Here is a 55,983-nt window from a genome sequence, read left to right as displayed (position 1 = left end):
ATGCCGTAGTCCTGCACCGCATCCACCAGCAGGCGAAAGCGATCCGTTGTAATCTGTTCCGGGCTAGGAGCTGGCTGGGCGGACATGCCCGCCATGATAGCCAATTTGACCATCCCGGCCTGTCCGCCTTGTTCGCGTGGGAGCGTCAGCCGCGCGCGGGTATGCCCAGCCCCTTGACGACCGCAGGGCGCGCCACAAACGCGTCGAGCACGCGCGTCACGTTGGGAAATTTCTGGATTTCCACCAGTTCACCGGCGCCATAAAACCCGATCAGGTTGCGCACCCAGCCGAAGGTGGCGATGTCGGCAATGGTGTAGTCGTCGCCCATGATCCAGCTGCGGCCTTCGAGCCGCTGGTTCAGCACACCAAGCAGTCGGCTGGATTCGGCAACGTAGCGGTCGCGCGGGCGCTTGTCTTCATAGTCCTTGCCGGCGAACTTGTGGAAAAAGCCGAGCTGGCCAAACATCGGGCCGATCCCGCCCATCTGGAACATCAGCCACTGGATGGTTTCGTAACGGGCTGCTGCGTCCGTTGGCAGGAATTTCCCGGTTTTCTCGGCAAGGTAGATCAGGATCGCGCCGGACTCGAAAAGTCCCAGCGGTTTGCCGCCAGGACCGTTCGGGTCGAGGATGGCCGGGATCTTGTTGTTCGGGTTCAGCGACAGAAATGCCGGCGACATCTGGTCGTTGCTGCCAAAGTCGACGAGGTGCGGCTCGTAGGGCAGGCCGCACTCTTCCAGCATGATAGATACCTTGACGCCATTGGGCGTGGGCAGCGAATACAGCTGGATGCGGTCAGGGTGCTGGGCGGGCCATTTCCGGGTGATGGGGAAATCGGTCAGGGAGGCGGCGGTGGTTTGGGTCATGGGTCGAAATTCTGTTGTCAAAAGCGAAAACGCCGACGGCACAGCCCGCTAGTCCCGCCGGCCAGCGGGGGTATTCAGGCCCACCAGCCGCGAAGACCGTAGCCGGGCCTTTACTTCACCGGAATCACCGTGCCCGCCGGCACCGGAACCGCTGTCACGCTGTTCTGCGGCGAACCTTCGATCACACGGTCGGAATAGGTGAGGTAGACGAGGGTGTTGCGTTTGGTGTCCACCATGCGCACCACACGCAGCTTTTTGAAGACCAGCGAAATGCGTTCGCTGAACATTTCTTCCTGCTTATCGATCGGTTTGCCTCCCGGGAAACTGATCACGCTGGTCTGCCGGCAGGCTATCGAGGCTTCGGCCTTGTCTTCGGCCACGCCGAATGCGCCCTTGATACCACCCGTCTTGGCGCGCGAGACATAACAGGTGACGCCGCTCACCTTGGGGTCGTCATAGGCTTCCACTACGATTTTATGGTCCGGCCCGATGAATTTGAAGACCGTGTCGACTGCGCCGATCTCTTCACCGCCGGCGCCTCCGCAGGCGGACAGAAGCAGCACCAGGCTGAGGGCGCAATAGGCGGGGCTGAATCGTTGCAGGGTGAGTGGGCGCATGAACATGTCCTTGGTGCTTGGTATGGGAATCGGAAGGGCGGCGGGGGGGCGTCAGGTAGCTACTGTACAAAGCTTGCTGTCAGGTGCCTGGGCAACGAGGTCCCGACATGAGGGTGCCGTATCTGGATGCTATATATTTTATAGCTGCTGGCGCTCGTCCTTATTGGGCTGCAGCCATTTCAGGTCTTCACCAGGTCAAAATGCCCGCTCGCAAGGCATTCCCCATTGACCATGATGTCCACCGCGTGCCGCCCGGCATGGTGCACACGGGTGGTGAAGTCGCGCACGACCTGGCTGCGCGACAGCTGCACGCTTTCGCCGGCGGCCAGCGTCAGCTCCTTGAGTTTGAATACCTTAGCCGAGCTGCTGCCCGATTTCTTGACGTAGTGCACCGCATAGTCCACCACCAGCCGCTGGCTTTGGCGCGAGGTGGATTGCAGCGTGAACGACAGTGCCATCCGCTCGCCCAGGGTGAGTTTCTTCGGGCTGACGGACAAACCTGTGATGCAGACGTCCGCCTTTCTACCGGCGCCGATCACACCCAGCGCCTGCCTGTCGCCCTGTTTGATCAGCGTGCGCAGCGCGTGCCGGGCAATCCACGCGGTGTGCGGGTTGTCCAGCGGCCAGATCTTCAGGCGCCCCAGCACCCAGTCGGGATGCAGCTTGGTGACGTCGTTGAGGTGGTTGGCCACCGACTTGCGTACGTAGAGGCTGCCGTCGGCCTTGAGTGCGTCCAGGATGGGCGCGGCAAGTTCGGGATCGGCCATCAGCGCATCCAGCCTGAAAGACCAGGGCAGGCGAGGGCGACTGCCTTCGCTGGCCAGGCGCCGCACATGCTCGCTCTCGTCTTTGGCCCAGGCCTTCATCACGGCCAGCGTGCGCGCAGGGTCCTGGCGGATGAATTCGCGGATGGCGAACTCCGAGGAGCCGAAGGCGGTGAAAAACTTCAGCGCCTCCATGGAGGTGTCGAAATCATCGCGCCCATACAGGCCCACATAATCCGGCAGCACCAGGGTGACGAAACCGCTGTTGATGCGTGGCGCCAGCTTGCGCAGGATGGCGATGGTTTTCCTGTAGTCGTCGGGCAGTGTTGCATGCAGGCACTCGCTGGTGCGGCGCAGGCGCTGCATCAGCGAAAGGTCGTCCAGGCCGGGCAGCGCGAGCGCTAGAAACTTTTTACCGTCAAAACGTGGGTAGACCACGGCGGTTTCAGCTGCGATGTGGTGGTAGCGCGCCTTGTCAAAGATGTTTTTCAGGGCGGGCGCTGCTTCGGTGGACATGGCGCGAATTCTCCCATGCTGCTTTGGCAGTGAGCGCCATGATCTGTCCTATATAAAAGATTGCCCGCGCCGGTGGGTCAGTTGTCCTGCAGACGGTGCAGCTGTCGGCGCAGGCTGTCCAGCTCGTCCATCAGTTCCAGTGCCAGTGCCGCACCGGCCGGATTCACTCCCAGGTCGCGCTGCAGGCGCACGGCCACGGTGGCGCGGTGCAAGTGCACGCCGGTGAAGCGCCAAACCTCAGGCGCCTCTCCCATCGGCGCCAGCACGCCTTCGTGTACCAGGTCCACGATGAGCTCCGACTGCGCGGCACAGGCCCGGCAGAGATCGTCAAGGGTGAGTTCATCCTGGTCTTCCAGGATGAAGCCGGCGAGGTAGCGGGTGGGGGTGTTCATGCCTTGGCTCCGGAGGTTTGCAGGGCGGCGCGCGGCTTGAAAGCCTTGAATGCCACCGCCATGTCTTCGTACGCTTTCTTTGCCGCATCCGTGTCCGCGGCTGGCAGGACCACCTGCAGCACAAAATAAAAATCTCCCAGGGTCTTGCCCGGCAGCCCGCGCCCCTTGAGCCTGAGCTTGCGCCCGCCGGCAGAGCCCGCCGGGATTTTCAGCTCCACCTCGCCGGTGGGCGTGGGCACTTCCACCTCTGCGCCCAGCGCGGCTTCCCATGGTGCGACGGGCAGATTCATGTACACGTCATGGCCCTCGGCACGGTACAGGGCATGCGGCAGAAATTCAACATCCAGGTAAAGGTCGCCCGGGCTGCCCTGACCCATGCCAGGAGAGCCCTGGCCCGCCAGGCGAATGTGCTGGCCTGCGCGTATGCCCTTGGGGATGACGAACTCGATGCTGCGGTCCTGCATCGTCACGCCGGCTTCGCTCTCCACCGGCATGCGCAACTGCAGCTTGCGTGTCGCGCCGCTGTAGGAGTCGCCGATGTCGATCTGGATTTTGGCGTGCTGGTCCTGGCCATGCATGTCAAAGCTGCGGCCGCCGCGCATATCGTCAAAACCACCCCGGCCTTGCGGCCCTCCGCCCATGCCGCGGAAGATCGCGTCGAAAAAGTCGCTGTGGTCAAAACCTTCGGCTCCGCCAAAATGGGGAGCGCCGGCGGCACCTCCCGAGGCCTGCCCCGGGTTCCAGCCCGGTGGCGGGCGGAAGTCCTGCCCGGCCTGGTAGTTGGCGCCCAGTTGGTCGTAAGCGGTGCGCTTTTCAGGATCGCGCAACACCTCGTAGGCTTCGGCGATTTCCTTGAAGCGTGCCTCGGCGTTTTTTTCCTTGCTGACGTCGGGATGGTATTTGCGTGCCAGCTTGCGGTGTGCCTTTTTGATCTCGTCGGGCGTGGCGCTGCGCTCTACGCCCATGACCTTGTAGTAATCCTTGAATTCCATGAAACACTTTCATCAGGGATGGTTTACCTGCCAACCACCATAGCGGATAAGTGCCGGCGCGATTGTCAGTCAAATGCCTGAGAACCCGTTTAGACCGTCGACAGGTTCTGCATCAGGTCTGTAAATGGGGTCAAGTGCCTCAGGGTCAACCCGCAGTGCTGCTGGAGTTGCGTCCCTACTGCTCTGCCCCTGTGGCCCCTATCATGGCCGCATGAGTTCCAGCCCACCTCCGTCCGTCCTTCGAACATTGTTTGAAGCCCAGCACCAGGCCAGCCGCGCGCAGGCCGAGGTGCCGCTGGCCCTGCGGCGGGAACGCCTGCTGCGCATTCGCGCCTTGCTGGACGAGCACGGCAGCGCGCTGGCACAGGCAGTCAACGCCGACTTCGGCGTGCGGTCGACCCAGCTCACCGAAATCGCCGACATCTTTGTGCTGCGTTCGCTGTTGTCCAGCACGCTCAGGCATTTGCCGAAGTGGATGAAACCCGTGAAGGTGCGCACGCCGCTGTACCTGCAGCCCGCGCGGGCCTACCTGCAGCGCCAGCCATTGGGCGTGGTGGGCGTAGTGTCGCCGTGGAACTACCCGGTGCAGCTGTCGCTCGGGCCCGTCATCACCGCGCTGGCAGCCGGCAACCGCGTCATGCTCAAGCCCAGTGAGCTGACGCCGAAAACTTCGGCCTTGCTGGCGGCCCTGATTGAACAATTCTTCGCACCTGATGAGCTCTGCGTGGTGCAGGGCGACGGCGCCCTGGCCGCCGAATTTGCCGGGCTGCCGTTTGACCACCTGTTCTTTACCGGCTCCACCGCCGTGGGCCGCAAGGTCGCCGAAGCGGCCGCCGCCAACCTCACGCCCACCACGCTGGAACTGGGCGGCAAGTCACCCTGCATCATCGACGCGTCCTGCGACATCGACAAGGCCGCCATCAAGATTGCCCACGGCAAACTGCTGAATGCCGGCCAGACCTGCATCGCGCCCGATTACGTGCTGCTGCCGAAAGGCAGCGAGACGGCCTTTGGCGAAGCCTTTGCGCGCGCCGTGTCCACGCTGTTCCCCACCATTGCTGGCAACCCCGATTACGCCGCCATCATCAGCCCGCGCCACCACGAACGCCTGCAAGCGCTGCTGGCCCAGGCCGAAGGTGAGGGCGCGCGCCTGCAAACCATCCAGGCCGGTGCGCCCGGCGTGGGCGCGGCGTCGCGCCAGATGGCGCCGGTGCTGGTGTTTGATGTACCCGCCGGCTCGAAACTGCTCAGCGAGGAAATCTTCGGCCCCATCCTGCCGGTGATTCCCTATGCGTCGATCGATGACGCGATTGGCTATGTCAACGCCCGCCCCAGGCCGCTGGCGCTGTACTGGTTCGGCACCGACACCGGTTCTCGCGACCATGTGCTGGCACGCACCGTGAGTGGCGGCGTCACCGTCAACGACACGCTGATGCACATCGCGCACGAGAACCTGCCTTTCGGCGGCGTGGGCGAAAGCGGCTGGGGCAGCTACCACGGCGAAACCGGTTTCCTGCGGCTGACGCAGCAAAAGCCGGTGATGGTGCAGTCAAAGTGGGCGAGGGGAGACCTGTTTTATCCCCCTTATGGCAAACGCTTTGACCAGGTGATGGGCTTGCTCAAGCGCCTGATCTGAGGTTTGACCTGAAGGGCTGGCGTTCTGGTGACGGCGCCGTTCAAATTTCTTTGAGGAAACCTGAATCCTTTTGCTGAATGCGGGCCTCTTTGCCGGTATCAACCACCGACAAGGAGCTCCTGATGTTTTTTTCGCAACGAAATCTTCCTGCCTGTGCGCGGGGCGGCGCCATGGGTGGCACCACATCCACCGGAGGCGCCCGTGTTCTGTAGCACTTCGGTCACCCAGCATGTGCTGCGCGGGATAGGCGCACTGGCCTTGCTCGCATGTGCCGCCCTGGTTTTCCAGGTGCATCCCCTGTGGGCGCTGCTTCCTCTGGCGGGTGCGCTGGTGTTGATGCGTGGCTGCCCGATGTGCTGGCTGGTGGGTCTGTTTGAAACCATCGCAAGGCGCCGCAGGCCAGCTGACAGCAAAGGCCAGCCATGAGTACCAGTTATCAGTCACCCCAAGACCTGCAACGGGCGCCAGCCTTCGTGCGGCTGGCACCTGTAGAGGCCCAGGCTTTCCTCGCGTTTGACCATGCGGCCAAGCGCGAAGGCGGCCATCTTGAGCCCCGTGTGCGCGAGCTGATTTCACTGGCGGTGGCGCTTACCACCCAATGTGGCTATTGCCTGGACGTGCACACCCGTGCGGCCAAACGGCTGGGCGTGACCCGCGAGGAGCTGGCGGAAGTGGTCCTGGTTGCGGCGGCTGTGCGGGCAGGCGCCAGCGTGGGGCACGGCCTGCTCGCCTTGCGCCTGTTTGATGGCGACGGGGACGAGACGGCGCTTCCTGCTGGTAACTGAAAGGCCTGGCCCATTCCTTGACGCCCCTTTAGAATCCCCCAAAAATAACTGGAGGGGTGGGCCATGCCTTTTGTCGGATTGGGACTTCATTTCATCGTGGCGGTGTTCTTTGCCGTCCATGCCTTGCGCAGCGGCCAGCAGATGTACTGGCTGATCATCCTGTTTTCGTTTCCCATGCTGGGCAGCCTCGTTTACTTCCTGGCGGTCTATCTGCCGGACTCGCGGCTGGAGCGCGGCGCGCGCAAGGTCGTGGCCGCAGCCGCAAAAACACTGGACCCGACGCGCGAGCTGCGGGAAGCGCACGCCGCGTTTGACTACACGCCCACCGCGCAGAACCAGATGCGGCTGGCCTCCGCGCTGCTCGAAGCCGGCCAGGCGCTGGAAGCTGCGCAGAGTTACGACGCATGCCTCAAGGGCCCGTTCGCCTCCGACCTGGAAATCCGGCTGGGCGCCTCAAGGGCCTATTTCGCCTGCGAGCGTTATCCCGAGGCCATCACCCACCTTGAATTCATCCGCAAGACCGACCCCGCCTTTCGCGCGGAGCTGGTGTCGCTGCTGCTTGCCCAGGCGCTGGGCGGCGCCGGCAGGGGTGTGGACGCGAAAGCGGAGTTTGAATCCGCCGTGGAGCGTTTCGGCAGCTTTGAAAGCCGCGCTGAATACGCCATCTGGGCCGCGATGAACGGGGATACCGCCACCAGCGCGCGCCTGCAGATTGAGCTGCAGCGGTCCATGGAACGCTGGAACAGGCACACACGCGAGCTGAACAAGCCCTTGCTGCGCCGCCTCAACGCGGCGTTTGAAAAACACTGACAGCAGGGCGCCCCGGGCAAGGTGACTTACCGCTGCGCCCCGAATACCTGCACCCAGTAAATACCGGCGCTGCTTTGGGTGTTGACCGCAAAGGCCGCGCCCATCTCTGTGTACGCGGGCGCCATGATGTTGGCGCAATGGCCGGGACTGTTCAGCCAGCCCTGCACTGCGGTATCGGCCTGCATTTGGCCCGCGGCGATGTTCTCCCCGATGGCTTTCCAGCCGTAGCCTGCGCGTGCGGCGCGGCTCGCCACATCGCTGCCGTCGCGCCCGGTGTGGCTGAAGTAGTTGTGCCTCGCCATGTCTGCGGCATGCACCTCGGCGATGCTGTACAGCAGCGGGCTTGACTGCAGCGGCTGTGCCGCCGCGAAAGCCTGCGCACCGCAGCGGCGCGGGCTGGCGCGTGCTTCATTGACCGAAGCCAGCACCCGCGCTTGCACATCGCCGGCCTGGGCCGCCGCGGGAGGCGAGAAGGGGGCCGCCAGAATGACCCAGGTTTGTGCCCCGCGCTGGTAAAAGCCGGCTTCAGCGAGCTCCGCATGCATGACTGCGCTGCATGATTTGCCCAGGGTCCTGCGCGCCAGCGCCGAGGGGCCGGTCGCGCCGCGTACGGCAATCTGCGCGGTCCGCACGGCGCGGTAGTCGACAGCTTTCAGGGCGTCGTCCATTTTGCGGCCACCCGCCATCAGCTGGGCCGCCCGCGACAAGGCGCTGTTTTCACGCAGCAGGGAAACCTTGGCGCCGCGCCCGTCGCAGCCATCCTCCCGAACCCGGTTCAGTTCGCGCAGCAGCGTGGGGTGCGGCTCGGCAGGCGCCTGGGCATGGCCTGTGGTTGCAAACATGACAACAGCCATTGAAGCCGTCGCGTGACCCCATCTCCTGCCGGTTTTTCTTGCTGCGCTGAGGAAGTTCATCGGGCCATGATAACCAGCCGGGCCCGGTGGCGTGCTGTTGTACGGCTGACGTGGAGTGCTATTGTTTTGATAGCCGCTTGCGCTCATCTCCAAGGGCCGGAAGGTGAATTTAGTTCGCAATTGGGAGGATGACTTTTCACCGCTGAACGGGCCGCTAAACTTCGGTCACCTGACGCCGGTCAGGATTTGTGCAACATCCTGACTGCCCGTACTCAACGCCTGCCCAATGCCTCAAACCTGTCGCTTGACCTGCTGCGCATGCGCCTGAGTCGTCCTTCCTTCAAAGTTCGCCTGCTGGCCACGCTGGTGCTTGTACCGGTAGTGGCGTGGTTTGCTGTCAGGCCCGTGCGGGTGATCGCGCCGGAACTGTCCGGTGTTTCATGCCTAAGCGCCTCGGTGTGTGTGGACGACAAAGCCCGATTTAAAGAGGCTGCCCGGCTGCATGCGGAGGGCATGGCCTTCGTGTCTGCCAGGGTCGGTGCGATCCAGGGGATGCCGAAGATGGTCTTTTGCGCAACACAGGCGTGCGCCGATGCTTTCGGCCTGGGTATGCGTTCGGCCGTCACCTTGGGTACTTTCGGCACCGTTGTGGGGCCGCGCGCCTGGAAGCCGTTTTACGTTCGGCATGAGCTGATCCACTATTTGCAGGCCGAGCATCTTGGCACGCTCTATCTGCTGCTCAAACCTCAATGGTTTGTCGAAGGCATGGCTTACGCGCTGAGTGAGGACCCGAGGTCGCCGTTGGGTGAGCCTTTCGAAAGCCACCGCCGGAAGTTCCTTCTGTGGTTTCCCACGATCAGCCCGCGAACCCTCTGGCAGGCGGCAGGGGATCTGTAGGTTGCGAGCCAGCGCACTATCGGTTACCTGAAAATGCTACTGTTTTGATAGCTGCTTGCGCTCGTCATCATTGCCTTACAGCCTGTTTTTACTCTGGAAATGACTGGGTGGCTGGCCCATGGCGGCCTTGAACATCGCGGTGAAGGCGCTGTCACTGGCATAACCGCTGGCCGCCGCCACGGTGCTGACCGATTGCCCGCGTGTGAGCAGGGGCAGGGCGTGGGCCAGGATGGCCTGCTGGCGCCATTGCTGGTAGCTCAGGCCCAGTTCGTCGCGAAAAAGCCTGGCCACCGTGCGTTCGCTGGCGCCAGTATCGGCGGCCCACTCGGCCAGCGTAGCCCGCTCTGACGGTGCGCGCAGCACGGCTTCGCAGAGCGCGCGCAGCCGCTTGTCCCCGGTTTGCGGATGCGGCATGGGCACGCCGAGTGCCTGGGTGTCGGCACGCGCAAGTTCGTCCAGCACCAGGCTGGATAGAAGCTGTTCCCGGGCGGTCGGCAGCGGGTGCTCTGGGGTAGCTGAATCGAGCGCGTGGATGGACTCACGCAGCAACGGCGACACCACCATCACGCGGCAACCAGTCCAGCCTTTTGGGGTGGCGCTGGCGTCGAGGTACAGCGTGCGGAATTCGGCCGCTTCCAGCACGGTGACATGGTGTTGCGCCCCTGGCGCGATCCACACGGCGCGGGAGGGCGGCACGATGTAGGTGACTTCGCCGCCCGCATGGCCCGACTGCTCAGCCGTAACTTGCAGGACCCCCGTGGAGCAGTAAGCCAGCTGCGCCCAGGCATGGGAATGGGGCTTGAAATGGGTATCGGCTTCCAGCGTCCGCGCCCGCACGCGCACCGGCCGCTGGCGAGTGGGGGTGAAGTTGTCGGTGTCGCCCACCGGCACGAAATGGAGCGGGGCTTTACGTTGCGGCATGGTTGGAGATTCTGTTCACCTGAATCTGGATGTGATCGTGGGGCGAATGCCATCAAAGCGGTTTGTCCGAAATTCGATGAAACATGGCCTTATGTCGCATTTCAGAAGGCTTGGCCAATACTACGATAGCGCCATGAATACTTCAAGTACGACCCTGAACGCGCCCGCCGCAGTCCCTTTTCGCACCGACGCCAGCGTGATCGGCCTGGTGGGCCTGGCGCACATGATCAGCCATTTCAGCCAGCTGCTGCTGGCGCCGCTGTTTCCCTGGCTCAAGGAAGAGTTCAGCGTCAGCTATGCGGAGCTGGGCTTTTTGATGACGATCTTTTTTGTGGTGTCGTGTGCGGTGCAGGCGCTCTCGGGTTTTGTCGTCGACCGCTTCGGCCCGCGCCCCATATTGTTCGCCGGCCTGAGTTTGCTGGGCGTGGCGGCTTTTGGTTATTCCATCAGCACCAGCTACTGGATGCTGGCCGGCTTTGCCGTGATTGCCGGTGTCGGCAATGGTGTGTTCCATCCGGTCGACTACACGCTGCTGAACCGCAAGGTCAGCGCGCCGCGCCTGGGCCACGCCTACAGCGTGCACGGCATCACCGGCAGCCTGGGCTGGGCACTGGCCCCCGCAGTGGTGGTGACGCTGACGTTTGCCTATTCGTGGCGCGTGGCATTGGCCGCGGCCGGCGTGCTGGCTTTTGCCGTGCTGGCGGTGCTGGTGATGAACCGCGACAAGCTCACCCTCACGATGGCGGCGCCGGTCAAGGGCGCGCCCGCGGCCGACAGCAGTCTGGGTTTCCTGAAGATACCGGCCGTCTGGATGTGTTTTTCTTTCTTCTTCTGGTATGCCATTGTCCTCAGCGTGGTGCAGGCTTTTGCACCTGAAGCGGCGCGCCACCTGCATAACGTGCCGCTCGCACTGGTGGCTATCTGCCTGACGGTTTATATGGTGTGCAGCGCGGGCGGCATGGTTTTTGGCGGCTTCCTGGCATCGGATCCCGCGCGTTGCGAGCGCATTGTGGGCATCGGGTTTGGTGCGGCGGCTGCCGTGGCGGTGCTGCTGGCCGCAGGCAGCTACCCCGCATGGGTCGTGCCTGTGCTGTTCGGCATCATGGGCTTCGCCACCGGCATCGCCGGGCCGTCGCGTGACCTGCTGGTTAAGCGATCAACCCCCGAAAACGCCTCGGGCCGGGTTTACGGCGTGGTGTATGCGGGCCTGGACATCGGCCAGGCCGTGTCGCCGCTGATCTTCGGCGCGATGATGGACCACGGCTACTACCGCGGCGTGCTGCTGGGCCTGGCGCTGATGCAGGCGGTGCTGATCGCCAGCGCCTTCAATGTGCGCCGGGTGCGGCGCACAGTACTCGCCACGGCCTGAGCGTTCCGGGGCTTGAGTGTCGCGGCCCCGCGACGCGTCTGCAGGACAGGTGTGTAGTTTTTCCTGCCCGGTCCTATACTGGATCGCATCATTTTGCGGAAAGAAGGCATGCGATGAAACGTCTCACCCGGGCTTCTTCTCCTGCATCTCAGGGCGTCTGGTTTTTGCCGTCCGCTGTGATCTTCACCGGGTTGGTGTTTACGGGCATCGCGCAGGCACAACCCACCCCGCTCAAATACCAGCTGACGGGCGACGTCGGCGGCGCCATGTATGGCACGCAAAGCGTGATTCGCAGCAAGAGCAACGATACCGCCTTGCTGCCCTATGCCTATGCGGACTATGGCCGTTTCTTTGCGCGTGTCGACACGCTGGGCATCAAAACCGCAAGAATGGGCTACGGCTACCTGGAGTTTTCCGGCCGCATCAGCCAGGACGGCTGGCGTGCCGATACCGCCGCGCTGTCGGGACTCAAGGACCGCAAGCGGCCGATTCCGCTGGGCATAGGGACCTTTCAGGAGACGCCATACGGCGGTTTTTTCGTGAACGCGTTTGTGGACGCCAACAAGTCGCACGGTGCATTGCTGGAAGCCACTTACGCGGCGGAGTTCAAGGTCGGCAGCTGGTCGTTCTTTCCGCAGGTGGGGCTGGAGCATGCCAGCGCCAAATACAACAACTACCTCTACGGCGTGACCTTGGCCGAGTCGGCCGCCAGCGGGTTTTCAACCTACAACGCCGGCGCTTCGACAGCGCCCACGTTGGGCCTGGGGGTCGATGTGCCGCTCGGTGCCCCCTGGGTGCTGACGATGCAGCTGCGCCGCAAGTGGCTGGGGTCTTCGGTTCAGGGCAGTCCCCTGGTCAGCCGCCGGACGCAGGACACCGGGTTTATCGCCGTGTCGTACCGCTTCCGCTAGAGCGGCTTGCCTCAGGCCAAGCCGCTCTAGCGGGCGTTACTACGAATTGGCCACCACTTATCATGAGTGGATGGGGACCGGCGACTACGGAGTGGCGCTCGCGCACTGTACGGTCCCGATTGTCCCTGGCTGCGGCATTGATCCAGTTGTTTGCCGATGAGCGCCAGCTGAGGCGACGCTGCCTACCATCAGCTGACCCCGAGTTCCCTCCCTTTACGTAAACAAGGACATATCAATGACTTCAGCAGGCACCGGTTTCAAAAATGTGGGCAAGCGTTATGGTGATGCCATCGACCCATTTCTCAAGGCGTCTCTGAGGCGGGGCGTTTGATGACCCGGCAAGCCCAGCTCAGCGGCCCGAGGACCGACGCACTCATTTTTGACATGGACGGCACCATGGTCGACTCCATGCCGTGGCATGCCTGGTCGTGGGGTGAGTTCGCCAGGCGGCACGGCATTGAGATGGCGCTCGACGACATCCTCAGGCGTACTACCGGGCGCACCTGCGTGGAGTGCATGAACGTATTGTTCCAGCGGGACATTGAAATTTCCGAGGCACTGCTGCTGGTGGCTGAAAAAGAAGGTCTTTATCGAGAAATGTTCGCGCCGGTGTTCGCCGAGGTTGCGGGCTTCAAGGCGTTTGCCGCGTTGGCCAAGGCGCAGGGGCTGAAAGTGGGTGTGGGAACCGCCGGTGACCAGCACAACATCGCATTTGTCATGGCCGGGCTTGCCATGGCGTCCCCGCCTCATGCCATTGTGGGCGGCGACGAAGGCCTGCCCGGCAAACCCGAACCCGCCATATTCCTGGAAGCGGCGCGCCGCATGGGGAAGGCCGCAGACGCCTGCATCGTCTTTGAAGATGCGCCCTTTGGCATAGAGGCCGCGCGCCGCGCTGGTATGCGGGCCGTGGCAATCTGCACCAGCCACAGCGCCGAAGAGCTCTCGGGGCCGCACGTGATAGCCAGCGTGCGCGACTACAACGAACTCATTGACAGCAACTTTTTGGGAAAAATTTCTGTGCCCGCCGTGTGATGAGCAGGAGCTCCCTAGGGAAAATTCCTGGCGGTCAACGGCTTATCCTGGCTCCTCTCAGGTAGCCCATTCGCTGGCAGAACTGAGGGGGTTTCTATACCGCGCTGCGGTGCCGGGCAATGCAGGTGTCCAGCACCTCGCCTGTTTCGCGCTGCCACCAGTTGTTGGCGGAAAAGATCTCCACCTCGCTGTAACCCGCGAACCCTTGCGCTTCCATCCAGCCGCGGATTTTCGGGATGTCGATCACACCGTCGCCCATCATGCCGCGGTCGTTCAGCAAATCGGCCGTGGGTGTCAGCCAGTCACAGGCGTGGAAGGCGAGCAGGCGTTCCTTGCCTGCCCGTTCGATTTGCGGCTGCAGCTTCGGGTCCCACCACACGTGGTACACGTCTACTGCCACACCGAGCGCGCCGCTTTTTGAGGGGTCAAGGGCATCGCAGACGTCGAGCGCGTGCTCCATGGTGTTGATGCAGGCGCGGTCTGCCGCATACATGGGGTGCAGCGGCTCGATGGCCAGTGGCATGTTGCAGCTTCTGGCGTACTCGAGCAATTGGGCAATGCCGTCGGTGACCTGGCTGCGCGACAGCACCAGGTCTTTGTGTGCGGCCTTGCCGGCCAGCGCGCCGGGCAAACCGCCCACCACCAGCACCAGGCAAGCGGCCTTGAGTTCGCAGGCTTCATCGACGGCGCGGCGGTTGTCATCGTGGGCAGCCTGCAGGCCGGAAGCATCGGCTGCGGGGAACATGCCGCCGCGGCAGTAGCCGGAGAGTTCAATCCCGTGGGTTTTGACGAGTTTCGAAACAGCGGGCAGGCCGGCGGCCGCGACCTGGTCGCGCCACGGCGAGATCGCCTTGATGCCGCGCTGCACGCAGGCTTCGATGATGGCGGTCAGCGGTTGCTCGACGCCGCGGCTTTTGCGCACGGTCGCGGTGTTGATGGAGAGCCAGCGGTGGTCTTGGGAAAAATTACGCATGCGGTCAAGGTAGGGGTGTAGTTTTAGCGAAGTCAGTTGGACGGTGGCGTGGTTTTCTGCCGGCGCAGTTCGCGGATGATGGCCGCGTTGTCGAGCTCGCCGTCGCCGGCGGCAATGGCTGCGCGCATCAGCGCTGCATGGGCTTCGGACAAGGGCAGTTTCTGGCCTTCGGCCGCGGCACTGTCAATCATCAGCTTGACGTCCTTGAGGTGCTGGTGAATGCGCGACTGCGGCGCAAAGTCTTCCTCCACCATCATCCGGCCCTTGGCCTCGGCCGCGCCTGACGTGGCCGGGCTGGCCAGCACCAGCGCCAGGAACTGCTCGGGGGGAATGCCCATGTTTTCGGCGAAGACCATGCCTTCGGCCAGTACTGCGCGGTTCAGGCCCAGCACCAGGTTGGTGGCCAGCTTGGCCTTGGCACCCATGCCGGCGCCGCCGACGTGGATGCGTTTGTCTGAAATGGTGGCCAGAACGGATTCGCATGCCTGCAATGCCCCGGCCTCGCCACCCAGCAGCAGAGTGGCTTCACCGGCGGCTATCTGCTGGCTGGAGCCCGAGAGCGGCGCTTCGATGAAGTTGATGCCGCGTGCTGCGAGCCGCGCGGCCAGGGCCGCGAGTTCGTGAGGTGTGCCGGTGGAGCAGTCGATGATGCTGCGAACGCCGAAGACGGACAGCAGGCCGCCCGGTCCTTCGACCACCTTGAGCACATCATCGGTATTGAAGACCGCCAGCACCATGCAGGAAGCCGCATTGGCAACTTCGGCCAGGGAGCCGGCAGCGCGGCCGCCTTGGGCGGTGAGGGCCGCGCGGGCTTCTTCGCGCAGGTCGAACCCGGTGACCTGGAAGCCGGCGGCCGTCAGGCGCTGCGCCAGCGCGGTACCGACCAGGCCCAGGCCGACAATGCCGACAGCGTTTGCGGCCATGCCTTCACGCCGCAAGCGACGCGCCTCCGCAGATCTGGATCTCCTGGCCGGTGATGGCCGCGGCGTCGGGCGACAGCAGGAAGGTGACCAGCGCGGCAATCTCTCGCGGTTGAATCAGCCGGCCTAGCGGCGGCAGCTTCGGCGGGACCGTCGTTCGCGCCGGGTCGGCAAGCATGGCTGTTTCGGTGGCGGCCGGGGACACCACATTGACGGTGACACCCGAAGCCACGGTTTCAGCAGCCCAGCTGCGCGCCAGCGCCACCAGCGCGGCTTTGGTGGCCGCGTACTGGCTGCGGCCTGCCATGCCGCGTGCCACGCGGCTTCCGACCAACACCACGCGGCCTGCGCCCGCCTGCGCCATGGCGGGCACCATGAGGTTGGCGATGCGCGTGACAGCATCCACGTGGAGCTGCCACATCAGCGCCGAGTCTTCACCGGAAAGCGCACCAAGCGGGCCCACGCGCAGCACCCCGGCGGCGTGGATGAGCGCTTGTACCCCGCCCACTGAACGCACGGCACGTTCCGTCGCTTCGGTGTTGCACAGGTTGACTTCGGTGGAGGAAAACGCCGGGTGCACGATGCGCGCAGGCGCCAGGTCCAGTCCGACGACGTCCCAACCCTGATCAAGCAGTGCCTGCGCAATGGCCAGGCCAATGCCGGAGCTGCTGCCCGTGACCAGGGCGCGTTTCACATCTTCAGTGGTCATGGTTGTGCATGTTACTCAACACGGATATTCCCGTCCGTGATGATCTTCTGTGAGCGCGCCATGTCGCTGCTCTGGAATTTGGCGAAATCTTCCGGTGTGCCGGGCGTCAGCACCAGGCCTTGCTGGAGCAGTTTCTCGCGCATGTCGCTGGCCAGCGCCTTGTTGGTCTCAGCGTTGAGTTTCTGCGTGATGTCAGCCGGCAGCTTGGCCGGTCCCCACAGGCCGTACCAGCTGTAAAACTCGTAGCCGGGAATCGTCTCTGCCACGGTCGGCACATCAGGCAGGTTGGGCACGCGCTTGTCGCCGGTGATGGCAACGACGCGCAACAGGCCGCTCTTGTGGTACTGCAGCGAGCCGAGGATGGGGTCGATGAAGCCGTCGATTTGGCCGCCAATCAAATCCTGGAAAGCCGGCGCCGTGCCCTTGTAGGGCACCACGGTGTATTCGATGCCGCCGGCGCGCTTGAGGAGCTCGGTCGACAGGTGGCCGGCCGACCCGATGGAGCCGACCGCAAACGTCATCTTGCCGGGGTTGGCCTTGGCGTGGGCAATCAGCGACTTCACGTCGGTGATCGGCAGGTTCTTGTTGATGGCAATCGACAAGGGCGCCTTTGCAACGAGCGAGACGGGCGTGAAGTCTTTCACCACACCGTAGGGCACGGACTTCATGGTCATGGGGGCGGTGGTGAAAGTGGAGGCATTGAAGAGCAGGGTGTAGCCGTCCGCAGGCGCCTGCGCGACCACATGCGCACCGATGGTGCCGTTTCCGCCCGCACGGTTTTCCACCACGAAGGGCTGGCCCATCTGCTCGCCGAGCTTCTGCGCCAGCTGCCGGCCCACCGCGTCCAGCGTGCCGCCGGGCGGAAAGGGGATGATGACCTTGACCGGGCGGCTGGGATAAGCCTGCGCCGCGGCGCCGAAGGCGGCGGCTGCGAGGGCTGTGGCCAGGGTGGCCTTGAGGAAAGTGCGTGTCTTCATGGTTGTCTCCAGGTGAATTTATTTATGAACGATCTGACAGGAATATCGCGACGGTTTTTTCAAGCAGGCGCCGCGGAACCGGCTTTGCCGGGCCGCCAGCGCCGCCCCCTTGAGGGGGGAGGCCGCTACACGCAGTGAGTCGGCAACGGGGGGGAACCATTACATGCCGTGTAGCGCCAGCAGTGTCTTCATGCGCTGGGTCGCGAGCTCGGGGTGCTCGAGCAGGTTGGCCGCATCGGCCAGGCGAAACAGCTCGGCAAAATGCTGCAGCGAACGTGTGCTCTGCTGCCCGCCGACCATGGTGAAGTGCTTCTGGTGGCCGTTGAGCCAGGCCATGAAGACCACGCCGGTTTTGTAAAAACGCGTGGGCGCGGCAAAAATGTGGCGCGACAGCGGCACGGTGGGGCCGAGGATGGCATGGAATTTTTCGACATTGCCTTGCGCGAGTTCGCCTAGCGCGGCGCTCGCGGCCGGTGCGATGGCGTCGAAGATGCCCAGCAGGGCATCGCTTTGTCCGTGTATGGCTTCCTTGCCGAAACCGTCGCCGGCAATCAGCTCGGCGTAGTTGAAGTCGTCGCCGGTGTACATGCGAACGCCCGCTGGCAGGCGCCGGCGCATGGCGATTTCCTTGTCCTTGTCGAGCAGCGAAATCTTGATGCCGTCAACCTTGTCGGGATGGGCGTTGATGATGCCGAGCGCCGTGTTCATGGCTTTCTCAACATCGCTGCTGCCCCAGTAGCCCGCCAGCGCCGGATCGAACATGTCGCCCAGCCAGTGCAGCACCACGGGTTGCCTGGCCTGGCTCAGGATACGGTCGTAGACGCGTTCATAGTCTGCGGGGCTTTTGGCGACGCGGGCCAGCGCGCGGCTGGCCATCACGATGAGTTTGCCGCCGAGTTTTTCAATCGCAGCCATCTGCTCTTCGTAACCGGCGATGACTTCGTCGACGCTCTTGACGTTTTCCAGCACCAGGTGGTCGGTGCCGCAACCGGAAGCGACCAGCGCGCCCGGCACGTCCTTGGCGGCGTCGAGTGAGCGGCGGATCAGCTCCAGAGAAGTCGGCCAGTCCAGACCCATGCCGCGCTGCGCCGTGTCCATGGCTTCGGCCACACCCAGGCCCAGCGACCACAGGTGGCGGCGGTAGGCGATGGTCGTGTCCCAGTCGATCGCGCAGTTGACCCAGGGATCCACTGCGGCCAACGGGTCGGCCACCACGTGAGCTGCCGAATAGGCGATGCGGTTGAATTTGATACCCGGTGCCGGCTTCACCGGTGTGCTGCCTTGCAACGTGTAAGGCCGCAGGCCGCCCACGGCGACAGGCAGCGAAAGGGTTAAAGCCATGAATCTACCTTTTTTGTATGAAAAATTTGCCTCTAGCCCTTATCTGACGGGCGCGAGCAGCTATCAAACTTGTAGCGCCGGCACGTCCACCCAGCGGCGCTCTTTCCAGCTTTCGAGTGCGGCTTCGACCAGCTGCACGCCTTTGGCGCCTTCGGGCAGTGTCCATTTGTAGGGCTCGTTTTCCACCACGTGGCGGATGAAGTGTTCCCACTGGATCTTGAAGCCGTTGTCGTAGGTCTGGGTGTCCGGCACTTCCTGCCACTGGTCAGAGAAATTCATCGTCTGCTTCTCGTCCGGGTTCCAGACCGGGCGTGGCGTGTTGACGCGCGACTGGGCCTTGCAGGAGGAGAGGCCGGCGACGGCCGAGCCATGCGTGCCGTCGACGTGGAAGGTGACCAGGTCTTCGCGGTTCACGCGGGTCGCCCAGGACATGTTCATTTGCGCAATCACCGGCTCGCCGCTGTGGCCGACCAGTTCGGCCGTGGCGTAGGCTGCGTCGTCGGCGGTGGCCTTGTAGGGCTTGCCGACTTCGTCCCAGCGCTCGGGAATGTGGGTGGCGCCTATGCAGGAGATGGACTTGACCTCGCCGAACAGGTTGTCCAGCACGTAGCGCCAGTGGCACATCATGTCCAGGATCATGCCGCCGCCGTCTTCGGTGCGGTAGTTCCAGCTCGGGCGCTGGATGGGCTGCAGGTCGCCTTCGAACACCCAGTAGCCGAACTCAAGCCGCACTGAAAGCATCTTGCCGAAGAAGCCGGCGCGGCGCAGCATGTCGAGTTTGCGCAGGCCGGGCAGGAAGAGTTTGTCCTGCACGGCGCCATGTTTCAGGCCGGACTTTTCAGCGAGGCGGGCAATCTCGACGGCTTCGTTGAGGTTGGTGGCAATCGGCTTTTCGCAATAGACGTGTTTGCCGGCGCGTATTGCCTTGGCCAGCAGGGTGGGGCGCATCTGCGTGGTGCCGGCGTCGAAGAAGAGGGTGTCGTCCTTGTTCTTCAGCGCCTCGTCGAGGTCGGTGGCCCAGCGCGCGAGGCCATGGGCTTTGGCCAGGGCTTCAATCTTTTCGGCGTTGCGGCCGATCAGGATCGGGTCGGGCATGACCTTGTCGCCGCTGGAGAGGGTGACGCCGCCCTGTTTGCGGATCGCGACGATGGAGCGGATCAGATGCTGGTTCATGCCCATGCGTCCGGTGACGCCGTGCATGATGATTCCTAGTCGTTGAGTAGCCATGGGGTCCTTTGAGGAGGTGAAAAATGCGGCGGCCTCACCTTGGTCCGGCCAGGGGTATTGGAGGGAGGGACGCTGCGGGAACTGGGTGGAAGTTACTGGGTGGGCTGAAGGCCGGCGGCTTTGACCAGTACGGCATTGCTCTTGATCTCGTCCTTGATATAGACGTCGAACTGCTCGGGCGAGAGTGTCCAGGCGTCGGCGCCCAGGGCGGCGAAGCGTTCCTTGACTTCGGGCGTGTTCAGGGCCTTGATCACTTCGTCGTGCAGGCGGTTGACGATGTCTCGCGGCGTTTTTCCAGGGGCCATCATGCCGATCCAGAAGTTGAACTCCGAGCCAGGAACGCCTGCTTCTGCCGTGGTGGGAACCTGGGGCAGGGCGCTGGCGCGTTTGGGCGAACCGACCGCGAGGGCCACGAGCTGGCCGTTCTTGATCTGGCCGATCACCGGCGCGATAGGCGAGAAGTAGTAGTCGACGCGGCCGGACATCACTTCGGTCACGGCTTCGCCAGATCCCTTGAAGGGGATGTTGGTGGCTTCGATTTTTGCGGCGAGCTTGAACTTCTCGGCGTTCAGGTGGGTGGCACTGCCCTGGCCGGCCGAGGCGAAGTTCATGCTGCCGGGCTTGGCGCGCGCGGCGGCCAGCAGTTCCTGCAGCGTCTTGATGTTCTTCGATGGCGACATCACCAGCACATTGGGCGTGCTCGAGATCGGCGTCACGCCCGTGAAATCGCCTACGGTATCGAAGGGCAGCTTGGCGAAGGTCGAGGGGCTGACCGTGTGCGAGGACGAGTGGATCATGATGGTGTAGCCGTCCGGCGCGGCCGTGGCCACGGCCTGCTGGCCGATGGTGCCGCTGGCGCCGCCGCGGTTGTCGATCACCAGCGTCTGGCCCATGCTCTGGCTCATCTTGTCGGTGATGGCGCGGGCAATGATGTCGGTGGTGCTGCCTGCGGCAAAAGGCACGATGACACGGATGGGCTTGTTGGGGTAAGCGCCCTGGGCGCCTGCCACCAGGGGTGACAGCGCGGCCAGGCAGGTGAGGCAGGCCAGCGAGGCGCGACGTGTGAATTTCATGTACTTGTCTCCTGAAAAGGGGTCATTGAAGGACTGCGAAAGACCTGTGCATGCCGCCGGTGTTGTTGGGTACCGGAATGCAGTTTACTCGTAATTCACTATTAAGTGAATTACGAATTGTAAAAATGGCCCTGTCGCTGCGTCAATGACTGCCCGGAATCAGTTTCTAAGGACATACCCTAGGATGACCTCGCACATGTGTGAGAGCCGCTCGTGGCGGGCTTTGGGTGTCATGAGGTCACGCCCGAAAATGGCCGACAGCGTGTGGTTGTTCGACAGGTAGAAGTACGACATCCCGGCGATGGATACGTAAAGCTGCACCGGGTCGATACCGCCGCGAAACAGCCCGTCGGCGCGCCCGCGTTCGAGGATTTCCGCCAGCGTCTGAACCAGGGGTGAGTTCATTTCCTGCACGCGGCTGGACATGGCCAGATGCCGCCCCTGGTGCAGGTTTTCACTGTTGAGAAGCGTCAAAAACTCGGGGTGGGCAATGTAGTATTCCCAGGTGAATTCCGTCAGGCGGCGGATGGCTTGTGCCGGATCCATGTCGCGCAGATGCAGTTCTGTTTCCGCGGCGCGGATGTCGGCATAGGCGTTTTCCAGCACCGCCAGGAAGAGCTCGTCCTTGCTCTTGAAGTAGTAGTAGATCAGGCGTTTGTTGACGTCGGCGCGTTCGGCAATCCGGTCTACCCGGGCGCCGCCCAGGCCGTGCTGCGCGAACTCGTCGCGGGCTGCCAGCAGGATGGCCAGCTGGGAGCGGTCGGCATCGCGCGAGCGGGGTTCGGCGGGCTTTGTTTTTGGGGTCGGCATGGCGAGAATTTAACTGTTTGGTGAATTAAAGCAAGAATCCGCGGCGATAGCGCCGTTGGATGACACATAGCGGCCAAGGGTACCTCCATAATGAAGCAGGTACCGGCCGTCCGCGCCGGCACCCGTATGCAAAGGAGATGGTCATGAACAATTCAGACACGCCAAAAGACGGTGACTTCGCAAACTGGGTAGACCAGAAGGCCGAGGCGCTCAAATTTGAACTGGGTGAAAAATTCCCGGTGCCGCCGTCCGAACTGCATTCTCCCTCGGTGCATGTGGAGACCGGCCGGCAGAAGCTCGAAGAGGTACTGCTCGAACACGAGGAGCCCACGGAAGAGTTTCTCGAAGAACTCAGGGCCCTTGAAGGAGCGCCACCGCTGAGTGACGAAGAGCTGGCGCGGCAAGCCCTCGCCGCCGGCGGTGGTGACGGCGACGCGGCCACACCAGAATAAGCACAGCGCGGCGCACGAAGCCGGACCTTCTTCATGCAAGCATGAGCCCCGGAACCGGCTTTGCCGGGCCGTAGGGCGGGCGGCCCCCTCGGGGGGCAGGGAGCTACACGAAGTGAGCGACCGTGGGGTCACATCTAGCACAATAGGCTCATGACCACCCCTCAACTCGCCGGCCACCTTCTCGTCGATTGCCTTCTGGCCCAGGGCGTTACCCATGCGTTTGGCGTTCCCGGTGAAAGCTACCTGGCCGTGCTGGACGGCCTGCATGCACGGCAGGACAAAATCCGGTTCGTCACCTGCCGGCAGGAGGGCGGCGCAGCCTTCATGGCCGAAGCCCACGGCAAGCTGACGGGGCGGCCCGGCGTGTGCATGGTCACGCGCGGTCCGGGCGCCACCAATGCGTCCATCGGCGTGCACACGGCTTTTCAGGACTCGACGCCCATGGTGCTGCTGGTAGGGGACGTGGCCAGCGACTGCCGCGACCGCGAGGCCTTCCAGGAGGTGGACTACGCCAGTTTCTTCGGCCCCAGCACCAAGGGCTTTGCCAAGCGCGTCGAGCGGATTGATGAGGCCGACCGCATTCCCGAATACGTGGCGCGCGCATTCGCCACCGCGATGAACGGCCGCCCGGGCCCGGTGGTGCTGGTACTGCCGGAAGACATGCTGACGCGCATGACGGCCGCGCAGCCGCTGCCGCGTGTGGAGGCCGTGCAGGCCTGGAGCGACCCGGGCTCGCTGCGTACGCTGCGCGAGATGCTGCTCAAGTCCGAGCGGCCGCTCGTCATCGCCGGTGGCGGCGGCTGGACGCCGCAGTCGGCGCAGGCGCTGCAGCGCTTTGCTGAAAACTGGAAGCTGCCCGTGGGCAATGCGTTTCGTTTCCAGGACACCTTTGACAACCACCATCCGCTGTATGCGGGCGACGTGGGCATTGGCCTGAACCCGAAGCTGGCCGCGCGCGTGAAGGCCAGCGACCTGATCATCGCCATAGGCCCGCGCCTGGGCGAGATGACGACCGGTACCTACACACTGCTGGAGGCGCCCCGGCCCAAGCAAAAGCTGGTGCATATCCATTCAAGCGCCGAGGAACTCAACCGCGTCTACCAGGCCGATCTGGCCATCAATGCCACGATGAACGCGGCTGCGCGATCGCTGGAGGTCCTCACGGCGCCGGTGTCTGTGGCCTGGGAAGCCTGGACGGTATCCGCGAACGAGGACTACCTGGAAAACCTGAAGCCGACACCTTCCGCCAACCTGCCGGGTGATATCGACATGCCGGCCATCGTCGGCCTGCTGCAAAAGCATCTGCCGGCGGATGCCGTGCTGACCAACGGCGCCGGCAACTTTGCCAGCTGGGTGCATCGCTTCTTTCAGCATCACGGCCTCGTCAAAGGCCACAAGACGCAGCTGGCGCCTACCGTGGGCGCGATGGGTTATGGCGTGCCGGCCGGTATTGCTGCGGCCATCACGACCGGACGGGTGGCTTTCACCATCGCGGGTGACGGCGACTTTTTGATGAACGGCCAGGAGCTGGCCACTGCCGTGCAGCACGGCGCCAAAAGCATCATCGTGCTGCTCAACAACGGCATGTACGGCACGATCCGAATGCACCAGGAGCGGGAGTATCCAACACATCAAAGTGGCTCAAGCCTGAACAACCCGGATTTTTCGGCGCTGGCGCGTGCCTACGGTTACGCCGGCGTGCGCATCACGTGCACCGCGGAGTTTGAGGCGGAATTGCTTGCGGCGCTGGCTCGCAAGGAGGGCACGGTGATTGAGGTCACGCTGGATCCGGAAGTCATCACCACACGCGGCACCTTGTCGACGATTACGCAAAACGCGCTCGCCAAGGCGCCGTAATCATTGCAGCAACGCGGCCCGCTGCCGGATAGCTACTGGCCTGCGTACTGGTCCGCGGCGACGATTTTGGGGTCGAACTTCAAGCCGGCCAGTTCCTCGATCTCCGCGATGGCGGCCTGGTTGCGTTCGAAGGCCGGCATGTCTATCGACTCATAGGTGTCGCCGAACTGCCTGATCGGTTTTTCCTGACTGAAGACGAAACCATAGGCCAGCAGCTTCGCGCCGCGTTTTTGCGATTCGGGCACGACCACAACCTTCCAGAATTTTTTGGGGATTTTGACCTTGCCGGCTCCCCAGTTTTTGGACTCGAAGAATTCAGTGAGCACCGGCCCCGCGAACAGCACGGCGCGCCCGCCCGACTGCTGAACCTGGTCGGTGAGCAGGCGCTCAAACTGGCCCCAGATACCAACCACCCCGCCTTCATAGACGCGCTGGCCGCTGCGGTCATTGGGGTTCTCCTGGTTGAAGGCCTCATGCTGCGGCGTGCAGTTGGGCCAGTGGTAGCTGTCGGCGTTCGCAAATTCGGTTTCGTCTGCGTCGGCGCCCCAGCAGTTGTCTTCGCGGCGGACAATGTGCCCGCGGTCAATCCGTTTGGCCGGGCCGTAGACGTCCTTGTTGAGCAACTGGTATTCCAGCGGCAGCCGCGGGTCTTCTCGCCAGTTTTCCCCTCCGAAATCCGCCCGCTTGCGCGGGTCGGTCCGCGATTTGGGGCGGTAGTCGTAGTTCGAGGCGGTCCACAGGCACATGCGTGTCGGCTTGTGCATCACGAGGGAGAAGTGGTGGTAGTCAAGCGGTAGGGGATCGGCCGGCGCCAGGTGGCTTGTCTTCACTGCGGGCACGTCGTCCACACCGGCATTGAATTCCTCATAATCGGCAACCGAATAGAGGGCACCATCCCATCGCGACTGGGCCACAGGGGCTGGAACCTCCTGGCCGAGGAATTTCGGGTTGTATCCCTTGCGGCCCGCGTAGTCCTCGTCGAAAACCAGGGACTTTTCCTGAAAGGCGGTGAAGAGGCCATCCGCCGAAGGCGCACCGGAACCATCAGGCAAACGAACTTGCGCGGGCGCCGCGGGTGCAGGCACCGACACGGGCGCAGCGGCGGCAGGCACGCCGGGCTGAAGCGCCTGCCCGCCATAGACGTGCAGGGTGACAGGCCCCGAGAAATTGAAGGTGTTGCCGCCGCCGGCCCGTGAGGCGAGAGGTAAGAGGGATGACGAGGCGGTGCCGGCCGGCACGCTCTCTGTGCCGGTGAGCGGGTCTGCCGTCGTCGCCAGCAATTGCCGGGCGATCATGCGCATGGATTCTGGAATCGACATGGATTTAAGCCTTTCAACGATGAAACTGACGCGCGCGCCCTCATTGGCGATCCACTGGATGTCGTCGTCGCTTTGCGACTCCGGGTCCCAGGGGGCGCCCAGTTTGTCCAGGATCCGGCCGTCCCGCATCGCCGGCACGCCGCAGTGGTGCAGCGCCACCAGTTCCCAGTCGGTGTTGTAGACCGGGGAGCCGGAGGAGCCCGGCCGCGTGTCCGTCTCATAGTGAAGAAAGCCAGTGGGCAGGATGTCCATCAACTTGTTGTCGCTGATGGCGAAGGCCCGCGGCCCGCCGGCGGGGTGCTGGATGATATTGACCGGAGCGCCCGTCAACACCTTGCCCGTTGCCTCGATCAGCCGCGTCCAGCCGCATGAGGCAATCTGGTCGCTCTCGCGGCTGCGGGGCTGCACCGCCACGATGGTGAAGTCGAGGTCCGGGTCGGTAACAAAGAAACGGTCTGGATCGAAGTCGTAGTACTTGCCGTTGTTGATGCCGTACTCATCGCGCACGTAGAAAAAATTCGCCGCGTGGCCGTCAACGTCGATCTTCGAAGGAAACACGTGATGATTCGTCAGTAGCAGGTCGAACCCGATCAGCAGGCCCGTGGCCACGCCGATGGGCGTATGGCCGGCGCTGCGCTGCTGGACGATGCGGGCCACGGGTTTCGCAGCGTCCGAGGCCTGGACGCTGGGTGCGTATTCCACGGGATTCCACGCGCCAATGACACGCTCGGGGAAAAGGGGAAAGCCGCCCGCGGCCCTGGTCAATTGGCGGGCTGTCCATTCCGCTTGGCGCTTGGGTGTGTCGGCGGCGCCCGGGCCCTGGTTCCGGATTTTTTCAAGGCCGGTTTCGCGCTGCTTCATGCGCTCTTCCCAACGCCGGGCCGCATCCGTCAGGATGCCCTGTTGCCTCGTCTTGACCGCTCCGAGTGTCAGTCCCATTTCTTGTTCCTTCGCCGGCCTTCGGCCTGCAGAATTCGGGGAAATGGATATTCCTCCACTCCACGGGAAAATGCACCCTCCAGTCGGAGGAGACTTCACAAGCCGGGTTAGTGCAGACCTGTAAAGACGTACAGCGGCTCGCGGAAAACAAGGCGCCACAATGAAAAAACCCTCCTTGAAGAAGGAGGGTTTTGAATGGAGGCGGCTTTATGGCAAAGCCGCTTCAAGCCATGAAGGATTATTCCTTGATGTCGACAGCGTAGAAGTTGTGGCGGCCGAACGGGCTGTTCTTGTAGCCGATCACGCTCTTGCGGATGGGCTTGAGCTGCACCGCGTGGGCGATGGTGAACCAGGGAGCCTGTTCCTTGAAGATGACCTGGGCCTGCTGGTAGAGCTTGATGCGCTCCGCAGGATTGGTCACGGTCTTGGCTTTCAGGACCAGGTCTTCATAAGGCTGGTAGCAGAACTTGGCGATGTTGGAGCCGCTGGCGGACTGGGCCGAAGCGCAGCCGAGCAGGGTGTACATGAAGTTGTCAGGATCGCCGTTGTCGCCGGTCCAGCCCAGCATGCCCATCTGGTGTTCGCCAGCCTGCAGGCGCTTGCGATACTCGCCCCATTCGAAGCTCTTGATCTCGGCGGTTACGCCGACCTTGACCAGGTCAGCCTGCATCAACTCGGCAATGCGCTTGGCGTTCGGGTTGTACGGGCGCTGCACAGGCATGGCCCACAGGTCGGTGGTGAAACCGTTGGGGAAGCCGGCTTGGGCCAGCAATTTCTTGGCGGCTTCGGGGTTGTATTCGTCGTCCTTGACGGCGTTGTTGTATGCGGCCATGGTCGGCGGGATCGGGTTCTTGGCGGCAACACCGGTGCTCAGGTACACACCGTCAACAATGGCTTTCTTGTTGATGGCCATGTTGATGGCCTTGCGCACGCGCACGTCGTCAAACGGCTTCTTGGTCGTGTTGTAGGCGAGGTAGCCCACGTTCAGGCCAGCCTGCTCGACGATCGTCACGTTCGCATCCTTGCGGATTGCGTCCAGGTCGGCGGGATTGGGGTAGGGCATGACGTGGCATTCGTTCTTCTGCAGCTTGGCCCAGCGGACCGAAGCGTCAGGCGTGATCGAGTACACGAGGTCGTCGATCTTGGCTTTGCCGCCCCAGTACTGTGGGAAGGCCTTGTAACGGATGACCGCGTCTTTCTGGTACTGCACCAGGTAGAAGGGGCCGGTGCCGACCGGGTCCTGGTCGATTTTTTCCGGCGTGCCGGCTTTCAGCATGGCGTCGGCGTATTCCTTGGACTGCACGGCAGCGTAAGGCATGGCCAGGTTGGCGAGGAACGGTGCTTCAGGCTTGTCCAGCGTGATCTTGACGGTGTAGTCGTTGACCTTTTCCACCGATTTCAGCAGCTTGGGCATGCCCATGTCGCTGAAGTAGGAGTGGTTGGGGCTGGTGACCTTGAAGAAGGCGTTGTCTTCTTTCCACTGGCGTTCGAACATGAACAGCACGTCGTCGGCGTTGAAGTCGCGCGTTGGCTTGAAGGCCTTGTTGCTGGCATGCCATTTCACGCCCTTGCGCAGGTGGAAGGTGTATTCCTTGCCGTCGGCGGAAATATCCCATTTTTCGGCCAGGCCGGGAACGACCTTGGTGCCGCCATATTCGAATTCGACGAGGCGGTTGTAGACGGGTTCGTTGGCATCGAACGAGGTACCCGTGGTGTTTACGCCAGGGTAGAAGTTTTCGGGGCTGCCTTCAGAGCAGAACACCAGCGTCTTCGCGGAGACGGGTGAAAGTGCCAGCAGCGCTGGCAGGGCAACAGCGCACAGCAATGCGCGCTGGACCGGGCGCAACTTGCTTGCGCGGGGGCTTGCACTTGGTTTGGTCTGAATCATTTGACGATCCCTTTGGAGGTTAATGCTGCTTTTGCAGCGGGGCTTGCGGCCAGATTGCACAACATTTGTGACGTTGTGCGCCCTGGTCATTGAAAAACGTGGCCTGAAACCGGTGCTTGAGCGCATGGTTTCAGGTCACGCAGTGAGAAAGTTTTCAGCATAGTGGCACGCAACCTGCCGCTCTGCAACTTCACGCAGCTGCGGCCTTTCGGCGCGGCAACGGTCGGTGACGTGGGGGCAGCGGGTGGAAAACACGCAACCGGTGGGCGGGTTCAGCGGCGAGGGCAGCTCGCCCTTGAGCACGATGCGCTGCTTGACGCCTGTGCCGGCAAGGCCCGGCGTAGACGCCAGCAGGGCCTGGGTGTAGGGGTGCAGGGGGCGGTTGAACAGGGCGTTCTTTTCGCCTTGCTCGACTGCGTGGCCCAGGTACATCACCAGCACGTCGTGGGCGATGTGGCGCACCACGCCCAGGTCGTGCGAGATGAACAGGTAGGCCAGGCCCATGGACTGCTGCAGGTCGGCCAGCAGGTTGAGCACTTGGGCCTGGATGGAGACGTCCAGCGCCGAAACGGGCTCGTCGGCCACCACCACGGTGGGGTTGAGCATCAGCGCACGTGCGATGGCGATGCGCTGGCGCTGGCCGCCTGAAAACATGTGAGGATAGCGGTCATAGTGCTCTGGGCGCAGGCCCACCATGGCCAGCATGGCGCGTGCCTTTTCGGCGCGCTCCGCAGCGTTCAGGGTGGTGTTGATTTCAAGCGGCGCTTCAAGGATGGCGCCGATTTTCTTGCGCGGGTTGAGTGAGCCGTAAGGGTTCTGGAACACCAGCTGCACGGCCTTGCGCAGGCCCACGCGCTTTTCGGGGGAGCCGACGGCGTCGATGCCGGTGATGCGCAATTCGCCGCCGGTGGGGGTTTCGATCAGCGAGACCATGCGGGCCAGCGTGGATTTGCCGCAGCCCGATTCGCCGACAACGGCTAGCGTCTTGCCGGCGTGGACCGAGAAGGAAACGCCGCCGACGGCCTGCAGATGGTCGGACTTGCGCATGAAACCGCGGCGGATTTCATAGACCTGCTTGAGGTTTTTGGCTTCGACGACAGGGCCTGACGGCACAGCATTGGGGGTGATGGCGACGGTGCTCATTGCGCGGCCTCCATCACCGGGGTGTCGCGTTCGATGTTGGCCTCGCGGCTGGGATCACCCAGCGGGTAGTGGCAGCGCACCATGCCGTCTTTCCAGGCGCGCAGCAGTGGACGCTCGTTGCGGGAATGTTCGGTGGCATAGGCGCAGCGCGGGGCGAACAGGCAGCCAGCCGGGCGATCGTAAAGGCCGGGCACCATGCCGGGAATGGTCGCCAGGCGGGAGCTGCCGTCGCTGCGCTCAGGCAGGGCCGACAGCAGGGCTTCGGTGTAGGGGTGCTGGGGCGTGTTGAAGAGGGCGTGTGCGCTTTGCTCTTCCATGATCTGGCCGGCGTACATCACCGCGATGCGCTGCGCCATTTCGGACACCACGCCCATGTTGTGTGTGATCAGCACCAGGGCCATGCCGCGCTCCTTTTGCAGGCTGCGCAGCAGGTCCAGGATTTGCGCCTGGATGGTCACGTCGAGCGCCGTGGTGGGTTCGTCGGCGATCAGCAGGCGCGGGTTGCAGGCAATCGCCATGGCAATCATCACGCGCTGGTTCATGCCGCCCGATAGTTGGTGCGGATAGGCCTTCAGGCGGCTTTCGGGTGAATTGATGCCGACCTGCTCAAGCAGTTCGATGGCCTTGCGTGTGGCGGCCTTTTTATCCATGCCCAGGTGCAGACGCAGGGTTTCGGTGATCTGGAAGCCGACGGTGAAGCAGGGGTTCAGGCTGGTCGTGGGCTCCTGGAAGATCATCGCCACGTCTTTGCCGATGAGCTTGTTGCGCTCGCCTTGCGAGAGCTTGAGTAGGTCGTGGCCGGCAAACCGCAGTTTGTCGGCTTTCACGCGGCCGGGGTAGGCCACCAGGCCCATCAAGGCCATCATGGTGACGCTTTTGCCGGAGCCGGACTCGCCCACGATGCCGAGGACTTCGCCTTCTTCCAGAGACAGGCTGATGCCGTCAACGGCGTGCATCACGCCGTTTTGTGAGGGAAATTCAACAGAAAGATTTTCGATTTCAAGAAGGGCCATGGTTAGGTCCTTTCACAGTGAGGAAATTTGGACAACAAGCTGCTTTTGGCGGCGGTCCAAGGGTATGGCCAGTGGCCGCGCGGAACCGGCTTTGCCGGGCCGCAGTGGCCGCCCCCTGGAAGGGGGGGAGGCGGCTACACGAAGTGAGTCCGCAACGGGGGTCATCGTTTTAACTTCGGGTCGAACGCGTCGCGCAGTCCGTCGCCGAGCAAATTGAAGGCCAGCACAGTGATCAAAATGGCGAGGCCGGGGAAGGTGACCACCCACCAGGCGCGCAAGACAAATTCGCGGGCATCGGCCAGCATGGTGCCCCATTCGGGTGAGGGCGGCTGGGCGCCCAGACCAAGGAAGCCCAGGGCGGCGGCGTCGAGAATGGCGGTCGAGACACCCAGCGAGGCTTGCACGATCAGCGGTGCCGTGCAGTTGGGCAGGATTTCGCTGAACATCAGGCGGATGCGGCTGGCGCCGCTCATGCGCGCGGCCGTCACATAGTCGCGCGAAGTCTCGGCGATCACGGCGGCGCGCGTGATGCGCACGTAGTGCGGCAGCACGACGATGGCCACGGCCAGCATGGCGTTCATCAGGCCGGGGCCGAGGATGGCTACGATGACGATGGCCAGCAGCAGGCTGGGCAGCGTCAGGATGATGTCCATGAGGCGCATCACGGCGATCTCGAAGATGCCGCGGAAAAAGCCTGCCAGCAGGCCCAGCACCGTGCCGACGACCACCGACAGTGCCACCACGGCCAGGCCGATGACCAGCGACAGGCGGGCGCCGTACATCAACCTGGTCAGGATGTCCCGGCCGATGGCGTCGGTGCCCAGGGGGTAAGTCCATGACCCGCCGGTTTGCCAGGCTGGGGGTTTGAGGAACACCGCATTGTTGGTGATATTGGGCGCGTGCGGCGCCAGCAGCGGCGCGAACAGCGCGATCAGCAACACGCCAATGACAATGACGAGGCCGATCACGGCGCCGTTGTTGGCGCTGAAGTAGTTCCAGAACTCGCGCAGAGGGTGCGGTGGCGCCGGGGGCGTGCCCGGTTTCGGGGTGGCGGATTTCAAGGTGGCCGTGCTCATCGCTGGTGCCTGATGCGTGGGTTAATGATGCCGTAGGTGATGTCCACCAGCAGGTTGACGGCCATGACGATGGCGCCCAGCAGCAAAATGCCGCCCTGCAGCACAGGGTAGTCGCGGCGGCTGATGGCTTCGATCAACCACTTGCCGACGCCTGGCCAGGAAAAGATGGTTTCAGTGAGGATGGCGCCCGTGAACAGCACGCCGACCTGCAGGCCGATCACGGTGACCACCGGGATCAGCGCGTTGCGCAGTGCATGCAGGGCCACCACGCGCAGGTTGGAAAGGCCTTTGGCGCGCGCGGTGCGGATGTAGTCTTCGCCCAGCACCTCCAGCATGGCCGAGCGCGTCATGCGTGCGATCACTGCCAGCGGGTTGGTGCCCAGCACGATCATGGGCAATATCAGGTGGGAAGCGGCCGACCAGAACGCGCCCTTGTCGTCTGACAGCAGCGAGTCGATCAGCAGAAAGCCGGTGGTGGGCTCAATGAAGTACTGCACCGACAGCCGGCCCGACACGGGTGTCCAGCCGAGCTGCACCGAGAACAGCAGGATCAGCAGCAGCCCCCACCAGAAAATCGGCATGGAATACCCTGTGAGGGACACCCCCATGACGCCGTGGTCGAGTATCGAGTTTCGTTTCACCGCCGCCAGGATGCCGGCGGGGATACCGATCAGCAAGGCAAACAAAATGGCACAGACAGCCAGCTCGATGGTGGCCGGAAACAGCGTGAGGAACTCGCGCAGCACGGGCTCCTGTGTGATGAGGGACTTGCCGAGGTCGCCCTTGAGCACGCGGACGATGTAGATGCCGTACTGCACCATAACGGGCTTGTCCAGGCCGAATTCCCTGAGCAATTGGGCGTGGCGCACCGGATCGATGCCGCGTTCGCCCGCCATGGTTTCAATCGGGTCTCCCGGCACCATTCGGATCAGGAAGAAGGCCAGCAGCGTCATTCCCAGGAAGGTGGGAATGATCAGGCTCAATCGGGTAAAAATAAAGCGCAACATTATCGCGGGATGCTAAGGCAGGTCTTGGAGCGGGCTGTGGAAAAACCGTCGCGCTGGTGACAGGCAGGGCGCGCGAAATTTTTCGCCGCCTCGGTTTTTGAATGCAGTAGCTGCAGTGGCATCAACATGGAGTCTTGTTTTGTTAAGTCTGGTGCGGGCGGTGCCGCAGGGAATTTTTTATCTTAGCAACAATAGCGTCGTTTTTCGACTGTGCCGTTGGTGGCAGGCTACCGAGTAACCCTATGGCATTAGCAGACGTTTCAGGTTGTTTTGGGCGTTAATGGAAGCGGGTGGAAGAGCGCCGGAGTAACGCAGGAAGCGTGCCAGCGGTTTGGGGGCATGACATAGGCTCTGCAGCACGTGCGCATAAAAAAAGGCCGGTAGAAACCGGCCTTTTGATATCGGTAAGAACCGATTACTTGACGTGCTTGCCGATCAGGCCAGCCATCTCGAACATCGACACTTGCGCCTTGCCGAAAACGGCACGCAGTTTTTCGTCGGCGTTGATCATGCGCTTGTTGACCTTGTCCTGCAGGCCCTTGGATTTGATGTAAACCCACAGCTTGCTGACGATCTCGGTACGTGGCAGAGGCTTGTCGCCCACCACAGCTGCCAGTGCCGGGCTCAAGGTCAGTGCCTTCATGAACGCTGCATTGGGAGTGCGCTTTTTGGCAGGCGCTTTTTTCGCTGCTGGCTTTTTGGCCGCAACTTTCTTGGCGGGAGCTGCTTTCTTCGCGGCTACCTTCTTTGCAGGAGCTGCTTTCTTCGCAGGAGCCTTCTTCGCAGGAGCTGCTTTCTTCGCAGCTACTTTCTTTGCCGGAGCAGCCTTTTTAGCAGGCGCTTTTTTTGCCGGTGCTTTTTTTGCAGTTGCCATGATTGATTTTCCTTCTAGAAGTTGATAAATCACCACACGGATAACTACTCTTCCTTGTGGCAATGCGGATGCTACTGGAGAAAAACGCAGTTTCCTAGTGCAAACGCACTTTATTTGCGCCTGGATGTTGCAGATTTACCTCTGAAAATCAGGAAAACGCCCATGAGAATCACGCCGCAAGCGGCCCATTCGCCCCCAGTGACGTGCTCTCCGGCGAAGAATGCACCCAGAAAAATCGCGATCAAGGGGTTCACAAAGGCATAGCTCGTGGCTACTGCAGGCGAGGCATTGGCCAGCAAATAGAGGTAGGCGCTGAAGGCGATGAGCGAGCCAAACACCACGAGATAGAGCCACGCAAGCACGGCTTCAGGCTGCGCGGGCCAGTTGGCAGCGGCTTCGCGGTGCTCACCCAATGCAAGAGAAATCGCCATCAACACCGCGCCGCCACACAACATTTCGCTGGCAAAACCCGCGGGGCCATTCGCCAGCGGCAGCCGGGTGGTGGACAGCACCGAGCCGAGTGACCACAGCAAGGTCGCCCCCGCAATGCACGCCATGCCGACCGGAGCAGCGCTAAAGCTGGCGCCTTGCACCAGCATCAGCACACCTGCCAGCCCCACCACCATGCCCAGGAACTCCAGCCTGCTGGGCCGCTGGCCCAGCAGGAGGCCCCAGGCCGACACCATCATGGGAACCACCGCGATGAAGGTGGCGATCAGTCCGGAGCCGATGTGAACTTCAGCCGATGCTGTCAGCCCCATCCCGCCGCCCAGCATCAGGGTGCCGATGACGGCGGCGTTGGCCCACTCGCGCCAGCTGGGCAGCTTGTGCCCGCGTACCAGCACCCAAGCCATCATCAGAAGGCCGGCCGCCAGGAAACGCGTGCCCATCTGGAAGAAAGGCGGAAAACTGATCAGGGCAAAGCGGATTGCCAGGTAAGTGGAGCCCCACACCAGGTAACAGGCGAGCAGGGCAGGGATCAAAAGCGCCGGCGCTTTGCCGGTGGCGGGGGATGAAATGAGTGCGGAGGTCATGCCTGCATGGTAGGTTGCCAAACGCCTTCAGACTATGCAAAACTAACGGCAAAACTGCAGCTGGCCTTTAAATTTAAAGCTTGAAAAGCGACATGACCGAAACCACCGAATGGGACCATTACGACAGCCGCATCCTCGGCGAACTGCAGCGCGATGCGCGGATCACCATGGCCGAGCTGGGCCGCCGTGTTCACCTGAGCCAGCCGGCAGTCACGGAGCGTGTGCGCAAGCTCGAACTGGGCGGCGTGATCAAAGGTTACCGGGCCGAGGTTGACCTAGGGCGGCTGGGTTACGGCATACGCGCTATCGCGCGGGTAGGGCGGGTCGAGTACGCCCGGGTGGTCAAGCTGATCGAGCAGACGCCCGAAGTGATCAATGCCTACAACGTCACCGGCGAGGACAGCTGGGTGCTGGAAATCGCAGTGATCGACGTGGCACACCTGGATGCGGTGGTGACCAAATTCTGCATCCTCACCGAGACCTCGACCTCCATCGTGCTGAACGCCCCCCGCGAGAATGCGGTGGTCTTGCCCGCCCGGCGCGAAGACATCAAACCCGTCATCAAGAAAGTCACCGGAAAATGAGCCAGGACAATCTCGCCTCCTTCGCCTCCTTCGCCTCCTTCGCCACCTGCGATCTCTGCGACCTCCACAAAGGCGACACCTCGGGCCGCTTCAGGGTGCTTCCGCCGGTTTTCAGAAGCTATGGCGGCCACCAGAAGTTCAGCGGGCCTGTGGTCACCGTTCAGTGTTTTGAGGACAACTCGCCGGTCAAGGCGGCGGTGGAGTCGCCCGGCGAGGCGCGCGTGCTGGTGGTGGACGGGGGCGCCTCGCTGCGCCGCGCGCTACTGGGCGGCAATCTGGGCGCCGCCGCCGCCAAAAACGGCTGGGCAGGGGTGCTGATTGACGGTTGCGTGCGCGATGTGGCGGAGCTGGCGCAATGCCAGACCGGCATCCGCGCCCTGGCAAGCATGCCGCTGCCCACGGAAAGGCGCCAGGCGGGCCTGCGTGATATCGCTGTGCAGATACAGGGCGTCTGGGTGCGGCCGGGCGACTGGCTCTACGCCGACGAGGATGGGGTGGTGGTGATGCCGGCGCCTGCGCAAGCGTAGACGCAGGGCGCTTGCAATCCAGGTGCTCTACCGCCGGGCGCAGAGGTTTGCAGCGGGGGCGCTGGATGAACTATTGGAAAAATCGGCCTCAACCCCAATAAGCAAGGGCGTAAGCAGCTATAAATTTAATAGCACTCACGCGCTGTCTTTGAGCAGCAGAGGCGGGCCGCTCATGCCCTGCTTCTCATTGCTGCCAAAAATACTCAGAACCCTGCAAGAGCGATCGAGTTCTTCAGCGCTTGCCCACCGCCGTAGCTATCCTGCTCGGGTGGCACGCCGCCCAGCGACACGCGGATCGCGCAGTATTTGAACTCCGGGATCTTCGCAAACGGGTCCAGCGCGGCGTTGGTCAGCTTGTTGATGGCTGCCTCGTAGTAACAGAAAGGTACAAAAACCGCGCCGCGTGGCGAGCTTTCGTCGGCGCGGGCATACAGCTCCACCTTGCCGCGGCGTGACTCGATGGTCACGACATCGCCCGGTTTGCCGCCCAAGGCCGCAAGATCCAGGGGGTGCACCAACGCAACCGGATCCGGCTCGATCGCATCGAGCACCGTCGCGCGCCGTGTCATGCTGCCGGTGTGCCAATGCTCCAGCTGGCGCCCGGTGATCAGCACCATCGGATATTCGGTGTCCGGGCGCTCGTCGGCCGGGATGATGTCGGCCGGCACGAACTTCGCGCGGCCGCCTTCGCGGGGAAAGTCGTCCACGAACACCACCGACTGGCCGGGATCGCCTTCCTTCATGCAGGGGTAGGTGACCGAATGCTCGCGGTCAAGCCGCTCCCAGGTGATGCCGCCGATGCTGGGCATGGTGTGGCGCATCTCGTCGAAGACTTCGCTGACATGGTTGTAGTGCCAGCCGCAACCCATGCGGTTGGCGATCTGCGTAATGATCCAGAGGTCCTGGCGTGCATCGCCGGGCGGGTTGATCGCCTTGCGGCCCATCTGCACGAGGCGGTCGGTGTTGGTAAAGCTGCCGTCTTTTTCCGGGAAGGCGCTGGCCGGCAAAATCACGTCCGCCAGATAGGCCGTTTCGGTCAGGAAGATGTCCTGCACCACGAGGTGATCGAGCGCCGCCAGAGCTTCTCGCGCGTGGTTGGCGTCCGGGTCGGACATGGCCGGGTTCTCGCCTTGCACATACATCCCCTTGATGCCGCCTTTTTTGATGGCGTGCATCACTTCGACCACCGTCAGGCCGACCTGGTCGTCCAGGGTGCCGGGGGCCAGCTTCCAGGCCTTCTCGAAACTGGCTCGGACCTCGGGCTTGGACACATGCTGGTAGTCTGGCAGCATCATGGGGATCAGGCCCGCGTCGGACGCGCCCTGCACGTTGTTCTGGCCGCGCAGGGGATGCAGGCCGGTACCGGGACGGCCGATCTGGCCGGTCATCAGCGAAAGGGCGATCAGGCAACGCGCGTTGTCGGTGCCGTGCACGTGCTGCGACACACCCATGCCCCACAGGATCATCGAGCCTTTGGAAGTGGCGAACAGCCGGGCCACATAACGCAGCGTGTCGGCGTCGATGCCGCAGATCGGCGCCATCAGCTCGGGTGTGTAGCCCTCAACGTTCTTGCGCAGTTCTTCGTAGCCGATGGTGCGGCTGTCGATGAACGCCTGGTCCACCAGGCCCTCGGTCACGATGACATTCATCATCGCGTTGAGCATGGGCACATCGGTATCGGGCTTGAACTGCAGGTGGCGGTGCGCCACGCGGGTCAGGTCCGAGCGGCGCGGATCCATCACGATCAGCTTGGTGCCGTTTTTCACGGCGTTCTTGATCCAGGTGGCGGCCACCGGGTGGTTCACCGTCGGGTTGGCGCCGATGATCACAACGACGTCGGCCTTGGTGACATCCATGACGGGGTTGGAGACGGCGCCAGAACCAATGCCTTCCAGCAGGGCGACGACCGAGGACGCATGGCACAGGCGCGTGCAGTGGTCCACATTGTTGCTGCCGAAACCGGTGCGCACCAGCTTCTGGAACAGGTAGGCTTCCTCGTTGCTGCCCTTGGCAGAGCCAAAGCCGGCCAGCGATTTCTTGCCATGCTGGTCGCGGATGGCTGCCAGCTTGCCGCCAGCGAACTCCAGCGCTTCTTCCCAGCTCGCTTCGCGGAAGACGTCCATCACGCGGTCCGGGTCCATCGTGAAGTCGCCGGTTTTCGGCATGCCTTCGCGGCGGATCAGCGGCTTGGTCAGGCGGTGCGGGTGGTGGGCATAGTCAAAACCGTAGCGGCCCTTGACGCACAGGCGCTCGTGGTTGGCAGGGCCGTCGCGGCCTTCCACAAAAAGAATCTTGTCGTCCTTGACGTTGTAGGTCAGCTGGCAGCCCACGCCGCAGTAGGGGCAGACCGACTCGACCTGTTTGTCGGGTACCGTCAGGGCAGCTTCGCGCGCCGGCATCAGGGCTCCGGTAGGGCAGGCCTGCACGCATTCGCCGCAGGCCACGCAGGTGGACATGCCCATCGGGTCATCCATGTCAAAGACGATCTTGGCCTGGTCGCCGCGGAAGGCCAGCCCGATCACGTCGTTCACCTGTTCGTCACGGCAGGCGCGCAGGCAGCGTGTGCACTGGATGCAGGCGTCGAGGTTCACAGCGATGGCGGGGTGCGACACATCCTGGCGCACCTGCTGGCGCGCCTCAAAGCGGGGCTTGCCCACGCCGATCTTGGCAGCCCATTGGTCTACCTCGTTGTTACGGGTGTATTCCTTTTCGGGCATGTCTGACAGCAGCAGCTCGAGCACCAGCTTTTGCGAGGCCACGGCGCGTTCGCTGTCGGTGACGACCTTCATGCCGGCTGCCGGCGCACGGCAGCATGAGGGAGCGAGCACGCGCTCACCGTTGATCTCGACCATGCAGGAGCGGCAGTTGCCGACGGCTTCCATGCCTTCCTTGAAGCACAGGTGCGGGATCTCTACGCCCTCGCGCTTGGCGACCTGGAGTAGTGATTCGGTGGCGCGGCCCTGGACTTCGCGGCCGTTGAGGCTGAAGCTCACAAGCGGTGCGTCGAGTTCGGCGAGTTCCTGGCGGGTAATTGCATTCATCGTGGTGCCTCTTGTCTTGTTGACGCGGTGCTCAAGCCAGCTCGTGTGGGAAGTACTTGATGACGCAGTCCATGGGATTGGGAGCCGCTTGGCCGAGGCCGCAGATCGATGCATCACGCATGACCAGGGACAGGTCTGCCAGCAGGGCGAGGTCCCACTTGGGCTGCTCCATAAGATGCGCCGCTTTCGCCGTGCCGACGCGGCAGGGCGTGCACTGGCCGCAGGACTCGTGGTGGAAGAATCGCATCATGTTGCGCGCCGCGTCGGTGGCCGTGTCCTTGTCGGACAGGATCATCACGGCGGCCGAGCCGATGAAACAGCCGTAAGGCTGCAGCGTGTCGAAGTCCAGCGGGATGGTGTTCATCGTGGCGGGCAGGATGCCGCCTGAAGCACCGCCGGGCAGGTAAGCATAAAACTTCTGGCCGTCCAGCATGCCGCCGCAGTATTCGTCGATCAGCTCCTGGATGGTGATGCCGGCCGGTGCCAGCTTGACGCCAGGCTCCTTTACCCGTCCGGACACAGAGAACGAGCGCAAGCCTTTGCGGCCATTGCGGCCGTGCGAAGCGAACCACTCGCCGCCTTTTTCCAGGATGTCGCGCACCCAGTACAGCGTCTCGAAGTTGTGCTCAAGCGTCGGCCGGCCAAACAGGCCTACCTGCGCTACATAGGGCGGACGCAACCGGGGCATGCCGCGTTTACCTTCGATGGACTCGATCATGGCCGACTCTTCACCGCAGATATAAGCGCCTGCGCCGCGGCGCAGTTCGATTTCCGGCATGCCGGCCATCAGTGGGTCTAGCCGCAACCTGGCCAGTTCGGCCTCCAGCATGTTGCGGCAGCCGTGGTACTCGTCACGCAAGTAAACGTAGATCTTCTCGATGCCGACGGCCCAGGCGGCAATCAGCATGCCTTCGAGGAAGCGGTGCGGGTCTCGCTCCAGGTAGACGCGGTCCTTGAAAGTGCCAGGCTCGCCTTCGTCGATGTTCACCGCCATCAGGCGCGGGCCTTTTTCAGCACGCACGATGCGCCACTTGCGGCCTGAAGGAAAGCCGGCGCCACCCAGTCCACGAAGGCCGGAGTCTTCCATGGTCTTGAGAACCGACTCGACATCGCGTTCGCCTGAGATGCAGTGCTTGAGCAAGGCGTAACCACCGGCTGCCTGGTAAGTGGGCAGGTCGATAAAGCCGTCAGGAACGTGCTGCACAGCTGCTGCTGCGACGGTCGCCATTACGGTTTCGCAGCTGGCATTGGGTACCGGGTTTTGTCCCACCACAACTGCTGGTGCCTGCTCGCAGCGGCCTATGCAAGGCGCGGCAATGACCCGGACTTCGCGGCCGAGCAGGGCAGGGAGCTTGGCCAGCAGGTCCTTGGCGCCTGCCATCTCGCAAGAAAGGCCATCGCAGACCCGCACCGTGAGTGCGGCTGGAGCGGCTTCGCCCTCCTTGACCACGTCGAAGTGGTGATAGAAGGTTGCCACCTCATAGACCTCGGTCTGCGCCAGCCTCATCTCCTGAGCCAGTGCGGCCAGATGGGCGGCCGACAGATGACCGAACTTATCCTGAATCTTGTGCAGATGTTCGATCAGCAGGTCCGGCTGACGCGACTCGGTGCCCAGCAGGCTCTGCACTTCGGCCAGCGAGTGCGGGTCGACGCGGCGCCCCTTGGGTGCTTGACGCTTTCGCTGCTTGGAGGCGTCGATGACGGCGATGGGAATGATGGGGTGGTTCATGAAGCGTGTGGGCTCGCTGTATGGCTGGCGTGGGTGGCGTTGGGGGTGCCCGACCTAGATGACGCGTTCGGCTCGTAATTCGGCGATGTAGTCGGCGCCGTAGCCTAATTGCGTCAATACCTCGTCGGTGTGTTCGCCTAGCAGGGGTGAGCGCGTGACTTCTGTGGCGCTGTCCGACATCTTGATCGGATTGCCCACGGTCAGGTACTTGCCGCGGGTGGGGTGATCGACTTCAACAATGGTGCCCGTTTCGCGGAGCCCGGGTTCTTCCGAGATCTCCTTCATCGACAGGATGGGGCCGCAGGGAATGTCGTACTTGTTCAGAATCTCCATGGCCTCGAACTTGGTCTTGGTCATGGTCCATTTCTCGATGCGCGCGAAGATGGGCTTCAAATGCAGTAGCCGGGCCGCCGGCGTCGCGAAAGCTTCGTCGTCAATCCAGCCTTCTTCGCCGATCACCTTGCACACGGCTGGCCACACGGCGCCCTGGGTGATGAAGTAGATATACGCGTTGGGGTCGGTCTCCCAGCCCTTGCATTTCAGGATGGAGCCCGGCTGGCCGCCGCCGGACGCATTGCCTGCGCGCGGCACGGCTTCGCCGAACTTGCCGTCGGGGTACTGCGGGTACTCATGCATGGTGCCTGTGCGCTCCAGGCGCTGCTGGTCGCGCAGTTTGACCCGGCACAGGTTCAGCACGGCATCCTGCATGGGCGCCAGCACTTTCTGGCCACGCCCCGTGGTGTTGCGTTGATAGAGGGCTGCGACGATGCCCAGGGCAAGGTGCAGGCCGGTTCCGCTGTCACCAATTTGTGCGCCGGTGACCATGGGTGGGCCATCGTCGAAGCCGGAAGTAGAGGCTGAACCGCCGGCACACTGTGCAACGTTTTCATAAACCTTGCAATCTTCGTAGCGGCCGGGGCCGAAACCTTTCACCGAGGCGACGATCATCCGGGGATTGAGCTTCTGGATGTGTTCCCAGGTGATGCCCATGCGGTCGAGCGCGCCAGGCGCAAAGTTCTCCACCAGCACGTCGCATTCCTTGATCAAAGTGTCCAGAACCTCTTTGCCTTTCGGCTTTTTGGTGTCCAGCGTGATCGAGCGCTTGTTATGGTTGAGCATGGTGAAGTACAGACTGTCCACACCGGGAATGTCGCGCAACTGCCCGCGCGTCGCGTCGCCTTCGCCTGCGCGCTCGACCTTGATGACGTCAGCGCCGAACCAAGCCAGCAATTGGGTGCACGTCGGCCCTGATTGGACGTGGGTGAAGTCAAGGATGCGAACGCCGTCTAACGCTTTGCTCATGAAAGTTCCTGCCGGGAAGTTGAAAAATTGGGTGTTTACGCATGGTTTGAGCCATGGCCGAGACATCGTGTGCCCGGTTCACCCCTATGTTAATCACTGCTCCAGTGGTGTGCCTGTACGGTTTGGGTTAGGGTGTATTAACCTGAGGGGCAAGCTGCATCTCAAGCTCCGTCAGGCGCTTTTTCAGGTTGCGTTCTTCGGCAAAGCGGGCGGTTTCATCGCGGATCACCGCGACGATCGCTGATACCTTGTTATCCGGGGTATGTAACAGCGCGACGGTAAAGGCAATGGACAATCCATGCCCGTCCTTGTGCACTGCGGGCACACGAAGGACATCGTTGCCATACCGCGTTTGCCCGGTCGCCATGGTCTTGTGATAGCCGTCCCAGTGGCGCTGCTGCTGGCGCTGCGGGATGATGATGTCCAGCGATTTACCCAGCGCCTCTTCTTCCGTGAAGCCAAACATCCGCCGGGCCGCAGGATTCCATAAGACAATTGCACCGTCGGCATCGGAAGCTACGATGGCATCGCCAACAGCTTCCACGAGCTGTTTCAGGTCGGTTGTTGTTTGCATATGTCCACTCCTGTTGCTGGAAAACAAGCTGACTGAGGCCTTAAAAAAAACGGCGCTCAATCTGAACGCCGTCTTTCTGGGCCATCAAGACCGCTACTTCAAGATTGCGCTCACACTGCTTTTGCAGTGTGCATGGCCGCGATTTGGTCTTTGCTGTAGCCGAGTTCGGCCAGAACCTCATCGGTGTGTTCGCCCAGCAGGGGTGATGCCGTTACTTCGGGCTTGGTGTCAGAGAACTTGATCGGGCTGCCCACGGTGAAGTAGCTACCGCGCACCTTGTGCGGTACTTCAACGATGGAGCCACTGGCGCGCAAGGATTTGTCATGCAACAACTCCTTCATCGACAACACGGGCGCGCAAGGAATATCAAATTTTCGGAAGACGTCCACGGCTTCGAACTTGGTCTTGTCGGCAATGAATGCTTCAATCGTCGCGAAGATGTCCATGATGTGCGGCTGACGTGCTTTGGCCGTGGTGTAGGCCGGGTCGGTTTTCCACTCGGGTTTGCCCAATGCGTCGCAGATCGGCTCCCAGGCGTGACCCTGGACCGTGAAATAGATGTAGGCGTTGGGGTCAGTTTCCCAACCCTTGCATTTCAAAATCCAGCCGGGTTGTCCGCCACCGCCGGCATTGGCGCCGCGCGGTACCACGCCGTCTTTGAAAGCTTCCATTTCATGCGGGTATTGCGGGTACTCTTCCAGGTAGCCAAGGTTGTCCAGGCGTAACTGGTCGCGCATTTTGACGCGGCACAGGTTGAGCACACTGTCCTGCATGGACACGGCGACTTTTTGGCCCTTGCCAGTCTTCTGGCGGCCGATATAAGCCGTCAAAATACCGATGGCCAGGTGCATGCCGGTATTGCTGTCGCCCAAAGCGGCAGACGAAATGGTGGGGCCTGAGTTCTCGCCTTTCCAGTAGCCGGTGGTGGACGCTGCGCCGCCTGCGCACTGGGCCACGTTTTCGTAAACCTTCAGGTCTTCGTAGTGGTGGCCGTCAGAGAAACCCTTGACGGATGCCAGAATCATTTTTGGGTTGAGTGACTGGATGTGTTCCCAGGTGAATCCCATACGGTCCAGTGCGCCGGGACCAAAATTCTCGACCATCACGTCGGATTCCTTGATGAGCCTCTCCAACACTTCCTTGCCTTCGGGCTTTTTGGTGTCCAGCGTCAGTCCGCGCTTGTTGCTGTTGAGCATGGTGAAATACAGCGCGTCAGCGCCTTCGATGTCACGCAACTGGCTTCGGGTAACGTCGCCAGAGCCAGGACGCTCGACCTTGATTACGTCAGCGCCGAACCAGGCCAGCATCTGAGTGCAGGCCGGACCGGCCTGAACGTGGGTGAAGTCGATGATTTTGATGCCTGCGAGTGGTTTGTTGCTCATTTTGATTTCTCCTTGGGATGGCTTTGGATTACTTCTTTGCTGCAGCACTCTGCGGATTCAGGCTGGTGATTCGACCACTTTCGGTTCCTGCGGTTTCGTCGATGATGGCGTTGATCAGGGTCGGCTTGCCAGATTTAACGGCTTCGTCCAGCGCCTTCGCCAATTCGGCCGGCGTGTTGGCCAAAACGCCCACCCCGCCGAAAGCCTGCATCATCATCTCGTAGCGTGCGTTCTTGACGAAAACGGTGGGCGCCACATCGCCGCCGCGAGGATTCACGTCGGTGCCCTTGTAAATGCCGTTGTTGTTGAAGACGATAACGCAGACGGGGAGGTTGTAGCGGCAAATCGTCTCGACTTCCATTCCGCTGAAACCGAAGGCGCTATCGCCTTCGATCGCGATTACGGGTTTACCCGTAGTGACGGCAGCGGCAACGGCAAAGCCCATGCCGATGCCCATGATGCCCCAGGTGCCGACGTCAAGGCGTTTGCGCGGTTCGTACATGTCGATAATGCTGCGCGCGAAATCCAGCGTATTCGCGCCTTCGTTGACAACGATGGCATCGGGGCGCTCTTTAACCGCATTGCGGATGACATTCAGCGCGCTGTGGAAGTTCATCGTCGGCGGGTTCAGCGCCAGGGTTGCCGCCATCTTGGACAGATTCTTGTCCTTGCGTTCGTTGATCCCTTGAGTCCATTCGACCGGTGGTTTTGCCCACTTTGAGCCTAAACCTTCCAGCAATGCCGAGACGCACGAGCCGATGTCGCCGACCAGCGGTGCGGCGATCGGTACGTTGCTGTCCATCTCGGTCGGCGAGATGTCGATCTGGATGAACTGCCGGGTGTCGGCGTTCGGGCCGCCCCAGGTCTTGCCTTTGCCATGTGACAGCAGCCAGTTCAGGCGCGCGCCGACCAGCATCACAACATCGGCTTCCGCCAGTACGTGGGAGCGGGTGGCAGAGGCCGACTGTGTGTGCGTGTCAGGCAACAGGCCCTTGGCCATGGACATCGGCAGGTAGGGGATGCCGGTTTTTTCGATCAGGGCACGGATATCGGCATCGCACTGCGCATAGGCTGCGCCTTTGCCCAACACGATCAGTGGCCGTTTGGCACCTTTGAGCAGGTCGAGCGCGCGTTTGACCGAATCGGGCGCCGGGATCTGGCGGGGAGCGGGGTCCACAACCTTGATGAGCGACTTTTTGCCGGCTGCTGCATCCATGGTCTGCCCGAACAGTTTGGCCGGCAGGTCGAGGTAGACGCCGCCAGGGCGGCCGGACAGCGCCGACCGGATGGCGCGCGCGATGCCGACGCCAATGTCTTCGGCGTGGAGGACGCGAAATGCTGCTTTGCACAATGGCTTGGCAATTGCCAGCTGGTCCATTTCTTCGTAGTCACCCTGCTGAAGGTCCACAATCTCGCGCTCGCTCGAGCCGCTGATCAGGATCATCGGGAAGCAGTTGGTCGTTGCGTTCGCCAGTGCTGTGAGACCGTTGAGGAAACCGGGCGCCGACACCGTCAGGCAAATGCCGGGCTTTTGCGTCAGGAAGCCCGCGGCAGCTGCGGCATTACCGGCATGCTGCTCGTGGCGGAACGAAATCATGCGGATGCCCTCAGCCTGCGCCTTACGCGTCAGGTCGGTGATGGGAATACCGGGCAAGCCGAAGATCGTGTCAATGCCATTGAGCTTGAGCGCGTCGATCAGCAGGTGAAATCCATCTGTCTGCTCTCCGGATTGGGTGTCTTTTGTCATTTGAAATGTCTCTTCGTTTGACTTGGGTAAAAATTGAGCAGGCCTGGCTGTCCATCGGCATGCACGAGGGTCATTTGCATCGTCGGGTTATCATAGGAATTGATTCAGGTTTCACCCTTGACCGAGGTCAACTTTCTCTGTATTTGGACCGCACAAACGTGTCAGTTCCGCACCCTCCCAACCCATGTTGTCCATACAAAACCATCCAGATAGAAATGTCATTCGTGTTCAGCTGGCACAGAACATAGTTCTGAAGGGAATTACGACGGAGCAGAGTGCTGAACTGGAGCCGCATCTAGTGATTGTTGATGGTCAGAAGGGTGACTCGCTCCTGCATCAGGGGGTGCATGAAATGGAGCAATATTTCATCCTTGAAGGCATCCTGAAGCGGGTGGTAACCAATGAGCAGGCCAAGGAGATGATTCTTCGTTTTGCCGACGAACGAGACATGGAAACCAGCTATGCCGCATGGCGCCTCGGTACGCCCACGCCTTACAGCACCGTTTGCGTGACCAAGGTCCGGGTGGCAAAGCTGCCGCTGCAGGAGTGGGTGGCATTTCTGGAGCGTCATCACGAAATCAAGCAGTCTTTCGAGTATTACGTAATGCGCTTGATGAGCGAAATCATGGCCCATACCATTACGCTGCATCTGCTGGATGCACCGGGCCGCGTCAAGCGGTTTCAGCGCAAGCATCCCGAACTGTTTGACCGCATTCCCAAGAAAGAATTGGCGTCCTACCTGAACCTGTCAGCAGAAACCCTGAGTCGACTCAAGCAGCGCGGCAAGATCTGACAGAAAACCGAAGCGGGAATAAAAAAAGCCGGGTGATATACCCGGCTTTTTTGTTATGGGCTCGAATGTTTAGTCCACAGGCTGTTCCGCTGCAAATTCACTCTTTTTGGGCGGGCGAATTTTGGCCAGAAGGCGGGAGATCAGTGGCCACAGCAGCAAAACCAGGGCAAGTGTCGTGATGCCGCCTACCAGCGGGTTAGACCACATGATGGACATTTCGCCTTGCGACACGAGCATCGCTTGGCGGAACGAGTCTTCGGCCTTGTCTCCAAGGACCAGCGCCAGCACCAGCGGTGCGAGTGGATAGTCCAGTTTCTTGAAGAGGTAGCCGACCACGCCGAACAGCATCATGAACCAGATGTCCAACATGGCGTTGTGGACGGTGTAGGCGCCGATGGCGCAGATGACCACAATGATGGGGGCAATGATTGAGAACGGGATGCGCAGGATGGAGGCAAACAGCGGGACCGTGGTCAGCACAACGATCAGTCCTACAAGGTTGCCCAGGTACATGCTGGCAATCAGTCCCCAGACGAAGTCTTTTTGCTCAACGAACAGCAGTGGCCCGGGCTGCAGGCCCCAGATGAGCAAGCCGCCCAGCAGCACAGCTGCGGTGGGTGAACCCGGAATTCCCAGTGCCAGCATGGGCAGCAGGGCGCTGGTGCCGGCGGCATGGGCTGCGGTTTCGGGAGCAATGACACCTTCGATTTCGCCGGTGCCGAACTTCGAGCCGTTTTTCGACATTTTCTTGGCAAGGCCGTAACTCATGAATGAGGCCGGGGTTGCGCCGCCAGGGGTGATACCCATCCAGATGCCGATCAGCGAACTGCGAACCGACGTCATCCAGTACTTCGGCAGTTTTTTCCATGTCTCGAGCACGACCTTGGGGTCGATCTTGGCGCTTTTGCCGGAGAACGCCAGTCCTTCTTCCATGGACAGAAGAATCTCGCCGATGCCGAACAGGCCGATCACCGCGATCAGGAAATCGAAGCCGCGCATAAGGTCCGGGATCCCGAAGGTCAGGCGCAGCTGGCCGGTTACGGTGTCCATGCCGACGGATGCCAATGCAAAGCCGAGCGTCATGGACGCGAGGATCTTGAACGGAGAGCCTTTGCCCATGCCCACGAAACTACAGAAGGTCAGAAGGTAGACCGCAAAGAACTCAGGTGGACCGAACTTGAGTGCGAACTTGGCCACCAGGGGTGCCAGAAAGGTGATCATCACGACGGCAACAAAGGCACCGACGAAAGATGAAGTGAACGCGGCTGTCAGTGCGGCGCCCGCCTTGCCTTGTTGAGCCATCGGGTAGCCGTCAAAGGTGGTTGCTACCGACCAGGGCTCTCCCGGTATGTTGAACAGGATGGAGGTGATCGCACCACCAAAAAGCGCACCCCAATAGATGCAGGACAGCATGATGATGGCCGAAGTGGGCGACATCGTGAACGTGAGCGGCAGCAAAATGGCCACCCCGTTGGCGCCGCCCAGGCCGGGCAGCACGCCGATCAGCACGCCCAGAATGATGCCCACGAACATCAGGACGATGTTCATCGGCGTCAGGATGACGCTGAATCCGTGAAAAAGCGAGTTTAGTTCTTCCATTTCGATATCCGGTAAAAGTTCAGTGGGCTCGATGCGGGTATAGAGGACTCAGTAGCCGAGGAAGCTCAGCAAGTCGAACTGGCCTTTGAACAAGGGAACCTTGAACCAGACCTCGAACATGAAGAAAAACAGCGCAATCACAACGAAGGAGGTGATCACGCTCTTGATCGGGGAGAATTTCCCCAGGATGATCATGAACAGCGCGATGTATACAGCGGACGCCACGTAGAGGCCAAAAAACTGGACCGCCAGCACATAAACAATGGCGGGGAGCAAAACGGCAAGTACCCGCTTGAGTTGCTCGCCGTCGACAAATACCTCGGTATTCCTGTTCTTGCCGAACACGGCTTGGTAGAAGGTGCCGATGCCTGAAATACACAGGATGATGCCGATGTAAAACGGGAAGTAGCCTGAACCGGGGCCATCGGTGGTCCAGCCGGACCCCAGTGCCCAACTGCCCTGGATGACCACGCCACCCAGGATGACAATACAGGTGGCTACGATCGCTTCAACAACATAGGTCGCGACGCCCGAGCGGACTTCCGCGCCGGATTCTTGGTTTGGCTCCATGAGCAACTCCGTTGGATTGAGTGCCCTGCACCAGGGCGAATTTGATTGATTGTGGGGCTGGCGCTTGGCCAGCCCGCAGGGGAAAACCCGGCGAACGGGTTTTCTTTATCGTTACTTCGCGATGAAGCCGGCTTCCTTCATCAACTCGCGATGGCGCTGCTCTGCGCTGCCCAGCCATTTTCCGAACTCGTCGCCGGACATCGATGTCTGGTTGAACGCACCTTTTTCCATGTAGTCTTTCCACTCAGGGGTGTCGCGTACTTTCTTGAGCAGGTTGACATAGAACTCGAGCTGGTCTTTCGATACGCCAGGCGCCATGAATATGCCGCGCAGCATGGTGTAGTCGGTGGGCACACCGGATTCCTTGCACGTCGGGATGTCGGCCCATGACAGGGTGTCGGTGACTTTGGTCTTGTAGGTCATTCGTTTGTCGTCGAAGACGCACAGAGCCCGAAGCTGATTGGCGCGCCACTGGGCAACAGCCTCGATCGGGTTGTTGACGGAAGAGTCGATGTGTTTGCCAACGAGCTGCACAGCGACCTCACCGCCGCCCTTGAAGGGGACATAGATGAATTTGGTGCCTGTAGCTTGCTCAATACCGACGGTGATGATCTGGTCTTCCTGCTTGGAGCCGGTACCGCCCATCTTGATTTTGCTGGGGCCTGCGGTTTTCACGGCTGCCAGGTAGTCCTTGGCGGTCTTTGCGGGGTTTTCTGCATTGACCCACAGCACGAACTGGTCGAGCGCCATCATGGATACGGGCGTCATGTCGCGCCAGTTGAACGGAACACCGGTCGCCAGCGGCGTGGTGAAGAGGTTGGACAGCGTGATGATGATCTTGTGTGGATCACCTTTGGCGCCCTTGACTTCAAGAAAACCTTCTGCGCCTGCGCCGCCGGATTTGTTGACGACGATCAGTGGCTCTTTCATCAGCTTGTGCTTGATGACGATACCTTGCATCAGTCGGGCCATCTGATCGGCCCCGCCGCCGGTACCCGCAGGGACCACGAACTCCACTGGCTTGGTTGGCTCCCAGGCTGCATGGGCCGGGAAGGCCATAAGCGCCGCTGCTGCGATGGCGCATGTCCCTGCTGCAGTCAATTTATTCCTGATGCTCGCAAATCTGGTTTTCATCACGTTGTCTCCTGTATTGGGTAACTCTGTTTGGGCTTGGAACTTCTTTACTGATTCCCTGGCCGGAGCATATTGCACGCGTATGGTCTTACCAAGTGGACGAAAAACTCTTGACAGGGGTCAAGTTTGTGGGATTTTCGATGCCCTCTAGGGTTTCTCCCGAGCTGTTTTGCTCCATGGCGGGCGCTTGATAGCGTATCTCCCTAGGAGGAAAGTGTCACATCGCCGATACCATGAATTTCAAAAGGGCTGGCGCTTCGTTCCGTGGCGATGACTGGAACACAAAAATGTTTTGAAAGGTAATAGCCATGAAAAACTCATTGTTGCTGATGGCTTTGTTTTTTTTTGGTTTGACCGCGCAGGCGCAGCAGTGCGAGGGCGGTCTTTACCTTAATCCGCAAGTGATCCGTGGCGAGGGAGCCTCGCAAACCGAAAGTGCCCTGAAAGAACTCGTTGACTTTATCCGCCCCACGGGGCTGTCGGTCACGCCGGTGCTCAACATCCGGGAGACGCAGGATGTTTTGACAGCTGTCAAGAAACCGGCTCCACCATGCTGGGTCTATGGCAACCCCGTGGTCGGTCTTGCCTCAGGCTATAAGCCGGTGGCTGTCAACATGGACCCGATCCAGTCGGCTGTACTGATTCTGGCTGACATCGGAACGGTCAAGGACGGCAAACCGGTCGAGTTGAAGACGCTCCCTCCCGCTGATCAAGCCAAAGTGCTCGCCAAGCTCAAGACGACCAGTTGCTTTGGCATGAAAAGCGGTGTGACCACATCGCTCGTAAAAGCCGAGAATTTTTGCGGCACGGTGGTCGAAATATTGCCTCAACAAGGGCTGGGGCAAAGCTACTTGCCGACCAAAGCGGCATTTCATTGGCAAGCGGATCGGTGGGCCGGCCTGATTACCCGGCTACAGAGCGCACAGGCTGCCACCATGAAAAGCCACCACGGTACCGATGAGCGCATCCATATGGCGCAACTGGTCATTGTGCCGACCGCCAACGCGAGTTGGGGCTACGGGCTGTACGTTCACCCTAGTGCTCCAGCAGATGTGACTAAAAAAGCGGCTACTCTGTTCGACTCCCTCAAGAACGCAAACCCGCTTCTGTTAAAGGCGTTGGACCTTGGGGCCAAGTTCGATTTCGACACTCCTTCGGACGCGGCGGTTGAGGCTATGAAGAAATCGTTGGCCTTTGGACCTTGAGTTGGATCGTTTTCTGGGGCTTGCCGCAGGTCGCGGCAACAAGAAAACCGTTGTGCGCCGCAGCAATTGGATGAGGCCTGATTGGCTGGCACAGTCCTGTCGATGTCAGGCCCCAAGCCCGGCCGTTTATCGGGCAATCAGGCCGCGAGCTGAAGGCGCACCTGTCCGCGCTCTTCGTCCATGGTTTTTGCGAGCAATTTGACGAGAGCGTACACCGTGTCGATGTGCGGTGTTGGTGTTTGCGTAAGGCGTCCCAGTTCGACTACCGAACCCACCAGGGCGTCGATTTCCGGGGCTCGACCGGCTTCGATGTCCTGCAGCATGGATGTTTTGTGCTTGCCCACTTTCTCCGCGCCGGCGATGCGCTTGTCCAGCGTGACGCGGAACTCGATGCCCAGTTTGTGAGCCACTTCCTGGGCCTCGCGCATCATGCTGGCGGCCAGTTCGCGTGTCAGCGGATACTGGCAGATGTCCACCAGTGTGGAATGGGCCAGACTGCTGATGGGGTTGAAAGTGAGATTGCCCCAAAGCTTGAGCCAGATCTCCGATCGGATGTTGTCCAGAACGGGCGCCTTGAACCCCGCGTTGCCAAAACATTCTGAAATTCGCGTGACACGTTCGCTGATTGAGCCGTCAAGCTCGCCGACCGGAAAGCGGTCGCCTTCGATATGTTTCACGACACCTGGCGCCACAAGTTCAGAGGCCGGGTAGACGACACAGCCGATGACGCGCTGCGGAGGGATCATTTTTGACAGCGTACCGCTGGGATCCACGCTATGGATCTGGCCTCCTTCAAACGGGCCACCATGGTTATGGAAGTACCAGTAGGGGATGCCGTTTTGCATGGTGACAACTGTAGTGTCACGCCCAAACAGCTTGGGAAGATCGTTGGCTACAGCCTCTACCTGATGTGCCTTCATGGCCAGGATCACCAGATCCTGCGGGCCGGCTTCTGTGTAGTTGTTGGTCGCCTTGACATTTTCCGCAACGTGTTCGGTGCCATTGTGCATGATGAGCTTCATGCCCTTTTTACGAATAGCATCCAGGTTGGCGCCCCGTACGATGAAGGTCACGTCCTCACCGGCCAAAGCCAATTTCACACCCACATAACCGCCGATGGCCCCGGCCCCAATGATCGCAATCTTCACACCCGTACTCCTGGTAAAAACGTTATTCGAATCGGTTGCTGAGCCTGCCGATACCGGCAATCTCCACCTCGACCGTGCTTCCCGGTTTCATGGATCCCACGCCGATTGACGTACCGCACAGGATGATATCGCCTGCATGGAGTGTCATGTCCTGGGATATCAAGCTCACCAGCTGCTTCACTGAAAAGCGCATGTCGCTGATGGGATAGTCCTGGCGGATCTCGCCGTTGAGGATGGTTTTAACTACCAGTTTGTCCGGATCAAGACCTGTGGCCACGACGGGACCGAAGGGGCAGAAGGTATCCAGCCCCTTGGCGCGAACCCACTGGGCAAACGAGGCATCACGGTTCAGTATGTCGGCGACCGTTACGTCGTTGGCGCAGGTGTAGCCGAACACATGATCCATCGCATCGTGCTCGGGAACCTGCTTGCATGTTTTGCCGATCACGATGCCCAGTTCGCCTTCAAAAACTACTTTGCCATTGCATGGGGGCTTGAGGATGGTTCCGTTTGGATCCAGGTAGGAGTTCGGCGCCTTGATCAGGTAGAGCGGCTCGGCTGGCACAGCCAGGTTGAGTTTTTGACCCAGGGCGTGGAAGTTGTTCCACATCGCGATGACTTTGCTAGGCCGTACCGGCATCAAGAGTTCGACGCTGGCCAGGGGCAACGCTCGGTCTGTGGGTGTCGCACCGGAGAACATGTTGCCCTGGCAAACCCGGATGCTCTCTCCCTCGAGAGTTCCGAAGCCGGTTGAATTGCCTTCCCTGAAACGTAGCCAACGGTTAGACATTCCGGCCCTTCACGTGTACAGCGCACTCGGCGTGAACCGGGGTGCTGGCGTGGTGTTTTTTGGCCGGCTATTGGCTGGCGTGAGTGAATGGCTGGACCAGCCGGCATAAGGAGCCGGGTTTGCCCGGCTGGCGACCATGCTGGCATGGCAGCGGGCCTTGGCCGCTTCGATGGCCTCAACCAGGAAATCTGCTTCGTAGGCTCGCAGCAGATGCGCCTGCTCGGTTTCCAGATAGGTACGCACGGCATCCTGGCCTTGTGCCTGCAATCGGGCATAAGTGGGGGCATCCCAGTGCCAGGTCAAGCCGAGCTCTTCGAATGCGGCGTTGTAGGCGTGGCGGGTCTGATCGGTCCGGTCGGCGGCCGTGTTGTCAAGCGAGGTGTTGAGCATGGAGGTCTCCTTTGATGGGTGGATGCTCTGGGGCACTTTTCGATGCGCGATGCACCGGGCTTAAGACAACTGTAGAAAGAATGAATGATTAATGATAGTTAAAGTATTTCATATAAATGATTACCTATGAGTTATATATGAATAATGCCAGGCGCGAAGGGTTGTGGTTCACGCAGGTGGGTAAGAGTGCAGTGACTTTCCGGCGCGCCTGCGTGCGGACGCCAATCCCGAACAAGTGGGGGTGAGAAATGGAGGCTGGAGTTTTTTCGGCAGTTCCATCACGGAATGCGATCCGGCCGCACGAGACTTTTTTCTTCGGCTGGACCAATAACAGGCCCAATGCCGGCTGCATGAGCGGTGCGGAGCGACTTTGGGGACGGTTAATTCCCGGTGCAAACGGACGCAACGCAAAGACGCCGGATCCACGCTTGTGCAGCGCGTTCCGGCAACGATCACCCGACTTGCTGGCCGATCTCGAAGTTGGCCAGTTTCTCCAGTGCGCGCACCATGGCAGAGTGGTCCCAGGTTTTGCCACCGTGTGCGACGCAGGAATTGAACAGCTCCTGCGCGGTGGCCGTGTTGGGCAGCGAGACGCCGAGCAGGCGCGCGGTGGAGAGCGCCAGGTTCAAGTCCTTCTGGTGCAGTTCGATGCGAAAACCCGGATCAAACGTGCGCTTGACCATGCGTTCACCATGCACCTCCAGAATCTTCGATGACGCGAAGCCGCCCATCAAGGCCTGGCGTACACGCGCGGGGTCAGCGCCGGCGCGGGCGGCAAACAGCAGCGCCTCGGCCACAGCTTCGATGTTGAGCGCCACGATGATCTGGTTGGCCACCTTGGCGGTCTGGCCATCACCGTTGCCGCCTACCAGCGTGATGTTCTTTCCCATCAATTCAAACAGCGGCTTGATGCGGTCAAACACGGCTTGCGGGCCGCCGACCATGATGGACAGCGTCGCATTTTTTGCGCCGACTTCGCCGCCGGAAACCGGTGCGTCGAGGTAGTCACAGCCCAGTGCGTTGATTTTCTGCGCAAAGGTTTTGGTGGCTATGGGCGAGATGGAGCTCATGTCGACGACAACCTTGCGTTCACCTGCGTCTGCGGACGAACCCTTCAGACCGACGGCGATACCGCCTTCGCTGAACAGCGCAGCCTCCACGTCAGGGGTATCGGGCACCATGATGAAGATGATGTCCGCGCGCTCTGCCACGCCGCGGGCATTCACGCATTGCGTGGCGCTGCCACTGGCAATCGTGTCGGGCATCTTGCCGAGGGTATGGACAAACAGCTGGTGCCCGGCCTTGATCAGGTGGCCGGCCATGGGCGTGCCCATGATGCCGAGGCCGACGAAGCCGATTTTCAGGGTGTTGGAGGTCATGTAAACGGAGTCCTTGTGAGATGGTGCGGGTCAGCTTGTCAGGCGCTGGCGCCAGCCCAGCCCGGCATCCGTCGTGCTGGCAGGTTTGTACTCGCAACCTATCCAGCCGCCATAGCCAAGGCGGTCCAGATGCGTGAACAAAAATGCGTAGTTGATCTCGCCAGTGCCCGGCTCGTTGCGGCCGGGGTTGTCGGCCAGCTGGATGTGAGCGATGCGTGCCAGATGTTTTTGTATCGTCGCCGCCACTTCACCTTCCATGCGCTGCGCGTGGTAAATGTCGTACTGCACGAAGGCGTTGTTGGCACCGACCTCGTCCAGAATGTCCAGTGCCTGGGTCGTGCGGTTCAAATAGAAGCCCGGAATATCAAAGGTGTTGATCGGTTCGATCAGCAATTTGAGGCCGGCTTTTTTCAGTTCGCTGGCTGCGTAGCGCAGGTTATCGACAAAAGCTTTGCGCAGAACGGCGTCACCGGCCCCTGCGGGTGTTTTGCCGGCCAGGCAGTTGAGTTGACTCACACCGAGCACATGGGCATACGCGATGGCTTGGGCAACACCGGCACGGAATTCTTCCACGCGGTCGGGGTGGCAGGCAATACCGCGTTCACCGGCCTCCCAATCGCCGGCGGGCAGGTTGTGCAGGACCAGCTGTAAACCGTTGTGATTGAGCCTGGCCTTGATGTCGGCGGCGCTGAAGGCGTAGGGGAACAGAAACTCCACCGCCTTGAAGCCAGCTTTCGCAGCTGGTTCAAAGCGGTCGAGGAACGCATGCTCGGTATAAAGCATGCTGAGATTGGCGGAAAATTTAGGCATGGTTTCTCTGCTGGTGGGGGTGTTGGCCGTTGTTACGGGCTTACTCAAGCAAGCCGGCCAGCTCCAGGCCTTCACGGCCCTTGGGGTGCCGGCAGTCGATGTCTTCAAACTCGTTGACCTTGTCGATTTCCGTGCCCATGGCGATGTTGGTGACCTTTTCGAGGATGACTTCCACAACCACCGGCACCCGGTATTTGCGTGCCATCACCTGTGCTTCGACCATGGCGTCATTGATCTTTTCAGGGTCGGTCACGCGCAATGACTTGCAGCCCAGGCCTTGCACCACGGCCTGGTGGTCCACACCGTAACTGCGCAGATCACCATCGCCTTCCGGTACGTTCTGGTTCTCGAAAGCCAGCTGCACGCAGTAGTCCATCTCAAAACCTCGCTGGGCCTGGCGGATCAGGCCCAGATAACTGTTGTTGACCAGCACCTGCACATAAGGCAGGTTGAACTGCGCACCCACGGCCAGCTCTTCCATCAGGAACTGGAAGTCATAGTCGCCGGACAGCCCGACAACGGTACGTGTCGGGTCGGCTGCCACTACACCGAGGGCCGCGGGTATAGTCCAGCCCAGCGGCCCCGCCTGGCCGCAGTTGATCCACTGGCGTGGTCCGTACACATTGAGAAACTGCGCGCCGGCAATCTGGCTCAGGCCAATGGTTGTTACGTAAATGGTGTCGCGCGGAAATACCTTGTTCATTTCCTCGTAAACACGCATCGGCTTGATGGGCATCTCGGTAAAGTGGGACTTGCGGTGCATGAGCTTTTTTCGCTCAGCACAGCGGGCGGCCCAGCTGCGATAGTCAGGCAGGCTCTTGGCAGCCTTGCGTTCGCGGGCGACTTGCACCAGCAGTTCCAGTGCGGCTTTGGCGTCGCTGACAATGCCAAAGTCCGGATTGAACACCCGGCCAATCTGTGTCGGCTCGATATCGACGTGTACAAAGGTGCGGCCTTTGCAATACACCTCGGGCGAACCGGTATGGCGATTGGCCCAGCGGTTGCCGATACCGATGACGAAGTCGCTGGCCAGCATGGTGGCGTTGCCGTAGCGGTGGCTGGTTTGCAGTCCGCACATGCCGGCCATCAGGGGGTGATCGTCGGGAATGGTGCCCCAGCCCATCAGGGTGGGGATCACCGGCACACCGGTGAGCTCGGCAAACTCGATCAGCAGATCCGAAGCGTCGGCGTTGATGATGCCTCCGCCGGCAACGATCAGTGGCTTGCTGGAAGCAGCAAGCATGTCGAGCGCCTTTTCGATCTGCTTGCGGCTGGCGGCCGGCTTG

The 55,983-nt window shown here is 61.6% G+C and carries 53 protein-coding genes (2 of these 53 running past the window's edge); 14 read left to right on the top strand and 39 right to left on the bottom strand.

The features are described 5' to 3' along the window. The 6 genes from AC1D1J_RS04010 to AC1D1J_RS03985 form a co-directional block, all read right to left on the bottom strand. Positions 1–86, bottom strand: the start of a protein-coding gene (locus AC1D1J_RS04010) for a PAS domain-containing hybrid sensor histidine kinase/response regulator (RefSeq protein ID WP_477694466.1). It extends 1,807 nt beyond the left edge of the window; the window shows 86 of its 1,893 coding nt (coding positions 1–86); the start codon lies at positions 84–86; its stop codon lies off the left edge, out of view. 59 nt (positions 87–145) lie between these two features. Next, positions 146–865, bottom strand: a complete 720-nt coding sequence (locus AC1D1J_RS04005; protein WP_477693946.1) for a glutathione S-transferase N-terminal domain-containing protein — start codon at positions 863–865, stop codon at positions 146–148. Between the two features lie 110 nt (positions 866–975). Next, positions 976–1,482, bottom strand: coding sequence for a CreA family protein (locus AC1D1J_RS04000; RefSeq protein WP_477685494.1), 507 nt, complete (start codon positions 1,480–1,482; stop codon positions 976–978). 179 nt (positions 1,483–1,661) lie between these two features. After that, the gene (locus AC1D1J_RS03995; RefSeq protein WP_477693945.1) at positions 1,662–2,762 is read right to left on the bottom strand and encodes a DNA alkylation repair protein; all 1,101 of its coding nucleotides are present in this window, start codon (positions 2,760–2,762) and stop codon (positions 1,662–1,664) included. Between the two features lie 77 nt (positions 2,763–2,839). Beyond that, positions 2,840–3,154: a chaperone modulator CbpM gene (locus AC1D1J_RS03990; RefSeq protein WP_477693944.1), complete on the bottom strand. Its 315-nt coding sequence runs from the start codon at positions 3,152–3,154 to the stop codon at positions 2,840–2,842. Continuing rightward, on the bottom strand, positions 3,151–4,146 hold the full coding sequence (locus AC1D1J_RS03985; protein ID WP_477693943.1) for a DnaJ C-terminal domain-containing protein: 996 nt from the start codon (positions 4,144–4,146) through the stop codon (positions 3,151–3,153). The genes AC1D1J_RS03990 and AC1D1J_RS03985 overlap by 4 nt, the downstream gene beginning before the upstream one ends. A 211-nt stretch (positions 4,147–4,357) precedes the next feature. Between AC1D1J_RS03985 and AC1D1J_RS03980 the strand changes: the two genes are divergently transcribed. The 4 genes from AC1D1J_RS03980 (at position 4,358) to AC1D1J_RS03965 (ending at position 7,377) form a co-directional block, all read left to right on the top strand. After that, positions 4,358–5,782 (top strand): coniferyl aldehyde dehydrogenase, encoded by a 1,425-nt coding sequence (locus AC1D1J_RS03980; protein ID WP_477693942.1) that lies wholly within the window; start codon positions 4,358–4,360, stop codon positions 5,780–5,782. 201 nt (positions 5,783–5,983) lie between these two features. Further along, positions 5,984–6,208, top strand: a complete 225-nt coding sequence (locus AC1D1J_RS03975; protein WP_477685499.1) for a hypothetical protein — start codon at positions 5,984–5,986, stop codon at positions 6,206–6,208. Continuing rightward, positions 6,205–6,567: a carboxymuconolactone decarboxylase family protein gene (locus AC1D1J_RS03970; RefSeq protein ID WP_477693941.1), complete on the top strand. Its 363-nt coding sequence runs from the start codon at positions 6,205–6,207 to the stop codon at positions 6,565–6,567. The genes AC1D1J_RS03975 and AC1D1J_RS03970 overlap by 4 nt, the downstream gene beginning before the upstream one ends. A 63-nt stretch (positions 6,568–6,630) precedes the next feature. Then, positions 6,631–7,377, top strand: a complete 747-nt coding sequence (locus AC1D1J_RS03965) for a hypothetical protein (protein ID WP_477693940.1) — start codon at positions 6,631–6,633, stop codon at positions 7,375–7,377. 26 nt (positions 7,378–7,403) lie between these two features. On the opposite strand, the gene AC1D1J_RS03960 is transcribed toward AC1D1J_RS03965, so the two are convergent. Continuing rightward, positions 7,404–8,219 (bottom strand): CAP domain-containing protein, encoded by an 816-nt coding sequence (locus tag AC1D1J_RS03960; protein ID WP_477693939.1) that lies wholly within the window; start codon positions 8,217–8,219, stop codon positions 7,404–7,406. Positions 8,220–8,477: 258 nt separating this feature from the next. Here AC1D1J_RS03960 and AC1D1J_RS03955 point away from each other — a divergent pair, with 258 nt between their 5' ends. After that, positions 8,478–9,128, top strand: coding sequence for a hypothetical protein (locus AC1D1J_RS03955; RefSeq protein ID WP_477693938.1), 651 nt, complete (start codon positions 8,478–8,480; stop codon positions 9,126–9,128). 75 nt (positions 9,129–9,203) lie between these two features. On the opposite strand, the gene AC1D1J_RS03950 is transcribed toward AC1D1J_RS03955, so the two are convergent. After that, a complete protein-coding gene (locus AC1D1J_RS03950) occupies positions 9,204–10,049 on the bottom strand; it encodes an AraC family transcriptional regulator (RefSeq protein ID WP_477693937.1) in 846 nt (281 codons plus the stop codon). Between the two features lie 133 nt (positions 10,050–10,182). Between AC1D1J_RS03950 and AC1D1J_RS03945 the strand changes: the two genes are divergently transcribed. The 3 genes from AC1D1J_RS03945 to AC1D1J_RS03935 all read left to right on the top strand — a co-directional run bounded on the left by AC1D1J_RS03945 (position 10,183) and on the right by AC1D1J_RS03935 (position 13,361). Beyond that, positions 10,183–11,418: an MFS transporter gene (locus AC1D1J_RS03945; protein WP_477685504.1), complete on the top strand. Its 1,236-nt coding sequence runs from the start codon at positions 10,183–10,185 to the stop codon at positions 11,416–11,418. A gap of 113 nt (positions 11,419–11,531) precedes the next feature. Next, positions 11,532–12,329, top strand: coding sequence for a MipA/OmpV family protein (locus AC1D1J_RS03940; RefSeq protein WP_477693936.1), 798 nt, complete (start codon positions 11,532–11,534; stop codon positions 12,327–12,329). A 330-nt stretch (positions 12,330–12,659) separates the two neighbouring features. Beyond that, entirely contained in the window at positions 12,660–13,361 is a 702-nt protein-coding gene (locus AC1D1J_RS03935) for an HAD family hydrolase (protein WP_477693935.1), read from the top strand. Positions 13,362–13,455: 94 nt separating this feature from the next. On the opposite strand, the gene AC1D1J_RS03930 is transcribed toward AC1D1J_RS03935, so the two are convergent. The 8 genes from AC1D1J_RS03930 to AC1D1J_RS03895 all read right to left on the bottom strand — a co-directional run bounded on the left by AC1D1J_RS03930 (position 13,456) and on the right by AC1D1J_RS03895 (position 21,391). After that, positions 13,456–14,334 carry a sugar phosphate isomerase/epimerase family protein gene (locus AC1D1J_RS03930; protein ID WP_477693934.1) on the bottom strand — a complete coding sequence of 293 codons (879 nt, stop codon included), beginning with the start codon at positions 14,332–14,334 and terminating at the stop codon, positions 13,456–13,458. 32 nt (positions 14,335–14,366) lie between these two features. Further along, a complete protein-coding gene (locus AC1D1J_RS03925) occupies positions 14,367–15,257 on the bottom strand; it encodes an NAD(P)-dependent oxidoreductase (RefSeq protein ID WP_477693933.1) in 891 nt (296 codons plus the stop codon). A 4-nt stretch (positions 15,258–15,261) separates the two neighbouring features. Then, positions 15,262–15,963 (bottom strand): SDR family NAD(P)-dependent oxidoreductase, encoded by a 702-nt coding sequence (locus AC1D1J_RS03920; protein WP_477693932.1) that lies wholly within the window; start codon positions 15,961–15,963, stop codon positions 15,262–15,264. A gap of 11 nt (positions 15,964–15,974) precedes the next feature. Then, positions 15,975–16,940, bottom strand: a complete 966-nt coding sequence (locus tag AC1D1J_RS03915; protein ID WP_477693931.1) for a Bug family tripartite tricarboxylate transporter substrate binding protein — start codon at positions 16,938–16,940, stop codon at positions 15,975–15,977. Between the two features lie 159 nt (positions 16,941–17,099). Next, positions 17,100–18,281, bottom strand: a complete 1,182-nt coding sequence (locus AC1D1J_RS03910) for a dihydrodipicolinate synthase family protein (RefSeq protein ID WP_477693930.1) — start codon at positions 18,279–18,281, stop codon at positions 17,100–17,102. Between the two features lie 63 nt (positions 18,282–18,344). Then, complete coding sequence (locus tag AC1D1J_RS03905; RefSeq protein ID WP_477693929.1) at positions 18,345–19,508, bottom strand: Gfo/Idh/MocA family protein; 1,164 nt, start codon at positions 19,506–19,508, stop codon at positions 18,345–18,347. A 92-nt stretch (positions 19,509–19,600) separates the two neighbouring features. Continuing rightward, a complete protein-coding gene (locus tag AC1D1J_RS03900; RefSeq protein ID WP_477693928.1) occupies positions 19,601–20,581 on the bottom strand; it encodes a Bug family tripartite tricarboxylate transporter substrate binding protein in 981 nt (326 codons plus the stop codon). 159 nt (positions 20,582–20,740) lie between these two features. Beyond that, positions 20,741–21,391, bottom strand: a complete 651-nt coding sequence (locus AC1D1J_RS03895; RefSeq protein WP_477669175.1) for a TetR/AcrR family transcriptional regulator — start codon at positions 21,389–21,391, stop codon at positions 20,741–20,743. Positions 21,392–21,534: 143 nt separating this feature from the next. On the opposite strand from AC1D1J_RS03895, the gene AC1D1J_RS03890 reads away from it, so the two are divergent. Together AC1D1J_RS03890 and AC1D1J_RS03885 are read left to right on the top strand one after the other, a co-directional pair. Further along, on the top strand, positions 21,535–21,843 hold the full coding sequence (locus AC1D1J_RS03890) for a hypothetical protein (RefSeq protein WP_477685514.1): 309 nt from the start codon (positions 21,535–21,537) through the stop codon (positions 21,841–21,843). 150 nt (positions 21,844–21,993) lie between these two features. Then, a complete protein-coding gene (locus tag AC1D1J_RS03885) occupies positions 21,994–23,700 on the top strand; it encodes a thiamine pyrophosphate-binding protein (protein WP_477693927.1) in 1,707 nt (568 codons plus the stop codon). A 32-nt stretch (positions 23,701–23,732) separates the two neighbouring features. On the opposite strand, the gene AC1D1J_RS03880 is transcribed toward AC1D1J_RS03885, so the two are convergent. The 8 genes from AC1D1J_RS03880 to yedA all read right to left on the bottom strand — a co-directional run bounded on the left by AC1D1J_RS03880 (position 23,733) and on the right by yedA (position 33,993). Next, positions 23,733–25,958 carry a DNA/RNA non-specific endonuclease gene (locus tag AC1D1J_RS03880; protein WP_477693926.1) on the bottom strand — a complete coding sequence of 742 codons (2,226 nt, stop codon included), beginning with the start codon at positions 25,956–25,958 and terminating at the stop codon, positions 23,733–23,735. A gap of 238 nt (positions 25,959–26,196) precedes the next feature. Next, positions 26,197–27,846: an ABC transporter substrate-binding protein gene (locus AC1D1J_RS03875; protein ID WP_477646559.1), complete on the bottom strand. Its 1,650-nt coding sequence runs from the start codon at positions 27,844–27,846 to the stop codon at positions 26,197–26,199. A gap of 135 nt (positions 27,847–27,981) precedes the next feature. Continuing rightward, a complete protein-coding gene (locus AC1D1J_RS03870) occupies positions 27,982–28,989 on the bottom strand; it encodes a peptide ABC transporter ATP-binding protein (RefSeq protein WP_477693925.1) in 1,008 nt (335 codons plus the stop codon). Continuing rightward, positions 28,986–30,002, bottom strand: a complete 1,017-nt coding sequence (locus tag AC1D1J_RS03865; RefSeq protein ID WP_477685519.1) for an ABC transporter ATP-binding protein — start codon at positions 30,000–30,002, stop codon at positions 28,986–28,988. Before AC1D1J_RS03865 ends, AC1D1J_RS03870 begins: the two co-directional genes overlap by 4 nt. Positions 30,003–30,163: 161 nt before the next feature. After that, positions 30,164–31,078 carry an ABC transporter permease subunit gene (locus AC1D1J_RS03860; RefSeq protein WP_477685520.1) on the bottom strand — a complete coding sequence of 305 codons (915 nt, stop codon included), beginning with the start codon at positions 31,076–31,078 and terminating at the stop codon, positions 30,164–30,166. After that, positions 31,075–32,085, bottom strand: coding sequence for an ABC transporter permease subunit (locus AC1D1J_RS03855; RefSeq protein ID WP_477693924.1), 1,011 nt, complete (start codon positions 32,083–32,085; stop codon positions 31,075–31,077). Before AC1D1J_RS03855 ends, AC1D1J_RS03860 begins: the two co-directional genes overlap by 4 nt. 415 nt (positions 32,086–32,500) lie before the next feature. Then, positions 32,501–32,959: an SWIB/MDM2 domain-containing protein gene (locus tag AC1D1J_RS03850; RefSeq protein ID WP_122956824.1), complete on the bottom strand. Its 459-nt coding sequence runs from the start codon at positions 32,957–32,959 to the stop codon at positions 32,501–32,503. Positions 32,960–33,069: 110 nt separating this feature from the next. Next, positions 33,070–33,993: a drug/metabolite exporter YedA gene (yedA, locus tag AC1D1J_RS03845; protein ID WP_477693923.1), complete on the bottom strand. Its 924-nt coding sequence runs from the start codon at positions 33,991–33,993 to the stop codon at positions 33,070–33,072. A 92-nt stretch (positions 33,994–34,085) separates the two neighbouring features. Here yedA and AC1D1J_RS03840 point away from each other — a divergent pair, with 92 nt between their 5' ends. Continuing rightward, positions 34,086–34,577, top strand: a complete 492-nt coding sequence (locus AC1D1J_RS03840; protein ID WP_092128104.1) for an Lrp/AsnC family transcriptional regulator — start codon at positions 34,086–34,088, stop codon at positions 34,575–34,577. Next, the gene (rraA, locus tag AC1D1J_RS03835; RefSeq protein ID WP_477693922.1) at positions 34,574–35,104 is read left to right on the top strand and encodes a ribonuclease E activity regulator RraA; all 531 of its coding nucleotides are present in this window, start codon (positions 34,574–34,576) and stop codon (positions 35,102–35,104) included. Before AC1D1J_RS03840 ends, rraA begins: the two co-directional genes overlap by 4 nt. A 203-nt stretch (positions 35,105–35,307) precedes the next feature. Here rraA and fdhF read toward each other — a convergent pair whose 3' ends face one another. The 6 genes from fdhF to oxc all read right to left on the bottom strand — a co-directional run bounded on the left by fdhF (position 35,308) and on the right by oxc (position 44,879). Continuing rightward, complete coding sequence (fdhF, locus tag AC1D1J_RS03830) at positions 35,308–38,145, bottom strand: formate dehydrogenase subunit alpha (RefSeq protein WP_477685524.1); 2,838 nt, start codon at positions 38,143–38,145, stop codon at positions 35,308–35,310. Between the two features lie 31 nt (positions 38,146–38,176). Further along, positions 38,177–39,874 carry an NAD(P)H-dependent oxidoreductase subunit E gene (locus tag AC1D1J_RS03825; protein ID WP_477685525.1) on the bottom strand — a complete coding sequence of 566 codons (1,698 nt, stop codon included), beginning with the start codon at positions 39,872–39,874 and terminating at the stop codon, positions 38,177–38,179. A gap of 54 nt (positions 39,875–39,928) precedes the next feature. Beyond that, positions 39,929–41,176 (bottom strand): formyl-CoA transferase, encoded by a 1,248-nt coding sequence (gene frc / locus AC1D1J_RS03820; protein WP_477685526.1) that lies wholly within the window; start codon positions 41,174–41,176, stop codon positions 39,929–39,931. Positions 41,177–41,303: 127 nt separating this feature from the next. Then, entirely contained in the window at positions 41,304–41,750 is a 447-nt protein-coding gene (locus AC1D1J_RS03815; protein WP_477685527.1) for a PAS domain-containing protein, read from the bottom strand. A gap of 110 nt (positions 41,751–41,860) precedes the next feature. Further along, positions 41,861–43,132, bottom strand: coding sequence for a formyl-CoA transferase (gene frc / locus AC1D1J_RS03810; RefSeq protein ID WP_457280479.1), 1,272 nt, complete (start codon positions 43,130–43,132; stop codon positions 41,861–41,863). A gap of 28 nt (positions 43,133–43,160) precedes the next feature. After that, complete coding sequence (gene oxc, locus AC1D1J_RS03805) at positions 43,161–44,879, bottom strand: oxalyl-CoA decarboxylase (RefSeq protein WP_477685528.1); 1,719 nt, start codon at positions 44,877–44,879, stop codon at positions 43,161–43,163. Positions 44,880–45,063: 184 nt separating this feature from the next. Between oxc and AC1D1J_RS03800 the strand changes: the two genes are divergently transcribed. Next, entirely contained in the window at positions 45,064–45,672 is a 609-nt protein-coding gene (locus AC1D1J_RS03800) for a Crp/Fnr family transcriptional regulator (protein WP_477646571.1), read from the top strand. A 69-nt stretch (positions 45,673–45,741) separates the two neighbouring features. Here AC1D1J_RS03800 and AC1D1J_RS03795 read toward each other — a convergent pair whose 3' ends face one another. The 3 genes from AC1D1J_RS03795 to AC1D1J_RS03785 all read right to left on the bottom strand — a co-directional run bounded on the left by AC1D1J_RS03795 (position 45,742) and on the right by AC1D1J_RS03785 (position 48,975). Continuing rightward, positions 45,742–47,271, bottom strand: a complete 1,530-nt coding sequence (locus tag AC1D1J_RS03795; RefSeq protein WP_477685529.1) for a tripartite tricarboxylate transporter permease — start codon at positions 47,269–47,271, stop codon at positions 45,742–45,744. A gap of 48 nt (positions 47,272–47,319) precedes the next feature. Further along, the gene (locus AC1D1J_RS03790; protein ID WP_477685530.1) at positions 47,320–47,841 is read right to left on the bottom strand and encodes a tripartite tricarboxylate transporter TctB family protein; all 522 of its coding nucleotides are present in this window, start codon (positions 47,839–47,841) and stop codon (positions 47,320–47,322) included. Between the two features lie 111 nt (positions 47,842–47,952). Beyond that, on the bottom strand, positions 47,953–48,975 hold the full coding sequence (locus tag AC1D1J_RS03785; protein WP_477685531.1) for a Bug family tripartite tricarboxylate transporter substrate binding protein: 1,023 nt from the start codon (positions 48,973–48,975) through the stop codon (positions 47,953–47,955). A 308-nt stretch (positions 48,976–49,283) separates the two neighbouring features. On the opposite strand from AC1D1J_RS03785, the gene AC1D1J_RS03780 reads away from it, so the two are divergent. Then, positions 49,284–50,180 (top strand): hypothetical protein, encoded by an 897-nt coding sequence (locus AC1D1J_RS03780; protein ID WP_477685532.1) that lies wholly within the window; start codon positions 49,284–49,286, stop codon positions 50,178–50,180. A gap of 137 nt (positions 50,181–50,317) precedes the next feature. Here AC1D1J_RS03780 and AC1D1J_RS03775 read toward each other — a convergent pair whose 3' ends face one another. The 6 genes from AC1D1J_RS03775 to gcl form a co-directional block, all read right to left on the bottom strand. Next, positions 50,318–51,328, bottom strand: a complete 1,011-nt coding sequence (locus tag AC1D1J_RS03775) for a 2-dehydropantoate 2-reductase (RefSeq protein ID WP_477685533.1) — start codon at positions 51,326–51,328, stop codon at positions 50,318–50,320. Between the two features lie 22 nt (positions 51,329–51,350). Further along, a complete protein-coding gene (locus AC1D1J_RS03770; RefSeq protein WP_477685534.1) occupies positions 51,351–52,118 on the bottom strand; it encodes a fumarylacetoacetate hydrolase family protein in 768 nt (255 codons plus the stop codon). A 9-nt stretch (positions 52,119–52,127) separates the two neighbouring features. Further along, positions 52,128–52,508, bottom strand: coding sequence for an HAD family hydrolase (locus tag AC1D1J_RS03765; protein ID WP_477685535.1), 381 nt, complete (start codon positions 52,506–52,508; stop codon positions 52,128–52,130). Between the two features lie 452 nt (positions 52,509–52,960). Then, a complete protein-coding gene (glxR, locus tag AC1D1J_RS03760) occupies positions 52,961–53,887 on the bottom strand; it encodes a 2-hydroxy-3-oxopropionate reductase (protein ID WP_477693921.1) in 927 nt (308 codons plus the stop codon). A gap of 30 nt (positions 53,888–53,917) precedes the next feature. Continuing rightward, entirely contained in the window at positions 53,918–54,697 is a 780-nt protein-coding gene (gene hyi / locus AC1D1J_RS03755) for a hydroxypyruvate isomerase (RefSeq protein ID WP_477685537.1), read from the bottom strand. A 40-nt stretch (positions 54,698–54,737) separates the two neighbouring features. Continuing rightward, positions 54,738–55,983 carry the 3' portion of a glyoxylate carboligase gene (gene gcl / locus AC1D1J_RS03750; protein ID WP_477685538.1) on the bottom strand. The gene runs 551 nt beyond the window's last position, so only the last 1,246 of its 1,797 coding nucleotides appear in the window; its start codon lies beyond the right edge, outside the window — the gene reads right to left on this strand; the stop codon is at positions 54,738–54,740.

The organism is Polaromonas sp. P1_F8, from assembly GCF_056405635.1.
This window is presented reverse-complemented; position numbering and strand designations above follow the sequence as displayed.

Bases quoted from the DNA above. Each gene is read 5' to 3' on its own strand.
- AC1D1J_RS03825 (WP_477685525.1), bottom strand. From the start codon at position 39,874: ATGAACCACCCCATCATTCCCATCGCCGTCATCGACGCCTCCAAGCAG.
- AC1D1J_RS03880 (WP_477693926.1), bottom strand. From the start codon at position 25,958: ATGGGACTGACACTCGGAGCGGTCAAGACGAGGCAACAGGGCATCCTG.
- yedA (WP_477693923.1), bottom strand. From the start codon at position 33,993: ATGACCTCCGCACTCATTTCATCCCCCGCCACCGGCAAAGCGCCGGCG.
- AC1D1J_RS03965 (WP_477693940.1), top strand. From the start codon at position 6,631: ATGCCTTTTGTCGGATTGGGACTTCATTTCATCGTGGCGGTGTTCTTT.
- AC1D1J_RS03870 (WP_477693925.1), bottom strand. From the start codon at position 28,989: ATGAGCACCGTCGCCATCACCCCCAATGCTGTGCCGTCAGGCCCTGTC.
- AC1D1J_RS03890 (WP_477685514.1), top strand. From the start codon at position 21,535: ATGAACAATTCAGACACGCCAAAAGACGGTGACTTCGCAAACTGGGTA.
- AC1D1J_RS03970 (WP_477693941.1), top strand. From the start codon at position 6,205: ATGAGTACCAGTTATCAGTCACCCCAAGACCTGCAACGGGCGCCAGCC.
- AC1D1J_RS03790 (WP_477685530.1), bottom strand. From the start codon at position 47,841: ATGGAGCCAAACCAAGAATCCGGCGCGGAAGTCCGCTCGGGCGTCGCG.
- hyi (WP_477685537.1), bottom strand. From the start codon at position 54,697: ATGCCTAAATTTTCCGCCAATCTCAGCATGCTTTATACCGAGCATGCG.
- AC1D1J_RS03800 (WP_477646571.1), top strand. From the start codon at position 45,064: ATGTTGTCCATACAAAACCATCCAGATAGAAATGTCATTCGTGTTCAG.
- AC1D1J_RS03930 (WP_477693934.1), bottom strand. From the start codon at position 14,334: ATGCGTAATTTTTCCCAAGACCACCGCTGGCTCTCCATCAACACCGCG.
- AC1D1J_RS03795 (WP_477685529.1), bottom strand. From the start codon at position 47,271: ATGGAAGAACTAAACTCGCTTTTTCACGGATTCAGCGTCATCCTGACG.
- AC1D1J_RS03765 (WP_477685535.1), bottom strand. From the start codon at position 52,508: ATGCTCAACACCTCGCTTGACAACACGGCCGCCGACCGGACCGATCAG.
- fdhF (WP_477685524.1), bottom strand. From the start codon at position 38,145: ATGAATGCAATTACCCGCCAGGAACTCGCCGAACTCGACGCACCGCTT.
- AC1D1J_RS03980 (WP_477693942.1), top strand. From the start codon at position 4,358: ATGAGTTCCAGCCCACCTCCGTCCGTCCTTCGAACATTGTTTGAAGCC.
- AC1D1J_RS03815 (WP_477685527.1), bottom strand. From the start codon at position 41,750: ATGCAAACAACAACCGACCTGAAACAGCTCGTGGAAGCTGTTGGCGAT.
- AC1D1J_RS03785 (WP_477685531.1), bottom strand. From the start codon at position 48,975: ATGAAAACCAGATTTGCGAGCATCAGGAATAAATTGACTGCAGCAGGG.
- AC1D1J_RS03900 (WP_477693928.1), bottom strand. From the start codon at position 20,581: ATGAAATTCACACGTCGCGCCTCGCTGGCCTGCCTCACCTGCCTGGCC.
- AC1D1J_RS03990 (WP_477693944.1), bottom strand. From the start codon at position 3,154: ATGAACACCCCCACCCGCTACCTCGCCGGCTTCATCCTGGAAGACCAG.
- AC1D1J_RS03925 (WP_477693933.1), bottom strand. From the start codon at position 15,257: ATGGCCGCAAACGCTGTCGGCATTGTCGGCCTGGGCCTGGTCGGTACC.
- AC1D1J_RS03960 (WP_477693939.1), bottom strand. From the start codon at position 8,219: ATGTTTGCAACCACAGGCCATGCCCAGGCGCCTGCCGAGCCGCACCCC.
- AC1D1J_RS03885 (WP_477693927.1), top strand. From the start codon at position 21,994: ATGACCACCCCTCAACTCGCCGGCCACCTTCTCGTCGATTGCCTTCTG.
- AC1D1J_RS03875 (WP_477646559.1), bottom strand. From the start codon at position 27,846: ATGATTCAGACCAAACCAAGTGCAAGCCCCCGCGCAAGCAAGTTGCGC.
- AC1D1J_RS03940 (WP_477693936.1), top strand. From the start codon at position 11,532: ATGAAACGTCTCACCCGGGCTTCTTCTCCTGCATCTCAGGGCGTCTGG.
- AC1D1J_RS03895 (WP_477669175.1), bottom strand. From the start codon at position 21,391: ATGCCGACCCCAAAAACAAAGCCCGCCGAACCCCGCTCGCGCGATGCC.
- AC1D1J_RS03855 (WP_477693924.1), bottom strand. From the start codon at position 32,085: ATGTTGCGCTTTATTTTTACCCGATTGAGCCTGATCATTCCCACCTTC.
- AC1D1J_RS03780 (WP_477685532.1), top strand. From the start codon at position 49,284: ATGAAAAACTCATTGTTGCTGATGGCTTTGTTTTTTTTTGGTTTGACC.
- AC1D1J_RS03770 (WP_477685534.1), bottom strand. From the start codon at position 52,118: ATGTCTAACCGTTGGCTACGTTTCAGGGAAGGCAATTCAACCGGCTTC.
- AC1D1J_RS04000 (WP_477685494.1), bottom strand. From the start codon at position 1,482: ATGCGCCCACTCACCCTGCAACGATTCAGCCCCGCCTATTGCGCCCTC.
- frc (WP_457280479.1), bottom strand. From the start codon at position 43,132: ATGAGCAACAAACCACTCGCAGGCATCAAAATCATCGACTTCACCCAC.
- AC1D1J_RS03840 (WP_092128104.1), top strand. From the start codon at position 34,086: ATGACCGAAACCACCGAATGGGACCATTACGACAGCCGCATCCTCGGC.
- AC1D1J_RS03985 (WP_477693943.1), bottom strand. From the start codon at position 4,146: ATGGAATTCAAGGATTACTACAAGGTCATGGGCGTAGAGCGCAGCGCC.
- AC1D1J_RS04005 (WP_477693946.1), bottom strand. From the start codon at position 865: ATGACCCAAACCACCGCCGCCTCCCTGACCGATTTCCCCATCACCCGG.
- AC1D1J_RS03995 (WP_477693945.1), bottom strand. From the start codon at position 2,762: ATGTCCACCGAAGCAGCGCCCGCCCTGAAAAACATCTTTGACAAGGCG.
- AC1D1J_RS03905 (WP_477693929.1), bottom strand. From the start codon at position 19,508: ATGGCTACTCAACGACTAGGAATCATCATGCACGGCGTCACCGGACGC.
- rraA (WP_477693922.1), top strand. From the start codon at position 34,574: ATGAGCCAGGACAATCTCGCCTCCTTCGCCTCCTTCGCCTCCTTCGCC.
- AC1D1J_RS03915 (WP_477693931.1), bottom strand. From the start codon at position 16,940: ATGAAGACACGCACTTTCCTCAAGGCCACCCTGGCCACAGCCCTCGCA.
- glxR (WP_477693921.1), bottom strand. From the start codon at position 53,887: ATGACCTCCAACACCCTGAAAATCGGCTTCGTCGGCCTCGGCATCATG.
- AC1D1J_RS03910 (WP_477693930.1), bottom strand. From the start codon at position 18,281: ATGGCTTTAACCCTTTCGCTGCCTGTCGCCGTGGGCGGCCTGCGGCCT.
- AC1D1J_RS03950 (WP_477693937.1), bottom strand. From the start codon at position 10,049: ATGCCGCAACGTAAAGCCCCGCTCCATTTCGTGCCGGTGGGCGACACC.
- AC1D1J_RS03850 (WP_122956824.1), bottom strand. From the start codon at position 32,959: ATGGCAACTGCAAAAAAAGCACCGGCAAAAAAAGCGCCTGCTAAAAAG.
- frc (WP_477685526.1), bottom strand. From the start codon at position 41,176: ATGAGCAAAGCGTTAGACGGCGTTCGCATCCTTGACTTCACCCACGTC.
- oxc (WP_477685528.1), bottom strand. From the start codon at position 44,879: ATGACAAAAGACACCCAATCCGGAGAGCAGACAGATGGATTTCACCTG.
- AC1D1J_RS03920 (WP_477693932.1), bottom strand. From the start codon at position 15,963: ATGACCACTGAAGATGTGAAACGCGCCCTGGTCACGGGCAGCAGCTCC.
- AC1D1J_RS03935 (WP_477693935.1), top strand. From the start codon at position 12,660: ATGACCCGGCAAGCCCAGCTCAGCGGCCCGAGGACCGACGCACTCATT.
- AC1D1J_RS03865 (WP_477685519.1), bottom strand. From the start codon at position 30,002: ATGGCCCTTCTTGAAATCGAAAATCTTTCTGTTGAATTTCCCTCACAA.
- AC1D1J_RS03945 (WP_477685504.1), top strand. From the start codon at position 10,183: ATGAATACTTCAAGTACGACCCTGAACGCGCCCGCCGCAGTCCCTTTT.
- AC1D1J_RS03860 (WP_477685520.1), bottom strand. From the start codon at position 31,078: ATGAGCACGGCCACCTTGAAATCCGCCACCCCGAAACCGGGCACGCCC.